Origin of the sequence: Actinacidiphila yanglinensis, from assembly GCF_900107965.1 — a bacterium.
GTDB lineage: Bacteria > Actinomycetota > Actinomycetes > Streptomycetales > Streptomycetaceae > Actinacidiphila > Actinacidiphila yanglinensis.
Genome location: NZ_FNVU01000001.1, coordinates 456186 through 513331, shown reverse-complemented (window position 1 = coordinate 513331; position 57146 = coordinate 456186). Strand labels below are relative to the sequence as shown.

51 protein-coding genes (2 of these 51 cut by a window edge) are annotated in these 57146 nt (G+C 72.2%); 23 read left to right on the top strand and 28 right to left on the bottom strand.

The window, feature by feature from the left end:
• Nucleotides 1–651 carry the 3' portion of an ABC transporter ATP-binding protein gene (locus C4U44_RS02095; protein ID WP_103883811.1) on the top strand. The gene continues 1158 nt to the left of window position 1, outside the view, so the window shows 651 of its 1809 coding nt (coding positions 1159–1809); its start codon lies beyond the left edge, outside the window; it ends in the stop codon at nt 649–651.
• Here C4U44_RS02095 and C4U44_RS43175 read toward each other — a convergent pair.
• Nucleotides 612–1220: a GNAT family N-acetyltransferase gene (locus tag C4U44_RS43175; protein ID WP_103883810.1), complete on the bottom strand. Its 609-nt coding sequence runs from the start codon at nt 1218–1220 to the stop codon at nt 612–614. The two genes, C4U44_RS02095 and C4U44_RS43175, sit on opposite strands and share 40 nt — an antisense overlap.
• A 590-nt stretch (nt 1221–1810) precedes the next feature.
• Between C4U44_RS43175 and C4U44_RS02085 the strand changes: the two genes are divergently transcribed.
• Nucleotides 1811–3052, top strand: coding sequence for a serine hydrolase domain-containing protein (locus C4U44_RS02085; RefSeq protein ID WP_103883809.1), 1242 nt, complete (start codon nt 1811–1813; stop codon nt 3050–3052).
• Between the two features lie 178 nt (nt 3053–3230).
• Here the strand turns inward: C4U44_RS02085 and C4U44_RS02080 are convergent, their stop codons facing one another.
• The 3 genes from C4U44_RS02080 to C4U44_RS02075 are packed head-to-tail and all read right to left on the bottom strand — an operon-like array spanning nt 3231 to nt 4825.
• Nucleotides 3231–3863, bottom strand: a complete 633-nt coding sequence (locus tag C4U44_RS02080; RefSeq protein WP_103883808.1) for an NAD(P)-dependent oxidoreductase — start codon at nt 3861–3863, stop codon at nt 3231–3233.
• Nucleotides 3864–3920: 57 nt separating this feature from the next.
• Nucleotides 3921–4256, bottom strand: a complete 336-nt coding sequence (locus C4U44_RS43405; RefSeq protein WP_322973533.1) for an EamA family transporter — start codon at nt 4254–4256, stop codon at nt 3921–3923.
• A complete protein-coding gene (locus tag C4U44_RS02075) occupies nt 4217–4825 on the bottom strand; it encodes an EamA family transporter (RefSeq protein WP_322973532.1) in 609 nt (202 codons plus the stop codon). The genes C4U44_RS43405 and C4U44_RS02075 overlap by 40 nt, the downstream gene beginning before the upstream one ends.
• 45 nt (nt 4826–4870) lie before the next feature.
• On the opposite strand from C4U44_RS02075, the gene C4U44_RS02070 reads away from it, so the two are divergent.
• Entirely contained in the window at nt 4871–5407 is a 537-nt protein-coding gene (locus C4U44_RS02070; protein ID WP_103883807.1) for a MarR family winged helix-turn-helix transcriptional regulator, read from the top strand.
• A gap of 283 nt (nt 5408–5690) precedes the next feature.
• Nucleotides 5691–7124, top strand: a complete 1434-nt coding sequence (locus tag C4U44_RS02065; protein WP_146088184.1) for a serine hydrolase — start codon at nt 5691–5693, stop codon at nt 7122–7124.
• A gap of 82 nt (nt 7125–7206) precedes the next feature.
• Here C4U44_RS02065 and C4U44_RS02060 read toward each other — a convergent pair whose 3' ends face one another.
• Complete coding sequence (locus C4U44_RS02060; protein WP_265737303.1) at nt 7207–7713, bottom strand: DUF5990 family protein; 507 nt, start codon at nt 7711–7713, stop codon at nt 7207–7209.
• Nucleotides 7714–7856: 143 nt separating this feature from the next.
• On the opposite strand from C4U44_RS02060, the gene C4U44_RS02055 reads away from it, so the two are divergent.
• Nucleotides 7857–8051 (top strand): helix-turn-helix domain-containing protein, encoded by a 195-nt coding sequence (locus C4U44_RS02055; protein ID WP_103883805.1) that lies wholly within the window; start codon nt 7857–7859, stop codon nt 8049–8051.
• 7 nt (nt 8052–8058) lie between these two features.
• Nucleotides 8059–8532, top strand: a complete 474-nt coding sequence (locus C4U44_RS02050; protein WP_103883804.1) for a Clp protease N-terminal domain-containing protein — start codon at nt 8059–8061, stop codon at nt 8530–8532.
• An 87-nt stretch (nt 8533–8619) separates the two neighbouring features.
• On the opposite strand, the gene C4U44_RS02045 is transcribed toward C4U44_RS02050, so the two are convergent.
• Nucleotides 8620–9630, bottom strand: coding sequence for an NADPH:quinone reductase (locus C4U44_RS02045; protein WP_103883803.1), 1011 nt, complete (start codon nt 9628–9630; stop codon nt 8620–8622).
• A gap of 141 nt (nt 9631–9771) precedes the next feature.
• Here C4U44_RS02045 and C4U44_RS02040 point away from each other — a divergent pair, with 141 nt between their 5' ends.
• The gene (locus C4U44_RS02040; RefSeq protein ID WP_103883802.1) at nt 9772–10218 is read left to right on the top strand and encodes a group II truncated hemoglobin; all 447 of its coding nucleotides are present in this window, start codon (nt 9772–9774) and stop codon (nt 10216–10218) included.
• A 51-nt stretch (nt 10219–10269) separates the two neighbouring features.
• Here the strand turns inward: C4U44_RS02040 and C4U44_RS02035 are convergent, their stop codons facing one another.
• Both C4U44_RS02035 and C4U44_RS02030 read right to left on the bottom strand, forming a co-directional pair.
• Nucleotides 10270–10635, bottom strand: coding sequence for a hypothetical protein (locus C4U44_RS02035; RefSeq protein ID WP_103883801.1), 366 nt, complete (start codon nt 10633–10635; stop codon nt 10270–10272).
• A gap of 119 nt (nt 10636–10754) precedes the next feature.
• Nucleotides 10755–11621 (bottom strand): Gfo/Idh/MocA family protein, encoded by an 867-nt coding sequence (locus C4U44_RS02030; RefSeq protein ID WP_103884159.1) that lies wholly within the window; start codon nt 11619–11621, stop codon nt 10755–10757.
• A 354-nt stretch (nt 11622–11975) separates the two neighbouring features.
• Here C4U44_RS02030 and glnII point away from each other — a divergent pair, with 354 nt between their 5' ends.
• On the top strand, nt 11976–12995 hold the full coding sequence (glnII, locus tag C4U44_RS02025) for a glutamine synthetase (protein WP_103883800.1): 1020 nt from the start codon (nt 11976–11978) through the stop codon (nt 12993–12995).
• A 151-nt stretch (nt 12996–13146) separates the two neighbouring features.
• A complete protein-coding gene (locus tag C4U44_RS02020; protein WP_103883799.1) occupies nt 13147–15309 on the top strand; it encodes a hypothetical protein in 2163 nt (720 codons plus the stop codon).
• Here the strand turns inward: C4U44_RS02020 and C4U44_RS02015 are convergent.
• Nucleotides 15306–15860 (bottom strand): GNAT family N-acetyltransferase, encoded by a 555-nt coding sequence (locus C4U44_RS02015; protein ID WP_103883798.1) that lies wholly within the window; start codon nt 15858–15860, stop codon nt 15306–15308. The genes C4U44_RS02020 and C4U44_RS02015 overlap by 4 nt on opposite strands.
• A 438-nt stretch (nt 15861–16298) precedes the next feature.
• On the opposite strand from C4U44_RS02015, the gene C4U44_RS02010 reads away from it, so the two are divergent.
• The 6 genes from C4U44_RS02010 to C4U44_RS01985 all read left to right on the top strand — a co-directional run bounded on the left by C4U44_RS02010 (nt 16299) and on the right by C4U44_RS01985 (nt 23594).
• Nucleotides 16299–17594, top strand: coding sequence for an extracellular solute-binding protein (locus C4U44_RS02010; protein ID WP_103883797.1), 1296 nt, complete (start codon nt 16299–16301; stop codon nt 17592–17594).
• A 122-nt stretch (nt 17595–17716) separates the two neighbouring features.
• On the top strand, nt 17717–18715 hold the full coding sequence (locus tag C4U44_RS02005) for a carbohydrate ABC transporter permease (protein ID WP_103883796.1): 999 nt from the start codon (nt 17717–17719) through the stop codon (nt 18713–18715).
• Nucleotides 18716–18728: 13 nt separating this feature from the next.
• The gene (locus C4U44_RS02000; RefSeq protein ID WP_103883795.1) at nt 18729–19619 is read left to right on the top strand and encodes a sugar ABC transporter permease; all 891 of its coding nucleotides are present in this window, start codon (nt 18729–18731) and stop codon (nt 19617–19619) included.
• 55 nt (nt 19620–19674) lie between these two features.
• Nucleotides 19675–21516, top strand: coding sequence for a glycoside hydrolase family 13 protein (locus tag C4U44_RS01995; RefSeq protein WP_103883794.1), 1842 nt, complete (start codon nt 19675–19677; stop codon nt 21514–21516).
• Between the two features lie 34 nt (nt 21517–21550).
• Nucleotides 21551–22648 (top strand): LacI family DNA-binding transcriptional regulator, encoded by a 1098-nt coding sequence (locus C4U44_RS01990; protein WP_265737302.1) that lies wholly within the window; start codon nt 21551–21553, stop codon nt 22646–22648.
• Nucleotides 22649–22676: 28 nt separating this feature from the next.
• The gene (locus C4U44_RS01985; RefSeq protein WP_103883792.1) at nt 22677–23594 is read left to right on the top strand and encodes a phosphatase PAP2 family protein; all 918 of its coding nucleotides are present in this window, start codon (nt 22677–22679) and stop codon (nt 23592–23594) included.
• Nucleotides 23595–23771: 177 nt separating this feature from the next.
• On the opposite strand, the gene C4U44_RS01980 is transcribed toward C4U44_RS01985, so the two are convergent.
• Together C4U44_RS01980 and C4U44_RS01975 are read right to left on the bottom strand one after the other, a co-directional pair.
• On the bottom strand, nt 23772–26774 hold the full coding sequence (locus C4U44_RS01980) for a bifunctional [glutamine synthetase] adenylyltransferase/[glutamine synthetase]-adenylyl-L-tyrosine phosphorylase (protein WP_103883791.1): 3003 nt from the start codon (nt 26772–26774) through the stop codon (nt 23772–23774).
• Between the two features lie 62 nt (nt 26775–26836).
• The gene (locus C4U44_RS01975) at nt 26837–27496 is read right to left on the bottom strand and encodes a histone deacetylase (protein ID WP_103883790.1); all 660 of its coding nucleotides are present in this window, start codon (nt 27494–27496) and stop codon (nt 26837–26839) included.
• Nucleotides 27497–27617: 121 nt separating this feature from the next.
• On the opposite strand from C4U44_RS01975, the gene C4U44_RS01970 reads away from it, so the two are divergent.
• Nucleotides 27618–28052, top strand: a complete 435-nt coding sequence (locus C4U44_RS01970; protein ID WP_103883789.1) for an Asp23/Gls24 family envelope stress response protein — start codon at nt 27618–27620, stop codon at nt 28050–28052.
• 69 nt (nt 28053–28121) lie between these two features.
• Here C4U44_RS01970 and glnA read toward each other — a convergent pair whose 3' ends face one another.
• From glnA to C4U44_RS01890, 16 genes are all read right to left on the bottom strand, one after another.
• Nucleotides 28122–29483 carry a type I glutamate--ammonia ligase gene (glnA, locus tag C4U44_RS01965; protein WP_103883788.1) on the bottom strand — a complete coding sequence of 454 codons (1362 nt, stop codon included), beginning with the start codon at nt 29481–29483 and terminating at the stop codon, nt 28122–28124.
• Nucleotides 29484–29624: 141 nt separating this feature from the next.
• Nucleotides 29625–30410, bottom strand: coding sequence for a hypothetical protein (locus tag C4U44_RS01960; RefSeq protein ID WP_103883787.1), 786 nt, complete (start codon nt 30408–30410; stop codon nt 29625–29627).
• A gap of 55 nt (nt 30411–30465) precedes the next feature.
• Nucleotides 30466–31026: a hypothetical protein gene (locus C4U44_RS01955; RefSeq protein ID WP_407642767.1), complete on the bottom strand. Its 561-nt coding sequence runs from the start codon at nt 31024–31026 to the stop codon at nt 30466–30468.
• Nucleotides 31027–31418: 392 nt separating this feature from the next.
• Complete coding sequence (locus C4U44_RS01950; RefSeq protein ID WP_103883786.1) at nt 31419–32081, bottom strand: hypothetical protein; 663 nt, start codon at nt 32079–32081, stop codon at nt 31419–31421.
• Between the two features lie 11 nt (nt 32082–32092).
• Nucleotides 32093–32761 (bottom strand): hypothetical protein, encoded by a 669-nt coding sequence (locus C4U44_RS01945; RefSeq protein WP_407642760.1) that lies wholly within the window; start codon nt 32759–32761, stop codon nt 32093–32095.
• Nucleotides 32758–34065: an MCE family protein gene (locus C4U44_RS01940; protein ID WP_103883785.1), complete on the bottom strand. Its 1308-nt coding sequence runs from the start codon at nt 34063–34065 to the stop codon at nt 32758–32760. The genes C4U44_RS01945 and C4U44_RS01940 overlap by 4 nt, the downstream gene beginning before the upstream one ends.
• Nucleotides 34065–35240 (bottom strand): MCE family protein, encoded by a 1176-nt coding sequence (locus C4U44_RS01935; protein ID WP_103883784.1) that lies wholly within the window; start codon nt 35238–35240, stop codon nt 34065–34067. The genes C4U44_RS01940 and C4U44_RS01935 overlap by 1 nt, the downstream gene beginning before the upstream one ends.
• On the bottom strand, nt 35237–36385 hold the full coding sequence (locus tag C4U44_RS01930; RefSeq protein WP_407642766.1) for an MCE family protein: 1149 nt from the start codon (nt 36383–36385) through the stop codon (nt 35237–35239). Before C4U44_RS01930 ends, C4U44_RS01935 begins: the two co-directional genes overlap by 4 nt.
• Nucleotides 36386–36531: 146 nt before the next feature.
• Nucleotides 36532–37608 (bottom strand): MCE family protein, encoded by a 1077-nt coding sequence (locus C4U44_RS01925; RefSeq protein WP_103883783.1) that lies wholly within the window; start codon nt 37606–37608, stop codon nt 36532–36534.
• Nucleotides 37605–38636 (bottom strand): MCE family protein, encoded by a 1032-nt coding sequence (locus C4U44_RS01920; RefSeq protein WP_103883782.1) that lies wholly within the window; start codon nt 38634–38636, stop codon nt 37605–37607. The genes C4U44_RS01925 and C4U44_RS01920 overlap by 4 nt, the downstream gene beginning before the upstream one ends.
• On the bottom strand, nt 38633–39910 hold the full coding sequence (locus C4U44_RS01915; RefSeq protein ID WP_103883781.1) for an MCE family protein: 1278 nt from the start codon (nt 39908–39910) through the stop codon (nt 38633–38635). Before C4U44_RS01915 ends, C4U44_RS01920 begins: the two co-directional genes overlap by 4 nt.
• Nucleotides 39907–40794 carry an MlaE family ABC transporter permease gene (locus tag C4U44_RS01910; protein ID WP_103883780.1) on the bottom strand — a complete coding sequence of 296 codons (888 nt, stop codon included), beginning with the start codon at nt 40792–40794 and terminating at the stop codon, nt 39907–39909. The genes C4U44_RS01915 and C4U44_RS01910 overlap by 4 nt, the downstream gene beginning before the upstream one ends.
• A 3-nt stretch (nt 40795–40797) precedes the next feature.
• Nucleotides 40798–41643 (bottom strand): MlaE family ABC transporter permease, encoded by an 846-nt coding sequence (locus C4U44_RS01905; RefSeq protein ID WP_200823106.1) that lies wholly within the window; start codon nt 41641–41643, stop codon nt 40798–40800.
• Between the two features lie 25 nt (nt 41644–41668).
• The gene (locus C4U44_RS01900; protein ID WP_103883779.1) at nt 41669–42643 is read right to left on the bottom strand and encodes an ABC transporter ATP-binding protein; all 975 of its coding nucleotides are present in this window, start codon (nt 42641–42643) and stop codon (nt 41669–41671) included.
• A 70-nt stretch (nt 42644–42713) separates the two neighbouring features.
• Complete coding sequence (locus C4U44_RS01895; RefSeq protein WP_146088183.1) at nt 42714–44420, bottom strand: DUF6801 domain-containing protein; 1707 nt, start codon at nt 44418–44420, stop codon at nt 42714–42716.
• A gap of 633 nt (nt 44421–45053) precedes the next feature.
• Nucleotides 45054–45695, bottom strand: a complete 642-nt coding sequence (locus C4U44_RS01890) for a hypothetical protein (RefSeq protein WP_235031736.1) — start codon at nt 45693–45695, stop codon at nt 45054–45056.
• A 438-nt stretch (nt 45696–46133) separates the two neighbouring features.
• On the opposite strand from C4U44_RS01890, the gene C4U44_RS01885 reads away from it, so the two are divergent.
• Both C4U44_RS01885 and C4U44_RS01880 read left to right on the top strand, forming a co-directional pair.
• On the top strand, nt 46134–47363 hold the full coding sequence (locus C4U44_RS01885) for a helix-turn-helix domain-containing protein (RefSeq protein WP_103883777.1): 1230 nt from the start codon (nt 46134–46136) through the stop codon (nt 47361–47363).
• A gap of 350 nt (nt 47364–47713) precedes the next feature.
• The gene (locus C4U44_RS01880; RefSeq protein WP_265737301.1) at nt 47714–48535 is read left to right on the top strand and encodes an SAM-dependent methyltransferase; all 822 of its coding nucleotides are present in this window, start codon (nt 47714–47716) and stop codon (nt 48533–48535) included.
• An 85-nt stretch (nt 48536–48620) separates the two neighbouring features.
• Here the strand turns inward: C4U44_RS01880 and C4U44_RS01875 are convergent, their stop codons facing one another.
• On the bottom strand, nt 48621–50906 hold the full coding sequence (locus C4U44_RS01875) for a discoidin domain-containing protein (protein ID WP_103883776.1): 2286 nt from the start codon (nt 50904–50906) through the stop codon (nt 48621–48623).
• 169 nt (nt 50907–51075) lie between these two features.
• Here C4U44_RS01875 and C4U44_RS01870 point away from each other — a divergent pair, with 169 nt between their 5' ends.
• From C4U44_RS01870 to C4U44_RS01850, 5 genes are all read left to right on the top strand, one after another.
• Entirely contained in the window at nt 51076–52101 is a 1026-nt protein-coding gene (locus tag C4U44_RS01870) for a LacI family DNA-binding transcriptional regulator (protein ID WP_103883775.1), read from the top strand.
• Between the two features lie 489 nt (nt 52102–52590).
• Nucleotides 52591–53991 carry an ABC transporter substrate-binding protein gene (locus tag C4U44_RS01865; protein WP_103883774.1) on the top strand — a complete coding sequence of 467 codons (1401 nt, stop codon included), beginning with the start codon at nt 52591–52593 and terminating at the stop codon, nt 53989–53991.
• An 89-nt stretch (nt 53992–54080) separates the two neighbouring features.
• Nucleotides 54081–55043 carry a carbohydrate ABC transporter permease gene (locus C4U44_RS01860; RefSeq protein WP_103883773.1) on the top strand — a complete coding sequence of 321 codons (963 nt, stop codon included), beginning with the start codon at nt 54081–54083 and terminating at the stop codon, nt 55041–55043.
• A 6-nt stretch (nt 55044–55049) separates the two neighbouring features.
• The gene (locus C4U44_RS01855) at nt 55050–55946 is read left to right on the top strand and encodes a carbohydrate ABC transporter permease (protein WP_103883772.1); all 897 of its coding nucleotides are present in this window, start codon (nt 55050–55052) and stop codon (nt 55944–55946) included.
• Nucleotides 55947–56102: 156 nt separating this feature from the next.
• Nucleotides 56103–57146, top strand: partial view of a glycoside hydrolase family 13 protein gene (locus tag C4U44_RS01850; RefSeq protein WP_235031735.1) — the 5' portion only. The gene runs 618 nt beyond the window's last position; only the first 1044 of its 1662 coding nucleotides appear in the window; its start codon is at nt 56103–56105; its stop codon lies off the right edge, out of view.

The following is a 57146-nucleotide window of genomic DNA, read 5'->3' as shown; positions in this document are numbered from 1 at the left end:
GCCGCGGGACAGCACGTGGCGGTGGTGGGCACCACCGGTTCCGGCAAGTCCACGGTCGCCACGCTGCTGGCCGGGCTGCGCGCACCCCGCCGCGGCACCGCCACGCTCGACGGCGTGCCGCTCGCGGACGTCTCCCCCGCCGCACTGCACGGCACCGTCGCACTCGTCACCCAGGAGACCCACCTCTTCGCGGGCAGCGTCGCCGCCAACATACGGCTGGCCCGGCCCGAGGCGACCGACGCGCAGGTCGCCGCCGCCCTGGACGCGGTCGGCGCGACCGGCTGGGTCGAGGCGCTGCCCGACGGCGTCGACACCCTGATAGGCGCCGGCGGCCACCACCTCGCCCCCGGCCGGGCCCAGCACCTCGCGCTGGCACGGCTGTTCCTGCTCGACCCGGACGTGGTCGTGCTCGACGAGGCCACCGCGGAGGGCGGCAGCGACTCGGCCCGGTTGCTCGACACCGCGGCCACCACGGTCCTGCGGGGGCGCGGCGCCCTGCTGGTCGCCCACCGGTTGTCCCAGACCGCCGGCGCCGACACCATCCTCGTCATGGAGGAGGGGCGGGTGACCGAGCGGGGTTCCCACCAGTCGCTGCGGGCGGCCGGGGGGACCTACGCGTCCCTGTGGGAGGCATGGTCGAGGCCGGGTTGAGGGCGGTCGGGGCGGGCTCGCCCGGGCCCGCCGGACCTCTTGGGCCCGGGCGCGTAGGTGTAGAGGGCGCTCGGGCCGGCGTCGGAGGGGTCCGGGGAGTCGAGGACGGTGGTGCGCACGTGGGTGAAGCCGGCCTTCTGGAGGGCGCGACAGGAGGCGTCGTTGGCGAGTTGAGGGGCGGAGACGACGACGGAGACGTCAGGGAAGCTGTGCAGCAGGAGGTCGGCGAAGGCGGCGATCGCGGTGGGCGCGATGCCCTGGCCGCGGCGCTCGGGCGGTCCGACCAGGTAGTCGAGGCCGGCGGCGTGCGGGATGCCGACCGCGCGGTCCCAGTCGGGGCTGTCGGCGTGCCGGTAGCCCTGGATCAGTCCCACAGGTTGGCCGTCGGCGAGGATCACCGCGCACAGGGTCGGGTCGCGTCCGTCGACCACGGGGCCGTACTCCGCCTCGACAGCCGCGCCGGTGGGTTCGGGTTCCCGCCACCACTGCCGCACATGCGGCTGCTCCAGCCACTCCCGCAGCAACGGGAAGTCGGCGCGGGTCAGCGGGCGCAGCGAGACAACGGGCACCCCTCCAGTCTGCCCGCGAACGCTCGGCAGCGGCCGGCAGGCGGTGCCGAGCAGCGCACTGATCGGGCGCGACCCGGCTCCACCGGCGGGTCGACGATCCACGGGGCCGCGGCGTTCGGCTCCCTGCCGATCACGGTCGGGGGGTGACGATCCCGGGGTACGGCACGCAGGTCCCGTTCCCCGCCCGGCCGCCCCAACTCCGGCACCGGCAGGGTCACCTTCGCCCCCGGTGGGGCCTGCGGCACGGCGCGCCCCGCCACCCTCGCGCTCACCTGCGTGGACGAGCGGCTGCCCCCTGGTTCCCGACTGGGCACACGTTCCCGGCGGCACCGACGTTCCTGACCGCACCGGGTGAGCGACCGCATCGCGATGCCGTCAACTGGTCGTCCTCACCCCGAAGTTCCGGCCCGGAGGACGGCCGGCTCTCCCGGTCGGGCCGGGCGGGACGGCCGGCCCGACCCTGTTCCCGGGGGATCCCCCCACCCCCCTTCGGGTGGCACCCGCATCGCCCGGGCGCCGCCGGACCGGTTGACTCGCTCGTGTCCGCAAGCACGCGGGCGACACGAGGCGGAGAGCAAGGGGGATGTGCGATGCGGGTCGCGAGGACGGGCAAGCGGGCGGTCGTGGGGGCGATCGCGGTGGTGCTGGCGGCATCGGCGCTCGCCGCGGTGCCGGCCGGCGCCTATGCGGGCGGCGGCGCGGACCGGACCGGTGGGAAGGCCGCGGCGGGCGGCTACTCGACGGCGGACCTGCGCAAGGACCTCGCGGCGGTCCGGGCGGCCGGCGGCGGGGACGTCAACGTGGTGGCCCGGGTGGACCGCCAGGGCGACGGCCCGCTGCGCGCCCGCTACGGGACCGCCGGGCTCGGGTCGAAGGCGCCCGTGCCGTGGGACCCGGAGTTCCGGACGGCCAGCACCAGCAAGACCTTCACCGCGGTCGTGGTCCTCCAACTCGTCGCCGAGCACCGGCTGTCGCTGGACGACACCGTCGACCACTGGCTGCCCGGAGTGGTCGGCGGAAACGGCAACGACGGCCGCCGCGTCACCGTACGCGACCTGCTCCAGCAGACCAGCGGCATCTACGACTACATCCAGGACCCGGCCGTCCAGGACCGCCTCCTCAACCACTTCGACGAGAACCGTTTCGACGACACGCCGCCCGAGCAGCTCGTCGCCGTGGCGATGAGCCACCCGCCGGTCTTCACGCCCGGCAGCGGCCGGTGGGCCTACTCGAACACGAACTACCTGCTGGCCGCGATGATCGCCGAGAAGGCGAGCGGCGGGCAGAGCTGGCAGGAAATGGTCGAGCACCGCGTGATCGCCCCGCTCGGCCTGCGCCACACGTACATCCCGGGCGCGAACCCGTACCTCGTCGGCCCGCACGAGCGGGTCACGGTCACCGGGCCGGACGGCAACCCCCTCGACCTCACCGAGCAGAGTCTCCAGCACACCGCCGACTCCGGCGTCGTCAGCACGCCCGCCGACCTCGACACCTTCTTCCGCGCCCTGGCCGGCGGCAGGTTGCTCTCCGCCGCCCAGCTGGCCGAGATGCGGACCACGGTCCCCTACGACGACCTGCCCGTGCCACCCGCGGGCACCCAGGGCGGTTACGGTCTCGGGTTGCGGGTCCTGCCGCTGACCTGCGGGGGGACGGACGACATGCACGAGGGCGACGGCCTCGGCGTCTACACCCGCCCGGCCGTGTCCGCGGACGGCCGCCGCGCGGTGACCGTCTCGATCACGACCACCACGGCGCTGATCGACGAGGACAAGGTGAACCGCGCGGTGGAGGCCCTCACGGACCACGCCTTGTGCGACCGCGCCGGGTCGTGACGAGCGGAACGACCGTACGGGCCCGCCCGGGTGAGCCGCACACAGCGCACGGCGGCCGGGGCGGACTCGGACCAGGCGAACCCCGAGCGGACATGGCAACCGGCGTCCCCGGCCCCGGGGTTCGACGAACCAGGGCCAGCCCGGGCGAACCCGCCCGGGCCGCCCGTCGGACACCGACTCAGTACCCGGCGGTGAACCGCCGCCCCCGGTGCCGCGGGCGCTCCGCCTCGTCCAGGAGGGCCACCGCCAGGTCCTCGTACGACAGGGCCGAGACGCCGTCCCCGTCGACCACCAACTCGTCGCCGCCCAGCCGGAAGTGACCGGTGCGCTCGCCCGGTTCGAGCAGCGCGGCAGGGCTGAGGCAGGTCCAGTCCGCGCCGGACGAGGCCCGGCACGCCTCGAGTTGGAGGGCGCACGCGCGCGCTATCGGCGCCCATTCCGCGGGGAAGTCCGGCGCCTCGGCGACGGTGCCGCCCGACGGGACGCCCAGGGTTCCGGCGCCGCCGACCAGCAGCAGCCGCACCCCGGTCGCGGCTGCCGCGCCGAGCAGCACCTCGGCGGCGAGGACGAGTTCGTCCTCCTTGCCGTACGGCGGCCGGGTGGCCGCGACGGCGAGATCCTGCGTGTGCAGCAACTCCGTTGCGGAGACCGGGGACAGCGCGTCGCCGACCCGGGCGTGCACACCCTCGGGGAGTGCGGAGAAGCGCTCCTCCGACCGCACCACGCCGGTGACCTCGTGGCCGCGCGAAAGTGCCTCGGCGGCGATCCGGCGGCCGGCCGCTCCGGCGGCCCCGAAGACGGTGATACGCATGACTGCTCCTTCAGATCCTTCACAACACAGTGGGGATGAGGTGGGGTTGGGGCCGCGTCAGGTGCCGGACGGCCGTCCGGTCAACGGTGGTGGAGCGGTCAACGGCTCCACCGCGGGCTTCAGTTGGGCGGCGACCAGCGCGCCGAGGATCAGAACGCCGCCCGCGACCTGCATGGCGGTCAACTCCTGCCCCAGCGCCAGCCATCCGACCGCCGTGGCGACCACGGGGCTGAGCAGGACGAGGAACGTCACGTTGGTCGGCGGGAGTTCGCGGATGCCGCGGAACCACAGCGCGTACGCGAGCGCGGCACCCACCAGCGTCAGGTAGCCGTAACCGAGCATGTTCCGCGTGCTCAGCGTGGCCGGCGGCAGGCCCTCGACCAGCAACGACACCGGGAGCAACAGGAGGCCGCCGGAGACGAGTTGCCACCCCGTGGTGGCGAGCAGGGCGCGGGGGCCGGCCAGCGCTTGCTGAGCACGACGCCCACGGCCATGACCACCGCGCTGCCCAGCGCGGCGGCGACCCCGAGCGCGTCGAGGCGCGCACCGGACCGGAGCACCAGCAGGCTGACCCCCAGCACCCCGGCCAGGCCGGTCAGCACGGTGCGCGCGGTCAGCCGGTCCCCGAGCAGGCCCGCCGAGAGCACCGCGACCAGCAGCGGCTGCAGCGCCCCGATCGTGGCCGCGACCCCGCCGGGCAGGCGGTACGCCGCGACGAACAGCAGCGCGAAGAAGGCGCCGATGTTCAGCGCGCCGAGGACGAGGGACCGCCACCACCACACGCCGTGCGGCAGCCGGCGGCCGACGGCGACCAGCAGGAGCCCGGCGGGCAGCGCGCGCAGCACCCCGGCCAGCAGCGGCCGGTCCGGCGGCAGGTACTCGGTGGTGACGTAGTAGGTGGTCCCCCACACGCTGGGGGCGAGCGCGGCCGGCAGGACGACGCCTGCCCGATTTCTTAGCACTAAGAGAAAGTATCTCAGCACTAAGAGATTGGCTACTCTGTTTCCATGACGCAGACGGAGCAGGGCGGCGGTCGGGCCGCGGGGACGGGCGACCACGTCGACCTGGTGCTCGACCAGTGGTCCCGGCGGCGCCCGGACCTCGACGTCTCCCCCATGGCCGTGATCGGCCGGCTGAAGCGGCTGAGCCGGCTGCTGGAGGCGGAACTGCGCCGGGTGTTCGCCGAGCACGACCTCGACGCCGCCTCCTTCGACGTGCTGGCCACGCTGCGCCGCAGCGATCCGCCGCACCTGCTGACCCCGGCGCAGCTCATGCAGGCCGCGATGGTCACCTCGGGCGCGGTCAGCCAGCGCCTGGACCGGCTGGAGGCGGCCGGACTGGTGAGCCGCAGCCGCAGCGACGCCGACGCCCGCGTGGTGCACGTCCGGCTCACCGAGCACGGCCGGGCCGTGATCGACGAGGCGCTGCCGGACCACGTGGCGAACGAGCACCGCCTGCTCGCGGCGCTCGGCACGGACGAGCGCGACGCCCTCGCCGGCACCTTGCGGACCCTGCTGGTGTCGCTCGGCGACGGGACCGACTGACGCGACCGCACCCGGCCGGCCGCGGCCGCACCGAACCGGCCGCAACCATCCGCGTACGCACACCCGTACGGTCCGGGGTCTGGACGCCGCGCGGCGAGTGGCGTAGGACGGGAGGTCGCACGTCCCGGAGTCGATGTGACGATCGTCATGGCGGGTTCATCCGGCCACAACACATCCTGCATAGCCTCGACCGACTTCCACGGACGCCTCCGACGGACGCGTCTCAGACGATTGCCACCCGTCTCTCAGGGGAACCCCAGATTCCCTTCCTACGGTCGGTGGCATGGAACAGCGCAGACCGTCGGCGGACGGCGAGGGCGGGGGGTGGACGGCCATGGCCGACGTGCACGGCGACGGTACGAATGCGACGCAGGACAAAGCGACGCAGGACAAGGCGACGGCCCGGGACGACGCCGCTGCCACCGCTGACGCCGAGGGGACCGCCGACCAGGAGGACGGGACCGGGATACCGGACGCGGGCGAGGAACCCGGCGCCGTTCCGGAGTTCCGCACGGCGTCCGAGCCGGAGGGGGCCGCGCCCGAAGCAGACCCCGAGCCCGAGACCGCCCACGACTCCGAGGCCGCGCCTGACCCGGCGACCGAGCCCGAGCCCGAAGCCGATCCCGCGCTCGAACCCGAAGACGCATCCGCATCCGCCCCCGCCCTGCACCTCGGCACCCCGGACCCGGAACCCGAACCCCCCGAGGCCGATCCCGCCCGCGGCAACGCACGCGCCTGGTCGCGCCCCCTGCTCATCTCCGTGACTGCGCTGGCCGCGATGGCCGTCCTCACGCTGGCCACGATCGTGCAGTCCCCGTCCGCGAAGGCCGGCTCCGAGAGCAGCCCGACCGCCGACACCTCCGCGCCGAAGTCGACCGCGCCGCAGCCCACGCGCACGACGAGCACCCCGAGCGCGGGCGCCACCACGACACCCGCGCCCGTCACGGACACGACGCCGGCCGGCGCCTCGCCCGCGGCCAGCACGTCGACCTCGCCCGACGCCGCCGTGACTTCGGCGGTCCGCGCCCTCGGCATCAGCGGTGACCTGTCGGTCGCGGTCGTCGACGCCGACGGCGGCGCCACCGCGACGTACGACAGCGACAGCGACACCTCGTACGACACCGCCAGCATCGTCAAGGTGGACATCCTCGCGACGCTGCTGCTCCAGGACCAGCACGCGGGCACCCACCTGACCGCGGGGCAGCAGAACCTGGCCACCGCGATGATCGAGCAGAGCGACAACGACGCGGCGCTCGACCTGTGGCACACGATCGGCCGGGGCGCGGGGCTGGCCGCCGCCAACAAGTCGTTCGGGCTGCACCACACGGTGGGCGGGGACGGCGACCTCTGGGGGCTGACCCAGACCAGCGCGAGCGACCAGATCGCCTTGCTGCGGGCGGTGTTCGACAGCGACTCGCCCCTGTCGTCGTCCTCCCGCGCGTACCTCACCGGGCTGATGCGGTCCGTGGTCGACGGCGAGCGCTGGGGCGTGTCCGCGGCCGATTCCGACGGCTCCGGCTACGCGCTGAAGAACGGCTGGCTGGAACGCACGGCGACCGCCCGGTGGGACATCAACAGCATCGGCGAAGTGACGTACGAGGGACACCGGTTGCTGGTGAGCGTGCTGTCGTCCGGCCAGCGCACCGAGCAGGGCGGCATCGACCAGGTCGAGTCCGTCGCCCGTACGGCCGCGCAGGCGTACGTCGGCGCGGCATAGGTTCCCGGCTCCCGCCCGGACCCGGGGAGGAGGCCGCCGCTCCCCCGGCCCTCCTCCCCGATGCGGCGCCCCGGCTCCGCAGTTACGTCGCCGACCATTCCACGGCCGGGGGCACGACCCGCGCGCACAGCGGCCCGCCCTTCGCGTCGGTCAGGCCGAGCCGGGCGGTGAGGTGCCCGCCGCGGACAGCCGCGTCGAGGACGTCCGGCTCGACCGCGGCCAGCAGGAGCTTCGCCCGGCGGAACATGGTGAAGGCGCCGTCGGGCGCGAGGGTGCCCCAGCAGAGGTATACGAAGCGGTCGCCGGGCCGCCCCTGGACGTACGGCCCGGTCAGCTCCGGCAGCCCGTCGGCGCCCGGGCGGGCCGTGCACTCCAGTTCCCAGCGCGCGGTGGGGGCGTCGCCCGGGGTGAGCCCGAGGAGTTCGGCCGGCCGGGCGCGGCGCTGGACGCCGACGTGGATGCCGTCGTATCCGGGGAATCCCGGCGCCGCGGCGCAGGTACGGCCCGGCAGGTGGTGGCCGACGACGCCGAGCGTGACGGCCGCGCCGGGAACGCGGGAGGTGCGGGGAGAGCGGGAGGTCGGTGCCACCCCGCCATTGTGCGGGCCGGACCCGGCCGCGAACCCCCACACGTCAGCCGTGTCCGCCACGTCCGCCGCGCCAGCCATGTCCGCCGCACCAGCCATGTCAGTCTGTATTGACACTCATTCGGCGTCAATCTAAACTGACGAACATGAACCTGACCGAGGTCATCGACTCGGACGACCCCGCCGTCGGCCTGCGCGCGGTCGGCGCCCTGCACCGGCTCGCCGAGCAGGTCGAGGCGACGCATGTGGCGCTGGCCCGGCGGCAGGGGTGGTCGTGGGAGCAGATCGGGGACGCCCTCGGGGTGTCCCGCCAGTCCGTGCACGCCAAATACGGAAAGTGAGGCGGCCATGTCGGCAGAAGCTGCCGCGGCTCCGCGGCTCAAACCGGTGATCGAACGAGCCCGCACCGAGGCCGAGCGGCGCGGCGACCGCAGGATCGGCACCGACCACCTGCTGCTCGCGCTGCTGCACGACCCGGACGCGCCGCCCGCGCGCGCCCTCGGGGTGAGCCTGGACCAGGGCAGGTCCGCGCTCGACGCGATGGACCGCGACGCGCTCGGCGCGATCGGCGTCCACCTGGACATGCCGCTGGCCGCGCCGCCCAGCCGCGGAAGCCGGCGGCTCCCGCTCAACTCGGCGGCGCGCTCGGCGGTCGGGGAGTCCAAGCGGTTCGCCGAACGCGATGGCAAGGGGCGGCGGATCGAGCCGCGCCATCTGCTGCTCGCCCTGCTCACGTCCCGGCACCCCGACCCGGCCGCGGACCTGCTGGGCGCCCTGTCCCTGGACGCCCCCGAGGTCAGGCAGCGGCTCTCCGCCGCCTGACCCCCGCCTTGGGGCGTGCCCATCCCGCGCCCGGCACCACGGCAACACCGTTCCACGGCAAGGAAATACGGCGATACGGCAGGACCCCTACGCCGAGGCCACATCGATCAGCACCTTGCCGACCGCCCCGTTCCGCACCGCCTCGTGCGCCGCGCCGGTCCGCTCCAGGGGGAAGCGGTGGAAGGGCAGCCCCGCCTCCGGCCCGGCCCGCAGCGCCCCGTCGGCGAGGGCCGCGGAGACCGCGGCCACCGCGTCGTCCTTCGCAGCGGTCGGCATCGTGTAGAGCAGCAGGCCCTGCCAGCGCAGGTTCACGGTCATCGAGCGGCGGACCGGCGCGGCGAAGTCGTGGCCGTCGTCGGCGTAGAACGCGACCACCGCGTTGTTGGCGACGACGGCCGCGTCCAGGGTGGCGTTGTGGTCCGGGGCGACCTCCACCACGACGTGCACGCCGTCGGGCGCGATCCGGAGGATCTCCGCCGCCGCGTCCTGCTCCCGGTAGTTGACGACGTGGTGCGCGCCGGCCGCGGTGGCCAGCGCGGCCTTCTCCGGGCCGCTGACCGTGGTGATGACGGTGGCGCCGGCCCAACGGGCCAGCTGGATCGCGGCGTTGCCGACCGCGCCGGCGCCGCCGGCGACCAGGACCGTACGCCCGTCGAGCGTGCCGGGCGCCAGTCGCCGCGGGCCGTCGTCGGCGACGGTCAGCGCGCGGTGGGCGGTGAGCGCGGGCACCCCGACGCTCGCGCCGAGGTCGAACGACGCGTGGTCCGGGAGCCGTACCGCCTGGCGGGCCGGCACCGTGGTGAACTCCTGCGCGGTGCCGTCGGGCCGCTGGTACGCGGACTCCCACAGCCACACGCGCTCGCCGACCCGTTCGGCCGGCACGCCCGCGCCCACCGCGTCGATCACGCCGGAGCCGTCCTGGTTCGGCACCTGCGGCCGATCCGGCTGCGCGTTCTGCCGCGCCTTCCAGTCCGTCGGGTTCACGCCGGAGACCTCGACCTTCACCCGTACCTCGCCGGCCGCCGGTTCGGGCACCGGCCGGTCGGTGAGGGTGAGGACGTCGGCTCCGCCGCTGCTGGTGTACACGATGGCCTTCATGATCCGTCAACCTACTCCCGGCGGCCGCGCATTCCGGGCGCCGCGCGCCCCTTCGGCGCCCTCCGGAACGCGTTGCTCCGTTTGGTGTGCTCGCGGCGAAACCGCTCCCCTGCCCGGCGGTCCCGGGACGAGGCTGGGGGCATGCCCGAGCAGCCGAGCTTCTACGACGCCCTCGGCGGTGCCGACGCCCTGCACCGCCTGATCGACTCCTTCTACGGGCAGGTGCTCCAGGACCCCCTGCTCGCCCCGGTCTTCGCGCACTTCACGCCCACGCACGTCGAGCACGTGGTGGTGTGGCTGACGGAGGTGTTCGGCGGTCCGGCGGAGTACACCAAGCGGCTCGGCGGCCACCACGGACTGCTCAGCCACCACGCGGGCCTGGCGATCACCGAGGAACAGCGCGCCCGCTGGGCGGAGTTGCTGCTCGCGACGGCCGCGAAGGAGCTGCCGGAGGACGCGTTGCTGCAGCAGCGGTTCGCGGAGTACGTCGAGTGGGGGACGCGCATCGCGAAGTCGGTGTCGCAGCCGGGCGCGGAACTGGGCGACCCCGGCCCGACGCCGCGCTGGGGATGGAACGGGCCGGCCTGAGCACCCGGCGCGCCGAGAACGGCCCGGCCCGGCCTGAAACCCCGCGGGCGGCTACAGCGGTTCGGGCAACGCCACCCGGTCGGCGACCGGCGGCATCCCCGGCACCCGCGGTACGTAACTGCCCGACGCCCCGCCGTGCCCCCGGTGCACCAGCAACCCGCTCAGCGGGTCGGGCACCGCGTCGAGGGCGGCCTGCGTGCCGGGCAGCGCGCGCCAGGCCAGCCAGGCGTCCTCCTCGACGAAGGCGACTTCGAGCACCACGCCCCAGCTGTGCTCGTACCACTTCCACAGGGCCGCGCCGTTGGTCACCAGCGACTCGGTGAGCACCTGCGCGTACGCGTCCCGCCACGACGCGGCCGACATCTCCGCGTGCTCGGCGTCCATGACCTCGATCGACCACCAATCCGCAGCGTCCATCCTTCGACGATAGACACCGCCCAGAGCGGCCGGAAGGGGGTGAACACCCCCTGAACGTGATCCTTTTCGCCCGGGTGCGCCCCTCTTGTGCATCCGGGGGGGACCACCGCGGCCGCGGCTCAGCGCAGCGCTTCCTCCGCGGCCGCCAGGATCTCGGTGACCCGCAGCCCGAACCGGGCGTCGCACGGGTGCGGTTCACCCGCCACCAGAGCGTCGATCGCCCGCGCCATCGCGTCGGTCGCCGGACCGCTGACGCCGTCGGGGAAGGTCGCGATCCCGGGCGCGCCGCGGAACTCGATCGCCACGCCGGCGCCGGCCGGCGGCGCGGTCAGGGTGAGAACGGAGGTGCTCGACGCCCCGGAGGCGTGCCGCAGCGTCAGGTGCACCAGGTCGCCTTGGCCGCGGGCGGCGTGCACCTCGGTGGCGTCGCCGAGCACCGGCAGCAGCACGGACAGGGCGTGCGGGCCGACGTCCCACAGCCCGCCCTTCTCGCGGCGCCAGGGCGAGTCCGCGTACGGGCTCGTGTCGCCGCTGAACACCGCGCCGTACCAGTCGGCGCGGCCGGTGAACCACTCCCCGGCGGCGGCCTGTTGCGCGATCCACGCCGACGCGCCCGCGTCGAAGCGCAGCGTGAAGAACACCACCGAGCGCACCCCGGTGGCCTCCACGGCGGCGACCACCTCCCGCGCGGCCTCGACGGTCGCCGCGAGCGGTTTGTCCAGCAGCAGGTGCCGTCCGGCCCGGGCCGCCTTCGCGGCCCACTCCGCCTGGAGGGCGGGCGGCAGGGCGATCGCCACCGCGTCCACGTCCTCGATCAGCGCATCCGGGTCGCCGTAGGGTCGGCCGCCGAACTCGTCCGCGAGCCGGGCGGCCGCGTCGGCCCGGCGGCCCCAGACCCCGGCGAGTTCCACGTCCGGATGGGCGGCCAGCGCGGGGGCGTGCGCCTTCCACGCCCAGGGGCCCGTGCCCAGCAGTCCGACCCGCAGGCTCATGCGCGCACCGCCCCGGCGTACACGCGGGCGTCCTCGGCGGACGGCGAACGGTCACAGGCGGCGGAACGATCCCCGGATGGCATGCACCGAGCCTAGCCCGCCGGGTCCGGAGCACCCGCGCCGCACCCACCTGCGGCGCAGCCTCCGGGCCTGCGGGTACGGCCGCGGAGGGGCGTGGGGTGGATGGGGCTGATGAGGGATTCCCGCTGGTCACGGCAGGCAGTTCACACGTGGTTAACGCGGGGGCAACGGATGGGAAAAACGTGGTTGGGACGCTGCGCTTCAGGCCCGATCAGCGCGGCTCGGTGCCGCACCCGCGCTCACGTTCGTAATAAGGATGGCGTCACCGTGACCTACAAGGCTGAGTACATCTGGATAGACGGCACCGCGCCGACGGCCAAGCTCCGCTCCAAGACGCGGATCCTCGCCGACGGCGCCGAGCTGCCGATCTGGGGCTTCGACGGCTCCAGCACCAACCAGGCCGAGGGCCACGCCTCGGACCGCGTACTCAAGCCGGTCGCCAGCTTCGCCGACCCGATCCGCGGCGGCGAGAACAAGCTCGTGCTGTGCGAGGTCTTCAACATCGACGGCACCCCGCACGAGTCGAACACCCGCGCCGCGCTGCGCGAGGTCGCCGAGAAGTTCGCCGACCAGGAGTCGCTGTTCGGCATCGAGCAGGAGTACACGTTCTTCAGCGGCTCGCGGCCGCTCGGCTTCCCGGAGAACGGCTTCCCGGCGCCGCAGGGCGGCTACTACTGCGGTGTCGGCGCCGACGAGATCTTCGGCCGCCCCGTGGTCGAGAAGCACCTCGACAACTGCCTCGACGCGGGCCTGGGCATCTCCGGCATCAACGCCGAGGTGATGCCGGGCCAGTGGGAGTTCCAGGTCGGCCCGCTCAGCCCGCTGGACGTCTCCGACCACCTGTGGGTCGCGCGCTGGCTGCTCTACCGCACGGCCGAGGACTTCGGCGTCTCCGCCACCCTCGACCCCAAGCCGGCCAAGGGCGACTGGAACGGCGCGGGCGCGCACACCAACTTCTCCACCAAGAAGATGCGCGAGAGCTACGACGCGATCATCGAGGCCGCCGAGTCGCTCGGCCGCGACGACAAGCCGCTGGAGCACATCAAGAACTACGGTCCCGGCGTCGAGCACCGCCTCACCGGTGCCCACGAGACCGCCCCGTGGAACGAGTACAGCTACGGCGTCTCCAACCGCGGCGCGTCCGTGCGGATCCCGTGGCAGGTCGAGGTGGACCAGAAGGGCTACATCGAGGACCGCCGCCCGAACGCGAACATCGACCCGTACGTCGTCACGCGGCTGATCGTCGACACCTGCGGGAGCGCGCTGGAGAAGGCCGGCCTGGTCTGACACCGGCCCGCACCGCCGCGGCCCGGCGCCGCCGCCCTTCGAGGGTGCCCCTACCGAACCGGCAGGGGCACCTTCCGCGTTCCCCGCCCGGATCACGCTTTCGAGTGACACCCCCGGGTGACCATCGCATCAACGGCTCGTTCGACACTGCGTGAAGACGCAGCAGGCATCCGGGACGTCCGCATCCACCCGCCGGTCGAACGCCACCGTGTCGGTGGCACAGGCCGAGGCGGCGCTGATCGAGCACTACCCGCGGCTGGTGCGGCTGGCCTACGTGACATTGCCGGCCGGCCTCGGCAAGCACCGCCGGGCGGTGGCCGCGCACCGGCTGGTGCAGCTCGCGCTGCCGACGTCGCCCACGCCCGCGCGGCAGGACGGGGCGTACGGGGTACTGCGGGTGCGGGTGCTGCGCGGGGCGCTGGAGTTCGGCGCCCAGGGGCGGCTGCGGTCGGCGCTGGACGCGGCGCGGATGCCGCGCGTGGTGGGGCTGCGGGTGCACCCGCAGGCGGGCGGCGACGGCGAGTTGGCGCTGTACCGCGCGCTGGCGGCGCTGCCGGCCCCGGCCCGGGCGGCGTACGCGCTGATGTCCGCGGAGAGCCTGGGTGAGCCGGACACCCGCGGGGTGCTCGAGGCGGCCGGCGTCCGCGACCCGCGCGAGGCGGTCCGGGCGGCGGCGGGGGTGCGCATCCCCGTGCAGGCCAGGGCGGGTGACGGTGGTACGGGTGCGGGTAGCTACGGGATCGGGGCGGCGGGCGCGACGCCCGGCGTGGTGACCGGCATCGTGACCGGCGCGGGCATCGACGCGGGCACGGACTTCGGCCCGGACGCCGGCGCGGACCCCGGCTTCACGGGGGCGGGCGGGGCGCGGGGACGGTCGGCGGGGGTGACGGCGGGTCCCGCCGCGGGCCGGCGGCTGCTGGCCTCCGGCGAGTTCGACGCCTGCACGCTGCAACTGCGCCCCACCGACCTGCTGCGGCGCCGCCGCCGGGGCCGGGTCGGCATGACGGCCGCGGCGGCGCTCGCCGTGGGCGCACTGGTGTTCACGGTGGCCGGCAACGGGTCGTCCTCGCCCCGGTACGCCGCCTCCGGCGCGCCCGCGGCCGACCCGCGCACGCTCGATCCGGAGGCGCTGGTCCGGGTGCCGGCCACGCAGTGGAAGGCCACCGCCCGGCTGGACTACTCGGCCTGGCCCGCGCGCGGCAACCGTGCGAAGGACTCCGCCCTGCTCGGCCGGGCGCTGTCGGTGTGGGCCCACCCGGGTCCGTCCGTGGACGTCAGCTCCACCCCGGGCACCGCGAGGACCGCGCCCACCCAGCCGCCGCAACTCCTGTTCGCCGGCGACGAGGACGGCGCGACCGTGGTGATCTTCTACGACGGCCTGCGGGTGGTGCGCTACGCCCAGCCAAAGACCGGTTCCGGGCGGGCCGCGCTGGACTTCGCGCAGGCGGAGAACGCCGACCTGACCACGGCGGCCGCGGTGCTGGTGGACCGGGTGAACGGCAACGCCCGCTTCCTGATCGCGCCGTGGGTGGCGCAGACCGGGACCCGGGACCTGTTCAAGCCCGACCAGACCGCGGTCGACCTGCACCGCTCGTCCGACGGGGTGACCGACCCGGTGCCGATGCCGGGGGCCGACGCGCCCGCGGGCGCGACCGGCGCGGCGGCGTGCGGCTCGACGTGGCCGGTGATGCAGCTGCGGTCGTCCACCGCGATCGCGGAGAAGCACTCGTTCCTGCTCACCGACCTCGGGGACCTGGCGCCGGTGCACCTCACGTACACCCCGCCGCCGGCGGTGGGCGAGTCGGAGCCGCCGGTGGAGGCGACCGGGCCGAAGGCGCTGGTGAGCTGGGCGCACAGCGCGTGCCGGCTGTCCGAGCTGCGCGGTCAGGGCGTGCGGTCGGTCAACGACTGGGAGTTCGCGGACACCGAGTTGCCCGAGGGCGCCGGGCAGGCGTCGTGGACGTGCGACCGCGCGGACACCTGGCGGGGCCCGGGGATCGCGCTGGTGCAGTTCGTGCCGCCCGCCGCGAAGAGCGACGCGCCCGGCACGCTGGCCGGCCAGCAGGCCGACGGGAACGCGTGCAGCCGGTTCGACCAGCACGTGATGGCCGGCGTGATGTGGAAGTCACCGGCGGACCGGTGGTACCTGCTGGCGGCCGGCAGCCGCGACACCGCGTCCATCAAGGCGACCAACGGCGTCGACGCGACCGCCGACGGCGCGTTCCTGGCCACCCCGGCCCCGCGCGGCACCCGCGCGACCCTCACCGGCCGCCTCGACAACGGCAAGGCGCTGGCACCGCTCGGCGGGGACTAGCCGCCCGCCGGGGACCCGCCCGGGTGCGCGACGTCGGCTGGCTGGCTCCAGGCCGCCTTCACGACCGGGTGCTGCGGCACCAGCAGCTTCATCAGCACGTGGTCGCCCTCGCGCCCGTCCTCCTCCCAGCCCTTGCCGGCGTAGAAGGCACGGGCGCGGGCGTTGGGGGCGAACACCTCCAGCCGGACGAGGCCGATCTTGGCGGACTGCCAGGTGGCGACGCACGCCTCGTGCAGCGCGGTGCCGGTGCCGGTGCGCCACACCTCGGGGTCGATGTGGAAGTGGAAGAGCTCGTCGCCGTCGAACCGGGCACCCAGCACAGCGAACCCGACGATGTGGTCCTGCCGTGTCGCGCACAGCACGGTGCGCTCGCGGGAGATGATCGCCTCCGCGGTCCCCGCCCGCTGCCGCTCCAGCTCGGCCGGCCCGCTGTACTCCTCGCTCGGCAGGTGGCCGGCGTAGTACGTGGCGCGGGCCCGGGCGTGAACTCCACAGATGTCGTCCAGATCCTCGATCGAGGCGTGACGGATCTCGGGGTGCGGGGTGCTCATGGGTACATGGACGCGCAAGATGCCCCAAAGGTTCCCCCTCTCGGGGCATGGGTGACGCGGCTCACTTCGCGCGCGTTCCGTGCAGGTGGTGGATCCAACGTGGGGGACCTGTGCGGAAGTTGTGAGAACTGACGGATCGTTTCATCCGAGACCGGTCCGAACCGGGCACGCCGCGCCCGCTCCGGCGACCGGCTTGCAGCAACGACCCGTAAGCGTTTTCGGACAGCCGGCGGCGCCGGCACTCCGGGAGGCGCCGCGCCGCTGGTCCACGCCGGGGCGGCCGTTCGGGGGCTTGCAGAAAGTTTCTTGCAGCCTCTTTCGCAAAGTGTTGCACCGCTGTTACGGTCCTGCCCAGCCCGAGCGGACGCCGGCTCGCGGGTGCGGCCGGCGGGCGCCGGATCGGTGTGAACGGGCACGTCCCTCATCAAGGAGTCAGGTATGCGACGCGGCATATCCGTCGTGGCGATGGCCGCGGCCATCGTCCTCGGTGCCACCGCCTGCGGCGGCGGCAGTGGCGGCACGCAGGACAGCGGCAAGGCGAAGGACCCCGCCCAGGTGTCGGGCACGGTCACGTACTGGGACACCTCCGACGCGAAGGTCGAGGCACCCGCGTACAAGGCGCTGATCGCCGCCTTCGAGGCGAAGTACCCCAAGATCAAGGTGAACTACCAGAACGTGGACTTCACCACCGTGGAGACGAAGTTCAAGACCGCGGCGCAGAGCGGCAAGGGCGCGCCCGACGTGATCAGGACCGACGTCGGGCTCATCCCCGAGTACGCCTCGCTGCACTACATCGCGCCGCTGGACGGCACCGCGGCGCTCACCGACACGAGCGACTTCGTCGCCGGGCCGCTCAACACCACCAAGTACGACGGCAAGTCGTACGCCGTGCCGTCGGTGACGGACACGCTCGGGCTGCTCTACAACAAGAAGATCTTCGCCCAGGCGGGCATCACCGCCGCGCCGACCAGCTGGGACGAGATGGTCGCGGACGCGGCGAAGATCAAGGCGAAGACCGGGGTCACCGGCACCTACATGAACCCCGACTCGTACTTCCTGCTGCCCTTCCTCTTCGGTGAGGGCGCCGACCTGGCCGACCCGGCCGCGAAGAAGGTCACCGTCAACTCGCCGGAGGCGGTGAAGGCCGTCACCGAGGCGAAGAAGATCTACGACACCTCCTCGCTGAAGATCGACTTCGCCAACGCGTACGACAACATGCAGACCTCGTTCAAGACCGGCAAGGTCGCCATGCTGATCCAGGGTCCGTGGTCGGTGGGCGACGACCTGACCGGTTCGGCGTTCAAGGGCGCGAACAGCGGCAACCTCGGGTACGCGCCGGTGCCGGCCGGCTCCACCGGCAAGCCGCTCGCCCCGACCGGCGGGCAGGACCTGGCGGTGTACCAGGGCTCGAAGAACCTCTCCGCGGCCTACCTGTTCACGCAGTTCATGACGTCGACCGCCAGCCAGGAGCAGATCGCGGTGAAGAACGGCACGCTGCCCACCCGCACCTCCGCGTACTCCGCGGCCGTGCTGAAGAGCCCGCAGATCGCCGGGTTCAAGCCGATCCTGGACACCGCCCGGCCGCGGGTCGCGCTCCCGCAGGTCGGCAGCCTGTTCACGCCGCTCCAGCAGGACTACATCAAGATCCTCCAGGGCAAGGCCACCGTCCAGGGCGGACTGGACGACGCGGCCAAGCAGTTCGGCAAGCTGCTGCCGGACTACGCCGTGCAGTAGCTCCCACCGGCTCCGGACCGGCCGGCCGGGGTCCCGCCCGCCGCACCACGCGGCGCCGGGCCCACGCGCCCGGCCGGCCGGTCCGGTCCACCCGCCGCAGGCCACGACAGAGCCGAGGAGAGATGACCACCGCCACCGTAGAACGGGCCGAGCGCCCCGGCCGCCCCGCGCGGTCCAAGGAGCCCCGGCGGGGACTGCTGACGACGATCGCGCGCGCATGGGACCGGCACTGGTACGCCTGGGCGATGGTCGCCCCCGTGGTGATCGTCATCGGCGTCCTGGTGCTGTACCCGCTGGGCTACGGCGTCTACCTGTCCTTCACCAACGCCACCGCGCAGAACGTGGCCACGAACATCGGCCCCGTGCACATCCCGGCCAGCTACCACTTCGTCGGCCTGCACAACTACTGGCAGATCGTCTCCGGCAAGGACGGCGACTTCTACCCGAGGCTGGAGTGGACGGTGATCTGGACCGTCGCCTGCGTCGCGATCACCTACTCCCTCGGCCTGGCGATGGCGATGCTGCTCAACCGCCCGATGCGGTTCCGGCTGCTGTACCGGCTCGCGCTGATCCTGCCGTGGGCGGTGCCGGCCTTCGTCGGCGTGTTCGCCTGGCGGCTGATGTTCAACGCGCAGTACGGCGTCTTCAACGACCTCATCAACGTCGTCGGGCTGCCGTCCCAGGACTGGCTGGGCACGCCCTTCGCGCAGAAGGTCGCGGTCATCATCGTCAACGTCTGGTGCGGCGTGCCGTTCATGATGGTGGCGATCCTCGGCGGCCTCCAGGCGGTCCCCACCGAGCTCTACGAGGCCGCGGAGATGGACGGCGCGTCGCCGCTGCAGCGCTTCACCCATGTGACGGTGCCCGGGCTGCGGCCGGTGACCAGCACGGTGATCCTGCTGAGCACCGTGTGGACGTTCAACATGTTCCCGATCATCTACCTGCTGCTGGGCAGCAACACCAGCGGGGACACCGACATCCTGGTGACGTTCGCCTACGAGAAGGCGTTCGTCGGCATCTCCGACTACGCGGGCGCCGCGTCGTACGGCATCGTCATCCTGCTGATCCTGGTGGCCTTCTCCACCTTCTACCGCAGCCGGATCAAGACCGAGCAGAGCTGAGGAGCCGTCACCCATGAGCGCCACCATCCAGCGGGGCACCGCCCGGACCGGCACCGCTTCGGCCGGCCGGGGGACGCGCGGGCGCGGGCAGCGCAGCACCGGCGCCTCGCTCGCCCTGCACGCCACCCTGATCGCCGCCAGCGCCGTCGCGGTCTTCCCGGTGCTGTGGATCGTCTTCATCTCCTTCGGCCCCGACAGCGCCTGGCAGCAGCCCGGCCAGGTGGTCCATCACCTGGGCCTGGACAACTACCGGTTCGTGCTGCTGCACAGCAGCTTCCCGTCCTGGATGCTCAACTCGGTGATCGTGGCCGGGGCCACCATGCTGGTCGGCGTGTTCATCGCGGCCAGCGCCGGCTACGCGATCTCCCGGATGAGGTTCCCCGGCCACCGGCAGCTGATGTGGGTCTTCCTGGTCACCCAGATGTTCCCCGTCGCGGTGCTGATCGTCCCGCTCTACAACCTGATGGCCCGCCTGGACCTGCTGGACAGCTATCTCGGGCTGGTCCTGGTGTACTGCACGATCGCGGTGCCGTTCTGCGCGTGGATGCTCAAGGGCTACTTCGACACCATCCCGCGCGAGATCGACGAGGCGGGCCGGGTGGACGGGCTCACCCCGTTCGGCACGTTCTGGCGGCTGATCCTGCCGCTGGCCCGGCCGGGCCTGGCGGTCACCGCGTTCTACAGCTTCCTCACCGCGTGGGGCGAGGTCGCCTACTCCAGCCAGTTCATGAAGACGCACTACACGCTGGCCGCCGGGCTGCCCACCTACGCGTCCAGCATCCGCGCCAACTGGGGTGCGATGACGGCCGGTTCGGTGCTGATCGCGATACCCGCGGCCGTCGTCTTCCTGCTCGTCCAGCGCCACCTGGTCACCGGCCTGACCGCCGGCGGCACCAAGGGCTGACGCCCCGCCCCACCCGTACGCCACCCCGTCGTTCCCCCGAGCCCAAAGGGAATCAATGAGCCAGCACCTCACCGACGCGCCGAGCACCACCGCCACGACCGACGCAGACGCCGGGCGCAGAGACTGGTGGCGCGACGCGGTGATCTACCAGGTCTATCCGCGCAGCTTCGCCGACGGCAACGGCGACGGCATGGGCGACCTGCCCGGGGTCACCGCCCGGCTGCCCCACCTGCGGGACCTCGGCGTCGACGCGGTCTGGCTGTCGCCGTTCTACGCCTCCCCGCAGGCCGACGCCGGCTACGACGTGGCCGACTACCGCGCGGTGGACCCGATGTTCGGCACCCTCACCGACGCCGACGACCTGGTCCGGGCCGCGCACGCGCTGGGCCTGCGGGTCATCGTGGACCTGGTGCCGAACCACTGCTCGGACCAGCACGAGTGGTTCAAGCAGGCGCTGCGCGAGGGTGCCGGCTCCGCCGCGCGGGACCGCTTCCACTTCCGCCCCGGCAAGGGCGAGCACGGCGAACTGCCGCCCAACGACTGGGAGTCCATCTTCGGCGGCCCGGCCTGGACCCGCGCCTCCGAGCCGGACGGCACGCCCGGCGAGTGGTACCTGCACCTGTTCGCGCCCGAGCAGCCCGACTTCAACTGGGACCACCCCGCGGTGCACGACGAGTTCCGCTCGGTGCTGCGGTTCTGGCTGGACCTGGGCATCGACGGCTTCCGGATCGACGTCGCGCACGGCCTGGTCAAGGCCGAGGGGCTGCCCGACATCGGGCACTCCGGGCAGGTCGCGCTGCTGGGCACGGCCCCGATGCCGTACTTCGACCAGGACGGCGTGCACGAGATCTACCGCGGCTGGCGACGCATCCTCGACGAGTACCCGGGCGAGCGGATCGCCGTCGCCGAGGCGTGGACCCCGACCATCGAGCGGGCCGCACGCTACCTGCGGCCCGACGAGCTGCACCAGGCGTTCAACTTCGAGTACCTGACCGCCGGATGGAGCGCCGGCGCGCTGCGCACCGTGATCGACCGCTCGCTGGACGCGATGGGCGCCGTCGGTGCGCCCGCGACCTGGGTGCTGTCCAACCACGACGTGACCCGGCACACCACCCGGCTCGGCAACCTCCCGCCCGGCACCGCCGGCCGGGAGGCCGAGGCGCCGCCCACCCAGCTGCGCACCCCGGGCGACCGCGCGCTGGGACTGCGCCGGGCCCGCGCGGCCACCCTGCTGATGCTGGCGCTGCCCGGCTCGGCCTACCTCTACCAGGGCGAGGAACTGGGGCTGCCCGACGTCACCGACCTGCCGGACGAGGTGCGCCAGGACCCGTCGTTCTTCCGCGCCGCCGGGCAGGACGGCTTCCGCGACGGCTGCCGGGTGCCGATCCCCTGGTCGGGCGGCGAGGCGCCGTACGGCTTCGGCCCGGTCGAGGGCGGCCCCAGCTGGCTGCCGCAGCCGCAGGGATGGGCCGCGTTGAGCGTCGAGGCGCAGACCGGCGACCCCGGCTCCACCCTGGAGCTGTACCGCAGCGCGCTGGCGGTCCGCCGCGACCACCCGGCACTCGGCGCCGGCACCGCCGTGACCTGGCTCGACACGCCCGAGGGGGTGCTGGCCTTCCGCCGCGACGCCCGCGAGGGCGGCTTGGTCTGCACGGTCAACCCCACCTCCGCGCCGGTCCGGATGCCCCGCCCCGGCCGCCTGCTGCTCTCCAGCGAGGGACCCGCGCCCCTCGCGGGGGCCTCGGGCGAGGGAACCGCGGCGGTCCCGGCGCTCGCGGCGGACGGCACGGACGGCGACCGGTCGGCGACCGCGCGGCCCGGCGGTGAGCCCGTTACCAGCGCTTCCGGCGGTTTCGTCACGATCGCCGCCGACACGGCAATTTGGTGGGCGATCTGACATGGCGGCGTTCCGCCCCGTAGCATCCGGTGCTGTGACCGCGCGGCTCGCAGACATCGCAGCCCAGGCGGGGGTCAGTGAGGCGACGGTCAGCCGGGTGCTCAACGGCAAGCCGGGGGTTTCCGCGGCCACCCGCGAATCCGTGCTGGCCGCACTCGACCTGCTCGGGTACGAACGCCCGGTCCGGCTGCGGCAGCGCAGCGCCGGCCTGGTCGGACTGATCACCCCCGAACTCGGCAACCCGATCTTCCCCGCCATGGCGCAGGTGATCGGCCAGGCGCTGACCCGGCAGGGCTACACCCCGGTGCTGGCCACCCAGACCCCCGGCGGCTCCACCGAGGACGAGCTGGTGGAGATGCTGGTCGAGCGCGGCGTGGCCGGCATCATCTTCGCCTCGGGCCTGCACGCCGACTCCACCGCCGACACCGGGCGCTACGCCCGCCTCCAGGGGCAGGGCGTGCCGTTCGTGCTGATCAACGGCTACTCCGACAAGATCGACGCGCCGTCGGTGTCGGTCGACGACCGGGCCGCGGTCCGGCTGGCCGTCACGCACCTGGCCGCCCTCGGGCACCGCGGGATCGGCCTGGCCGTGGGCCAGCGGCGGTTCGTCCCGGTGCAGCGCAAGATCGAGGGCTTCGTCGCGGCGATGGGCGACGTGCTGGGCCTGCCCGCGGATGACGCCGAGGCACTCGTCCAGCACTCGCTGTACACGCTGGAGGGCGGGCAGGCCGCCGCAGGCGCGCTGATAGCCGCCGGCTGCACCGCGATCGTCTGCGCCTCGGACATGATGGCGCTCGGCGCGATCCGGGCCGCCCGCCAGCTGGGCCGCACCGTGCCGGGCGACGTCTCGGTGGTCGGCTTCGACGACTCCCCGCTGATCGCCTTCACCGACCCGCCGCTGACCACCATCCGGCAGCCGGTTCCCGCCATGTGCCAGGCCGCGGTGAACGCACTGCTGGAGGAGATCGGCGACACCCCGCCCCCGCACAGCGAGTTCACCTTCATGCCGGAGCTGGTCGTCCGCGGCTCGACCGCCGCCGGGCCGGCCGATCGCGGGGCGCCGCCCCGGCCGGCGACAGGCCAGGACACGACACGCGGGATGTCCGGTTCCACGGATATGCGACCCGTTTGACCCGGCGGATCTGGCAGACTGGTCTCCCATGGGGGAACCGACCGCGAAGACCGCCAAGTCGCTGAAGGATCACCGCGCGGACCCTCCGGACGGCACCGTCAACGGCGCCTCCCGGGCGGCCGCCGAGCCCTCGGCCGCACCCTCGGTTGCCGAATCGCTCCGGTCGCCCCGCCTGATGCTCGCCCGGCTGCGCACTCCCCGCACCCCCCGGTTGTGGTTCGAGCTGCTGCTGATCGGGTTCAGCTACTGGCTCTACTCCCAGATCCGCAACGCGGTGCCCGCGGAGCGCGGCGTCGCGCTGCGGCACGCCGCCGACGTGTGGAGCCTGGAGCGGGACCTCGGGCTGGGGGTCGAGCACAGCATCAACCATGCGCTGAACTCGGTGACATGGCTGATCGTGGGGATGAACTACTACTACGCCTCCCTGCACTTCGTGATCACCATCGGTGTGCTGGTGTGGCTCTACGTGGCCCACCCGCACCGCTACGCCGCGCCCAGGCTGGTGCTGTTCGCCACCACCTGGCTGGCATTGATCGGATTCTGGGCCTACCCCCTGGCGCCGCCGCGCCTGATGCCCGGCGGCGGCTTCATCGACACGGTCGCGGTGCACCACACCTGGGGATCGCTGTCGCAGGGCTCCCTGGCGCACGTGTCGAACCAGTACGCCGCGATGCCCTCGATGCACATCGGGTGGTCGCTGTGGTGCGGGATCACCATCTTCAACCTGGCCAGACCGCTGTGGGTGCGGCTGCTGGGCCTGCTCTACCCGGTGTTCACCCTCACGGTCATCCTGGCCACCGGCAACCACTTCTGGCTGGACGCGGTCGGCGGCGTGATCTGCCTGGCGGCCGGCTATGGCCTGGTCTACCTCCTGTACGGACGGTGGGCGTACCACCTCCCGAAGACCAAGGCCCAGAAGACAAAGGCCCAGCCTCAGCCCTCGTAGTTTCTGCCGGACTTCCTCCTCACACCCTCCGCGGGACCCCTCGTCCCTCGGACCCCCACTCCGGCTGCTCGCTCATCACCCCTCGTAACTTCTGCCGGGCTTCCTCCTCACACCCTCCGCGGGACCCCTCGTCCCTCGGACCCCCACTCCGGCTGCTCGCTCATCACCCCTCGTAGCTCACCCCTCGTAAAAGATTCGCTCCACCACCGCCCGCGCCCGCCGCGTCCGGCGGCGGTACTCCTCGAGCATGTCGCCGACGTGGCCCGTCGGATAGCCGAGGTAGCGGCCGACCGCGGCGAGCTCGCGGCCATCGCCGGGGAAGGTGTCGCCGGGGCGGCCGCGGACCAGCATCACCGCGTTGCGCACCCGGGTGGCCAGCACCCACGCCTCGTCCAGGACCTGGAGGTCCGCCGCGTCGATCAGGCCCTCCGCGTGCGCGGCGGACAGCGCCTCGCGGGTGCCGGTCGTCCGCAGCGAGGGCAGCCGGGCCGCGTGCCCGAGCTGGAGGAGCTGCACCGTCCACTCCACGTCGGACAGCCCGCCGCGGCCGAGCTTCGCGTGGGTGGTGCGATCGGCGCCGCGCGGGATCCGCTCCCCCTCCATCCGCGCCTTGAGCCGGCGGATCTCGCGGACCGCCTCGTCCTCGAGCCCGCCCTCGGGGTAGCGCAGCGGGTCGATCATCGCGATGAACCGCTCGCCGAGTTCCGCGTCGCCGGCCACCGGGCGGGCCCGCAGCAGCGCCTGGCTCTCCCAGGTCAGCGACCAGCGGCGGTAGTACGCCTGGTACGACGCCAGGCTGCGCACCAGCGGCCCGCTCTTGCCCTCCGGGCGCAGGTCGGCGTCGATGAGCAGCGGCGGGTCCGCGGTGGGGATCTGGAGCAGCCGGCGCAGCTCGTTGGCAACGGCGAGCGCGGCGCGGCCGGCGTCGTTGGCGTCGACGCCCTCGCACGGCTCGTGCACGAACAGCACGTCCGCGTCGGAGCCGTAGCCGAGTTCGCGGCCGCCGAACCGGCCCATGCCGATCACCGCGAGCCGGGAGGGCAGCGGGTGGGCGTCGCCGCCGGTGACCGCGTTCACCGCGGCCCGCAGCGCGCCGGCGACGGTCGCCGAGGTCAGCCCGTACACGGCCATGCCGACCCGGTCGACCAGCACGGCCGGGTCCATCGGGCCGTCGGACTCCTCGTCGTCGCCGTAGGTGTCGATGAGGTCGCCGGCCGCGGTGCGGAACAGCTCGCGGCGGCGCACCCCGCGCACGGCCGTGATGGCCTGCTCCGGGGTGTCGGCGCGGCCGACGGCGGCCAGCACCTCCTGCTCCAGCGCATGGTGGTCGCGGGGGGTCAGGCCGTCCCGGGAGCCGAGCATGGCGACGGCCTCGGGGGCGCGCATCAGCAGGTCCGGGGCGAGCCGGCCGGAGGAGAGCACCCGGGCCAGCCGCTGGGCGGTGGCGCCCTCGTCGCGCAGCAGCCGCAGGTACCACGGGGTCATGCCCAGCGCGTCGGAGACCTTGCGGAAGCCGAGCAGTCCGGCGTCGGGGTCGGCGGAGTCCGCGAACCAGCCGAGCAGCACCGGCAGCAGGGTGCGCTGGATGGCGGCCTTGCGGCTGACCCCGCTGGCCAGCGCCTCCAGGTGGCGGATCGCGGTGACCGGGTCGCCGTAGCCGAGGGCCTGCAGCCGCACCCTGGCCGCGTCGGGGCTGAGCCGGGTCTCGTCGCCGTCGAGCTGGGCGACGGCGTCCAGCAGCGGGCGGTAGAACAGCTTCTCGTGCAGCCGGCGCACCTCGCGGGCGTGTCGCTTCCACTCCCGGGTGAGGCCCTGCACGGGTTCGGCGCGGAAGCCCAGGCCGCGGCCGAGCCGGCGCAGCCCCGCCTCGTCGTCGGGCACCAGGTGGGTGCGGCGCATCTTCTGCAGCTGGATGCGGTGTTCCATCAGCCGCAGGAAGCGGTACGCCGCGTCCAGCGCGGCGGCGTCGGCCCGGCCGACGTACCCGCCCTTGGCGAGTTCGGCCAGCGCGGTCAGGGTGGTGGCGCTGCGCAGGGTCGCGTCGCTGCGGCCGTGCACGAGCTGGAGGAGCTGCACCGCGAACTCCACGTCGCGCAGGCCGCCGGGGCCGAGCTTCAGCTCGCGTTCCACCTGCGCGGCCGGGATGGTGTCGACCACCCGCCGGCGCATCTCCTGCACGTCGGTGACGAAGTGGTCCCGCTCGGCGGCCTGCCACACCATCGGGCGGATCGCGGCGACGTAGTCCAGGCCGAGCGCGGCATCCCCGGCGACCGGCCGCGCCTTGAGCAGGGCCTGGAACTCCCAGGTCTTCGCCCACCGCTTGTAGTACGCGACATGGCTGCTGAGCGTGCGCACCAGCGGGCCGTTCTTGCCCTCGGGGCGCAGGTTGGGGTCGACCGGCCAGATCGTGCCCTCGGCGGTGGTGTCGGAGCAGATCCCCATCATCCGCATGGCCAGCCGGGTCGCGGCCCGCAGCGCGACGGTGTCGTCGTCACCGTCCGCGCCCTCGGCCGGTTCGGCGACGAAGATGACGTCCACGTCGGAGACGTAGTTCAGCTCGTGGCCGCCGCACTTGCCCATCCCGATCACCGCGAGCCGGCAGGCCGCCGCGTCCTGCGGCAGCTCGACCGCGGCGATCGCCAGCGCCGCGCGCAGGGTGGCCGTCGCGAGGTCGGCGAGTTCGGCGGCGGTCCGCACCAGGTCGCTGGTCCCGCACACGTCCCTGGCCGCTATGCCGAGCAGGCAGCGCCGGTACGCCGCGCGCAGCGTGTCCGGGGTGCGGGCGGCGGCGAGCCCCTCCTCGAACTCCGCGACGCCCGGGTGCAGGTCGCGCGCCTCGTAGGTGAGCAGGGCGTGCCAGTCCTCGGGGTGCCGGGCCAGGTGGTCGCCGAGCGCCTCGGAGGCGCCCATCACGCCCAGCAGCCGGTCCCGCAGCGGCTTCGCGCCGGTCAGGGTGTCCAGCAGGGTGTGGCGCTCGCCAGGTTCCAGAGCCTCCGCGAGGCGGACCAGGCCGAGCAGCGCCTGGTCGGGGTCGGCGGTGCCGCCCAGCGCGTCCAGCAGCACCGGGTCGCCGCGCACGCCCGCGAGCACGTCGTCGGCCAGCAGTCGCTCGGCGGTCACGGGATCCGTGAAGCCGTGCCGCAGCAGCCGGGAGAACGTACTGCTGCGTCGTCCCTGCATCGGCCCTCCCGGCGGGTCATCACACGACGAACGGCCGCACCCGCTCCAGCCGTGCCCCGAGCCTAACCGTCCCGCGGTTCCGCGGCGCTGCGCGGGTCCTGCGGCTTCTCCGGTACCAGTACCCCGTCGCGCGCGGTCCAGTGCCCGGCCGCGCCGGGACGTCCGGCGAGGTAGCGCGCGACGTGCGCGTCGTCCCAGCCGCCGGCCTCGCGCAGCCCCGCCGCGAGGTGGTCCAGGTAGGCCGCCGACGGCACCGTCCACGGCACGTCGGCCATCGCCCAGGGCGCGGTGAAGGTCAGCAGCGGCACCCCGTCCAGCGCGCCGGCCCGCACGAGCGTCTGGTAACGGCCCGGACCCAGCCGGCTGCGGCCGGTCGCCAGCACCTCGCCGAGGTCGAGGTCGCGGCCGGGCTCGGCGTACATCTCCTGCGCAGCGATGTCGGAGAACTGCCCGGCGGTGACCAGGTGGGCGCGGGCCAGCGCGGTGCCGGGCGCGTCCGGGTCGTAGAAGGCACGGCCGCCGCCCCACACCGGGGAGTGCGTCGCGAAGTACACGGTGCCGGGCAGTTCCCACGGCACGGACCGGGCGGGCGGGGTGGCGTCCCGGCAGCCCGGGTAGTCCCGCGCGCCGCCCGCCGGGCGCCCTCCGGCCAGGTAGCGGGCCAGCCGGGCCAGGTGCGTGTTCGAGCCGTAGGAGACGTACCAGACCGCGCGCTCGCCCATCCGCCCAGTGTGGCCCGGCCGCGGCGTTGCTGCATACGAGTGGCAGCGGTCCCGGTGCGGGGTCACAGTGAGAAGAGCCCGCATTACGTCAGCGAGCAGTCGATGGGAAGGGGCTTGCCCCATGGCAACCGCGGAGAACTCTGTCAAGACCGGACCCGGCCGGCACAAGGACATCGCCGGGAAGACCACGATCGCCGACACGGTGGTGGCCACGATCGCCGGTATCGCCACCCGCGAGGTCGACGGGGTCCATGCGATGGGCGGCGGTGCCACCCGGGCCATGGGGGCGGTGCGCGACCGCGTCTCCCGCTCCGACGACCACACCCGCGGGGTCAAGGTCGAGGTGGGCCAGGAGCAGGCGGCGATCGACCTCGACGTGGTCGTCCTGTACGGCACGCACATCGCCGAGGCCGCCTCGGACATCCGGGGCAGCGTCACCAGCGCGGTGGAGCTGATGACCGGCCTGGAGGTCGTCGAGATCAACGTCAACATCCGCGACGTGCACGTCCCCGGCGACGAGTCGGACACCGACGAGGACGAGGGCCGCGTGCGCTGAGCGCGGCGGGCGCCCCCGCCCCACCGGTCCGGATGCCCGCACCCGCCGGGCACCCGGACCGCCGCGCGGCTACAGCACCGGCAGGTTCTTGATCAGCTCGAACGGGGTGACCTGGGAGCGGTACTCCTCCCACTCCTGCTTCTTGTTCCGCAGGAAGAAGTCGAAGACGTGCTCGCCGAGGGTCTCGGCGACGAGCTCGCTGCGCTCCATGAGGGAGATCGCCTCGCCGAGGTTCTGCGGGAGGGGCTCGATGCCCAGGGCGCGGCGCTCGGAGTCGCTGAGCGCCCACACGTCGTCGTCGGCGCCGGCGGGGAGTTCGTAGCCCTCCTGGATGCCCTTCATGCCGGCGGCGAGCAGCACCGCGTAGGAGAGGTACGGGTTGGCGCCGGCGTCGAGGGAGCGGACCTCGACGCGGGTGGAGCCGGTCTTGCCGGGCTTGTACATCGGCACCCGGATGAGCGCCGAACGGTTGTTGTGGCCCCAGCAGATGTACGACGGGGCCTCGCCGCCGGCGCCCGCGGTGCGCTGGGAACCGCCCCAGATCCGCTTGTAGGAGTTGACCCACTGGTTGGTGACCGCGGCGGTCTCGCCGGCGTGCCGCAGCAGGCCCGCGATGAAGGACCGGCCGACCTTGGAGAGCTGGAACTCCGCGCCGGACTCGTAGAACGCGTTGCGGTCGCCCTCGAAGAGCGACAGGTGGGTGTGCATGCCCGAACCCGGGTACTCCGAGAACGGCTTGGGCATGAACGTGGCCTGCACGCCCTGCTCCAGCGCGACCTGCTTCATCACCAGCCGGAACGTCATCACGTTGTCGGCGGTGGACAGCGCGTCGGCGTAGCGCAGGTCGATCTCCTGCTGGCCCGGGGCGCCTTCGTGGTGGGAGAACTCGACCGAGATGCCCATGGACTCCAGCATGGTGATCGCCTGGCGGCGGAAGTCCATGCCGACGTTCTGCGGGGTGTGGTCGAAGTAGCCGGAGTTGTCCGCGGGGGTCGGCCGGGAGCCGTCCAGCGGACGGTCCTTGAGCAGGAAGAACTCGATCTCGGGGTGCGTGTAGAAGGTGAAGCCGAGATCGGAGGTCTTGGCCAGCGCGCGCTTGAGGACGTAGCGCGGGTCGGCGTAGGATGGGGAGCCGTCGGGCATCAGGATGTCGCAGAACATCCGGGCGGTGCCGGGTGCCTCCGCACGCCAGGGCAGGACCTGGAAGGTGCTCGGGTCGGGCTTGGCGATCATGTCGGACTCGTACACCCGGGCGAAGCCCTCGATCGCGGACCCGTCGAAGCCCATGCCCTCGTCGAAGGCCTGCTCCAGCTCGGCGGGGGCGACCGCGACCGACTTCAGGTAGCCGAGCACGTCGGTGAACCAGAGCCGTACGAAGCGGATGTCCCGCTCCTCCAGGGTGCGCAGAACGAACTCCTGCTGCTTGTCCATATCCATCCATCCTCGCCGGTCAGGCACCGCTCCCCCGCTGTCGGCAACCCGGGGGATCAGGAGCATTGCACCACACCGTTTCGAACGGGTTGCGGGTACCGCACCTCCATAGTGCCTGGCGTGCACCGTCAGCCGAAGAGGTCAGCCGAAGGTGTCGATCGAGGAGATCTTCCAGGTGCCCGCCTGGCGCACCGCGTCGACCGCGAACATCGCCGCGGAGTAGGCGCTGCCGGCGTCGGCGCCCTTGGCGGTGCTGGTGTTGCCCTGGTCGGCGAAGACCAGGACCCGGGCCCGGTCGCCGTCGATCATCTCCACGCCGGTGTCGGTCACCGTCGTGGTCAGCACCAGCTTCTGCTTGGGGGCGGCCGCCTTCACCTGGGCGATCATGGCGGCGTACTGCTGGACGGCCTTGCCGGTGACCACCCGCTTGGCGGCGTCGTCGGTACGGGCGGTGTCGGTGTAGTCGTAGGAGAAGATGGAGTTGACGTCCTGCGCGATCTGCCCCTTGACCTCGGCGGTGCGGGCGTTGTCGGTGAGCGCGGTGTTGCCGGTGGCCGAGTCGTCGTGCAGCGCGGACGCCTTCCCCGCCGCCCATGCCGCGAACCCGCCGAGCAGCACGGTGAGCAGGGCGAGCACGGCGACGGTGAGGGGGAAGCGCGCGGGCAGCCGCAGCGTCCTCGCCCGGCGCGGGGCGGCTTCCTTGACCTCCGCGGGCGCCGTGGCGCGCTCGGCGGCTGCCTGGCGAGGGGCGACGGGACGGCGTGTCCGGGGTGCCTTGACCGCGGTGGCCGTCCGGCCGGTGGCGGCCGGCGCGCGCTCGGAGTCGCCGGCACGGTCGCGGACGGGCCGTACGGTGCGCTCGCCCGCCGCCGCGGAGGCCGCGGCGAGCCTGCGCTGCCGGTTGATGAGGTGGCGGGTGGTCGACATGGGGCTGCGGTCCTCTCACGTACGGCGTGCGGCGGGCGGCATGCGGCGGGCGGCGTCAGTGGCCGGCGGCGGTCGTGGGCGCGGTCGTCGCGGGGGCGGCCGTGGTGCCGGGGTCCGTCGCGGAAGCGCTGTCACCCATCGGTGCCTGGCCGAGCGCGCTGAGTTTCCACCCGGCCGAGGTACGGGTCATCTCGCCCAGCAGCCGGCTCTCCTTCACCGCCGGCTTCGCCTTGGGCGCCTGCACGGTGATCTGGAGCGCGACCATCACGTCGGCCTTGCCGGTCCGGTCGTCGAGGTCGGTCACCGCGGCGGACAGCACCTTCGCGGTGCTGACGGTCTGCGCCTGCTGCACCTGCTTCTCGAAGTCGGCGCGGCCCTGGACGAGTTGGGTGTGCAGGTCGCCCGTGGTGCTCTGCTCCCACACGTCGAGGCCCTGCGCGAGATGGGCGTGGTCGAGGGTGTTCATGTTCTGCACCGCCTGCTCGCCCGCGGCCAGCACGGTGTCCCGGGTGCGGGCGAACGCCGCGTTGTCGTCGTGCGCGGCGGAGTACCACGACACGCCGGTCCACACCGCTGCGACGGCGGCCGCCACGAGGAGCGCGACGGCCGCGGCCAGCACGGGTCGCCGTCCCGCGGGGACCGGGCGCACCCGGGTGGGCCCGGTGTCCTTCGCGAGCCGGGTGCCCTTCGCGGCCTCGGCCCGGGTCCGGGGGGCTTTGCGGGGCGCCGGGTCATCGGCATCCGGGGAAGCCTCGTCGGCGGCCTCCGCAGGAACCTCGGCGGCGACCTCCTCGGCGGTGGCGCCGCTCTCCGCGGCATCCGCCTCCTCCGGGGTGCTCAGGTCCTCCGCCGTGTTCGGCTCGTCCGCGGTGTCCGGGTCCTGCGGGGCACCGGTCGCATCGGTCGCCTCGTCGACGGCCGCGCGCTCCTCCGGGTCGTCGACCCCCTCGGGACCGTCCTGGTGCGGCGGGCGTGCGCCGGAACGCATACGTGGCATCTGCCTCTCCCCTAGCGGGCCTTGAGTGTGGTGATCCGCCAGTGGCCGCTCTTCCGCTCGGCGGTGACCGAGAGCTGGGCGGCGGCGGTGGTGGCGGTGGAGCCCGCGCGCTGCGCGGTCTGGTCGAGGAAGACGAGCACGCGGGCGTGGTCGGCGGTGAGGCTGACCACGCCGGCCCGCACGACCCGTGTGGTGAGGGTGAGTTGCTGGGCGACGACGTTCTGCTTGATCCGCGCGAACAGCGCCTGGTACTGGGTGGCCGCCTTGCCCGCGAGCACGGTGCGGGCGGCCTGCTCGGTGGCGGCGGTGTCGTCGGGCGTGTACGCGAAGATCTGGCTCAGGCCGCTGCTCACGTCGCCGATCACGGCATCGGTGGCCGCGCTGTCGGTCAGCGCGTGGTTGCCGGTGGCGGCCGGGTCCTTGAGGTCCTGGGTGGCGTACAGCAGCCCGCCGGAGCCCAGGACCAGCACGGCCACCGCCGCGATCCCGCCGATCCGCCGCCACTCGCGCGGCCGGGCGGCCCGCACGCGCCGCAGCCACCGCCGCCACCGGCCGGCTTCCAACGCGCGTGCGGGCTCCGCCCCTTCGGCCCCTTCGCCCTGTTCGCCCTGTTCGGCCGGCTCGACCTCGTCGGCCGTCGAGGGCACGTCCTGGGCCTTCTCCGTCGTCGTCATGTCATCACCCCTCAGCTCGCGCCGATCGGGACCGCGGTGAGGGCGGTGAGTCTCCAGGTACCGGCGGTACGGGACAGGTCGGCCTCGAAGCGCTTGCGGTCGGTGGTCGCCGTACCGGACCTGGGGGCGAGACGTACCTGCACGGTGGCGATGACCTTCGCGGTGCCCGCGCGGGTGTCGAGCTCGGTGACGGCGGCGTCGGTGACGGTGCCGCGGGTGGACGTGCCGGCCGCCTTCATCGTCGCCGTGTCGGACGTGTGGGTACGGGTGAGCTGCGCGTGCAGCGGGCCCGTGGTCACGCCCAGCCAGGCGGTCAGGTCGCGGTCGACGTGTGCGGAGTCCACGGTGTTGAGCCGGGCCACCCCCCGCGTGCCGGCGTCGAGTGCCGCGTCACGGGCCTTGCCGTAGGACAGCGCGCCGTCGCCGCGGGTGTCGGCGTAGGACCACGCGGACAGCCCGCACAGCAGCAGGGCGGCGGTCAGGACCGCGGCCCACGCGAGCGCGCCGCGTCGCTCCCGCAGCACCCGCAACGCGCGGAGGACGCCGGCGGCCCGGCGCGGGCGCGCGCGGTCGGTGATGGCCGCCTTGTCGGGGCCCTCGGCCGCGTCCGTGCCGGCCGCCGCGGGCTCCGGCGGCCCGGCCGCGGAAGCGCTCGTCGTCATGTCCGTCGTACCGCTCATCGTGGGTCCTCCAGGCCGAGCAGGCCCGCCATGGTGGTGGGTCCGGCGGCGGGCAGCGCGGGCAGGCCGAGGGCGCCGGGCAGGGCCGGTCCGGCGGCACGCCCGGCGGTGGAGACCGGCGGCGTGGCCGCGGCGGGCGGCTGCGCGTCCGTCGGCAGGACGGAACCGGGTTGCGCGGGCGTCGGCACCGCGCCGCTTCCGGGGGCGTGTGCGGAGCCGCGTACGTCGATGCCGGAGGAGGCGGGCGAGGTGCAGCGGGCCGCGGTGTTGAACGCGGTGGTGGGCGGGCTGGTGTCGAGGCCGTTGCGGTAGGTCGTGCCGCCGTACCCGGAGGTGCAGGGCAGCGGGGAGAAGAAGGTGACGGCCAGGCCGAAGTTGAGCTTGCCGTCCTTCACCGCCGAGGAGCCCGCGGCGGCCACCGCGGGCATCTTCACCAGGAACTCCTGGATGCCGCTCTGCCGGGTGACCGCGATGTCGGAGGTGGTGAGCAGGTTCGCCAGCACCACGCTGAGGTTGGGGCCCACGTCCCGCAGCAGCGCGCTGACCTGGGTGGCGGCGCCGGGAGCGGCGGCGATCAGGCGGCGCAGGTCGGTGTCGGAGTCGTCGAGCTGGGCGGCGAGCTGGTGGGCGCTGGTGGCGAAGTTCTTGATGGCGTCGGACTCGCCCGCCTGGGTGCGCAGCACCGTCTGCCCGTCCTGGATGAGCTGGATGTTGCCGGGGAGGTTCGCGTCCGCGGCGGTGAGGAACTCGCTGCTGGTGTCCAGCAGCGACTGGAGGTTGTCGCCCTGGCCGCTGAACGCCTTGCCCAGCTCGTCCACATCGGTGCGCAGGGAGTCCAACGGCACCGACTGCGCGAGGTCGTTGACGCTGGTGAGCAGGTTCGTGACGGGTGCGGGCACCTTCGTGCTGGCCTGCACGATGGTCGAACCGCCGTGCAGGTAGGGCCCGTCGGAGGTGCTGGGCTGGAGGTCGATGTACTGCTCGCCGACCGCGGACAGGCTCGCGACGACCGCGGTGAGGTGGTCGGGGATGCGGGGGGCGGAGTTGTTGATCCGCAGCTGCGCCTGGACGCCGTCGGCGGTGAGCCGGATGGGGCCGACCCGGCCGACCGAGACGCCCCGGTAGGTGACGTCGGCGTGCTCGAACAGGCCGCCGGTCTCCGGTAGTTGGACGTCAACGGTGTAGTAGCCGCGCAGCCCCACGTAGCGGCCGAGGTCGGCGTAGCGGACGCCGATGAAGCCGAGCACGAGGACCGCGACGACCAGGAAGGCGAGGTTCTTGACGACGGTGGCGCGGGTCAGCATCAGTGGCCCCCTGTGGTGGTGGCCGAGGGCGTGGCCGAGGAGGAGGTGGTCGTCGAGGGCGTGGTGACCGAGGGCAGCGGAAGCGGCAGGCCGGCCCGGGACTTCCCGGACTTCACCTCGGGCGAACTCGTCGGCTGCGGGTAGCTGTTGTCCCCGGACAGGAGTTCCGGAATGACCTGGGTGCCGGGGGCGGCGGTGAGGTCGAGGTACACGTTGAGGTAGTCGCCCTTCACGCCGGTGAGCACCTCGTCGGTGAACGGGTAGGTGAGCAGCACCTGGAGGGAGTCGGGCAGGTCGTCCCCGGCGTCGGCGAGCCGCTGCAGCGTGGGAGCGAGGGACTTCAGGTCGGCGACGATGTCGTCCTTGCTCTGGTTGACGGTGTCGGTCGCGACGCCGGAGAGGGTGTCGAGGGAGCGGAGCATGGTGACCAGCGAGCCGCGCTGCTGCTCCAGCACCTTCAGGCCGGGGCTGAGACCGGTGAGCACCGTGCCGATCTTCTGGTCGCGGGTGGCGAGGGTCGCCGAGAGCTTGTTGACGCCGTCGAGGGCGTCGGTGATGTCCTGCTTGTGGTCGTTCAGGTCGGAGACGAGGGTGTTGACCTGCGTGAGCATGTCGCGGACCGCGGGCTCGTTGCCGCTGAGCGCCTTGTTCAGCTGGGTGCTGATGGTGTGGATCTGCTGGATGCCGCCGCCGTTGAGCACCAGGGACAGCGCCCCGAAGACCTCCTCGACCTCGGGGTTGCGGTTGGTGTGGGAGGCGGGGATGGTGTCGCCGCCGGCCAGCCGTCCGGTGGCGGGTTCGGTGCTCGGCGGGTCGGCGAGCTGGATGTACTTCTCGCCGAGCAGGCTGGACTGCTCCAGGTGCGCGTAGGCGTTCGCGGGGAGCTTCACGTTGCCGTTGAGCTTCATGGTGACCACCGCCGACCAGCCGCTGCGGGCGAGGGCGATCTTGGTGACGCGGCCGACGGCGACGTCGTTGACCCGGACGGACGCCTGCGGCACCAGGTCGAGGACGTCGGCGAACTGCGCCTTGACGGTGTAGGGGTGGCCGCCGAGGTTCGCCCCGCCGGGCAGCGGCATGTCCTGCACGTTGGTGAAGGAGCAGCCGGTGAGGGTCAGCGCGGCGGCGGTCAGGACGGCCGCGGCCGCGAGCCGCCGGGTGTGGCGAGCGTTCACTTGGCCGCCCCCTTGCCGCTGGTCGCGCTGGTGCCACTGGTCCCGGTGGTGCCGCTGCCTCCGTAGACCGTGCCGACCGGTGGCAGCGGCAGCGGCGGGGCCGAACTGCCGTCCGCCGACGGGACGTTCGTGCCGCCCGCCGTCGACCGGGTGGTGGCGGCCGTGGACGCCGGGTCGACGCCGCCGCCCATGCTCAGCTCGTTGATGTCGGTACGGCCGTCGAGGGTCTGCGACTTCGGGTTGTAGGCGTTGAGGATGTTGTCGGCGGCGAGCGGGGCGTCGTCGAGGAGTTCGGCGAGGGACGCGCGCTGGTCGACGAGGCTCTGGGTGATCGGGGTGAGCTTGGTGATGCTGGTCTTGAGCCGGGCCCGGTTGTCCTGGATGAACGTCTTCACCGAGCCGAGCGCGGTGGACAGTTGCTGGAGCGCGCCGCCGAGGTCCTCCTTGTCGGCGGCGAGGAACCCGCTGACGGTGGAGAGCTGGTCGGTGGCGGCCTTCACCTTGCCGTCGTTGTTCTTGAGCAGGGTGGTGAAGGACTGGAGGTAGGACAGGGTGGCGAACAGGTCGTCGCTGTGGCCGTTGAGGGTCTTGGTGGCCTGGCCGAGCTGGTCGATGCTCTGGCCGATGTCCTTGCCGTTGCCCTTGAGGTTCTGCGCTCCGGTGTCGAGCAGGTTCGACAGCGCCCCGGTGGTGTTGGCGCCGTTCGGGCCGAGCGCCTTGCTGAGCTGGGTGACGGAGTCGTAGAGCTGGTCGATCTCGACCGGGGTCGCGGTCCGGGCGGCCGGGATGACGCCGTGGTCGGGCAGTTGGGCGCCGCCGGTGTAGGCGGGGGTGAGCTGGATGTAGCGGTCGGCGACCACGCTGGGCGCGACCACCACGGCGCCGGCCTTGGCGGGCACCTTGATGCCGTGGTCCAGCCGCAGCCCCACCTTGACCTGCTTGCCCTGCGGCGTCACCGACTCCACCGTGCCGACCTTCACCCCGAGGATGCGCAGGTCGGACCCGGCGTACACGCCCACCGTCCGGTCGAAGTACGCGGTGACGTGCCGGCCGGAGGGCCCGCCGAACGCGGCGAAGCCGGCGGCGACCAGCCCGGCCGCCACGATCGCGAGCACCACCACGACGGACAGCACCCGGCGCGGCACCCGCGACAGCAGCGGCACCCGGCGCGGGCGCAGCGCCCGGCCCAGCCGGCCCGCCCGGTGCGCGCCGGTCGCAACGGATGCACCGTCCTCACGCGGGAGAGGGGGCAGGGTGAGCCGGTTGCGGCGCGGTCGCCGCGGGGAGGCGGTCACGACGCTCCTCCGGTCGCCTTGGGCGGCATGCACCCGGTGCTCGGCAGGCTGCCGCTGGGCAGGTAGTTCGCGGGCACCAGCCCGCACAGGTAGCTGTCGAACCAGCGGCCGTTGCCGAGGGTGTTGCCGATCACCTGGTAGTAGGGGCCGGCCAGCGCGAGCACCTTGTCGAGGCTGCTCTGGTTGGCGAGCAGCAGGTTCGTGACCCGGTCCAGCGCGTCCAGGGTCGGGCCGAGCTGCTTGTCGTTGTCGGAGACCAGGCCGTTGAGCTGGGTGCCCAGGCTCTCGGTGCCGGTGAGCAGGGAGTGGATGGCGGTCCGCCGTTTCTCGACCTCCCCGAGCAGCAGGTTGCCGTCGGAGATCAGCTGCTGGAAGCGGCCGTTCTGGTCGGAGAGGGTCTTGGTGAGCTGCTTGCTGCCGCTCAGCAGCGAGGCGAGCTGCGCGTCACGGCTGGAGATGGTCCTGGACAGCGAGGACAGGCCGGTGGCAGCGCTGCGTACGGAGGCCGGGGTGTCCTTGAAGGTGTCGGAGATCGCCTGGAAGCTCGCCGCGAGCTGGTCGGTGTCGATCGCGCCGAAGGTCTGCCCGAGGCCGTTGAACGCCTGCGTGACGTCGTACGGGGAGGTGGTGCGGGACTTCGGGATGGTCGCGCCGGGGTCCTGCGTCCGGTCGCCGAGCGGGTCCAGCGCGAGGTACTTCTCGCCGAGCAGCGTCTTGATGCCGATGGCGGCGGTGCTGGCGTTGCCGATCCAGGTGTGCCGGACCCGGAAGGTCACCTTCACCTGGTCGCCGTCCAGCCCCACGTGGGTGACCTTGCCGACCTTCACGCCGGCCACCCGCACCTCGTTGCCGTTCTTCAGCCCGGCCGCCTCGGTGAAGTCGGCGGAGTACGTGGTGCCGCCGCCGATCAGCGGCAGCGCGTCCGCGTTGTACGCGACCAGGCTGAGCAGGACGAGCACCATCAGGCCGACCACGCCCACCGCGACCTGGTTGCGCTCGCGCAGCGGCCGGAACAGCGGGCGGCCGCGGTCGGCGAGCCTGCGCAGCCGGAACGTGGGCCGTCTCAGCCTCATGACCCGCACCTCGATTCGGTGATCCCTATCCCGGTGGGCGGTGCGCTGCCGTCGGAGGTGGTCACGCCGTGCACCGTGGCCTGGCACAGGTAGAGGTTGAGCCAGGAGCCGTAGGAGGCGAGTCGGCCGAGGGTCTGGAACTTCTCCGGGGTGGTGGTGAGGAACTTCTGCAACTGCGGGGTGTTGTCGCCCAGGTTGGTGGAGACCCGGCCGAGCTGGGCGATGGAGTTCTTCAGCGGCTGGCGGCCGTCCTGGAGCAGACCGGCGGTGCTGGTGGTGAGTTGGGAGATGGCGGTGATGGACTGGCCGATCGGCTCGCGGTCGGCGGAGAAGCCGGTGACGAGCTGCTGGAGCGAGGTGACCAGGTCGTTGAAGCCGGTCTCGCGGGTGTTGACGGTGGTCAGTACCTTGTTGAGGTTGTCGATCACCTCGCCGATCACCTGGTCCTTCGCGGCCAGCGTGGTGGTGAGCGAGCCGATGTTGGTGACCAGGCTGTCGACGGTGCCGCCCTCGCCCTGGAGGACCTGCACGATCTCCCCGGACAGCTGGTTGACGTCCTTCGGGGACAGGCCCTCGAACAGCGGCTGGAAGCCGTTGAAGAGCTGGGTGAGGTCGAGCGCGGGGGTGGTGCGGCTGAGCGGGATGGTGGCACCGGGGCGCAGCCGGCTGCCGACCGGGCCGCTGCCCTGCTCCAGGTCGATGTAGCGCTGGCCGACCAGGTTGAGGTACTTGATGGTCGCGGTGGCCGAGCCGGGCAGCGCGCGGCCCTTCTGCACGGAGAAGCGCACGCTGGCCACGCGGTGCCTGACCACCTTGATCGAGTCGACCTGGCCGACCTTGACGCCGGCGATCCGGACCGAGTCGCCCTTGTTGAGCCCGGTGGTGTCGGTGAACTCGGCGTGGTAGCCCGAGGTGGTGCCGACGCCGGCGCCGGCGATGCTGACGGCGAGCACGGTGGTGGCGAACGCGGTGACCAGGATGAAGATCAGCGACTTGACGAGAGGTCCGGCCAGGCTGCGGCGCTTCACTTGACGGTCACCTCCGCCCCGCGGTAGACGGGCCCGGTCAGCAGGCTGCTCCAGTCGGGCAGGTTCGACGGCGAGGTCTTCATGCTGGGCGCCAGCAGTTCGTTGACCAGCTCGTTCTCCTGCGGGGAGTTGGCGATCGGGGTGGTGCCGCGCCCGGTGTACGGCACCGGGTAGCACTGCGGACCGCCGCTCGCGTCGTACGTCGGGGTGTCCTTGCCCGCCACGTACTTGCCGCGGCTGGCGACCGAGGTGACGTCGACGTGCAGGCCGGGCTCGCCGGTGCCCTTGCCGAGCACCCTGTCCATGGTCGGCACGAAGTCCGCCAGGGTGCGCAGCGTGCACGGGAAGGACGGGGCGTACTCGGCGAGCAGTTGCAGGGTGCCGCGGCTGTCGGCGGCGAGGTGGATCAGGTTGTCCTTGTTCTGCCGCAGGTAGGTGGTGATGTCCTGCGCGGTGGAGGTCGTCGAGCCGTAGAGCGTGCTGAGGTTGGCCTGCTGCTCGGCGATGGTGCCGCTGGTCCTGGTGAAGTCGGTGAGGGCGTCGACGATGTCGGGCGCGGCCGCGTTGTAGGTGTTGCTGACCGTCACGAGTTGCTTGATGTCGTCGGTGAGCAGCGGAAGTTGGGGGTTGAGCCCGGTGAGGTAGTGGTCGAGCTGGACCAGGGTGGTGCCGAGTTCCTGGCCGCGGCCGTCGAGGGCGGTGGCGACCGCGTCGAGGGTGGCGGCGAGCTTCTGCGGCTGGACCGCGGTCAGCAGCGGCAGCACGTTGTCCAGGACCTGTTCGAGCTCGACGGCGTCGGCGGAGCGGTCCTGCGGGATGGTGCTGTGCGCGGTGAGGGTCGGGCCGCCGGCGGTGCTGCCGGACGGCGGGACGAGCGCGACGAACCGCTGGCCGAACAGCGTGGTGGGCAGCATCTGCGCGGTGACGCCGGCCGGGATCCGGTGCAGCTCGTCCGGGTCGATCGCCAGGGTCAGCCGCGCGCCGCTGCCGTTGGCGTGGACGGCGGTGACCCGGCCGACCACGACGCCGCGCATCTTCACGTCGGCGCCCTGGTTCATCTCGTTGCCGACGCTGCCGGTGGCCACGGTGACGGTGGCGTCGTTGCTGAACGACTTGTCGTACACGGCGACCGCGAGCCAGGCCAGCAGCGCGGGCACCAGCAGGAAGATGATGCCCGCGGTCCTGCGGCGGGCGGCGCCGGACCGGCCGGTCCGGGCGCGCGGTGGGGGCGCGGCCGGCGGCGGGGCGGGGGTGCGGGTGTCGGTGGCGGTCATCCGGTCACCCGCACCGTGGTGGTGGCGCCCCACAGCGCCAGCGACAGGAAGAAGTCGGTGAGCGAGATGATCACGATCGCGTTGCGGACCGAGCGCCCGACCGCGATGCCGACGCCGGCCGGGCCGCCCTTGGCGGTGTAGCCGTAGTAGCAGTGCGCGAGGATCACCACGACGCTGAAGATCAGCACCTTCAGGGTGGACAGCAGGACGTCCTCCGGTGCGAGGAACAGGTTGAAGTAGTGGTCGTAGGTGCCGGCGGACTGGCCGTTGAACCAGACCGTCACCAGCCGGGAGGCCGCGTAGCTGCTGAGCAGGCCGACGCCGTACAGCGGGATGATCGCGACGACGCCGGCGATGATCCGGGTGGTGACGAGGTAGGGCAGCGAGCGCACTCCCATGCCCTCCAGCGCGTCGACCTCCTCGTTGATCCGCATCGCGCCCAGCTGGGCGGTGAATCCGGCCCCGACGGTCGCCGACAGGGCGAGCCCGGCGACCAGCGGGGCGATCTCGCGGGTGTTGAAGTACGCCGAGATGAAGCCGGTGAAGGCGGTGGTGCCCAGCTCGTTCATCGCCGCGTAGCCCTGCAGGCCGACGACGGTGCCGGTGGCCAGCGTCATGCCGATCATCACGCCGACGGTGCCGCCGATGACGCTCAGCCCGCCGCTGCCGAAGGCGACCTCGGCCAGCAGCCGCTGCACCTCCCTGAGGTAGCGGCGCAGCGTGCGCGGCACCCACAGCACGGCCTTGATGTGGAACAGCAGATGGTCGCCGGTCTCGTCGAGCCAGTGCAGCCAGCGGTCGGCGTGCGGCCGCGGCAGCCGCCGCGGTGACGCGGGCGGGTCGGGCGGTTCGGGCCGCGGGGCGTCCTTGTCCAGCAGGGCCATCGCTCAGGCTCCCTTCTGCGGCACGAGCTGGAGGTAGATCGCGGTGAGCACCACGTTGACCACGAACAGCAGCAGGAAGGTGATGACCACGGACTGGTTGACGGCGTCGCCGACGCCCTTCGGGCCGCCCTTGGGTCGCAGGCCGCGGTAGGCGGCGACGATGCCGGCGATGAAGCCGAAGATCAGTGCCTTGATCTCGCTGATGTACAGGTCGGGGAGCTGGGCGAGCGCGGAGAAGCTGGACAGGTACGCGCCCGGGGTGCCGTGCTGCACGATCACGTTGAAGAAGTAGCCGCCCGCGGTGCCGACCACCGAGACCAGGCCGTTGAGCAGCACCGCGACGAGCATGGTGGCCAGCACCCGCGGCACGACCAGCCGCTGCACCGGGGAGACGCCCATCACCTCCATCGCGTCCAGCTCCTCGCGGATCTTCCGCGAGCCGAGGTCCGCGCAGATCGCGCTGCCGCCGGCGCCCGCGATCAGCAGCGCCACGATCAGCGGGCTGGCCTGCTGGATCACCGCGAGGACGCTCGCGCCGCCGGTGAAGGACTGCGCGCCGAGCTGCTGGGCGAGCGAGCCGACCTGGAGCGCGATCACCGCGCCGAACGGGATCGACACCAGCGCGGCGGGCAGGATCGTCACGCTGGCCACGAACCAGAACTGCTCGATGAGTTCGCGGACCTGGAACGGCCGCCGGAAGGTGTCCCTGACGGTGGTCGCGGCCAGCGTCATCAGCTGCCCGGTCTCGCGCAGTGCCCCGGTGCCGGGGATGCCGCGGCGTCGCGCGGCGCCGCCCGGCGCGGGCGCGGCCGCCTCCGGGGCGGACTCCGGTACGGGCGGGGCGGTCATGCGCCCACCTCCGCGCGGGGCGCGCTCATGCGTGCTCCTCCTGGACGGGGGCGAGCCCGGCCTTGATCGCGGTGCGCGCGGCGACCGGCAGCTGGTCCCACATGGCCAGCACCCGGGCCCGGCGGCGCTGCACGGCCTGGCGGGGCGGCAGGCCGGGGCTGGGCTGCAACTGCGGGACGATCCGGGGCGGGGTGTCGTCCAGGGCGATGAACTGCTCGGCGGCCAGGGTCGCCTCGTCCTTCTCCTCGGCCATCCCGATCGGGCCCTCCTTGCGCCCGCCGAGGAACTGCCGCACCACCGGCTCGTCGCTGGTGAGCAGGACCTCGCGCGGGCCGAAGGCGACCAGCTCGCGGCGGAAGAGCATCCCCATGTTGTCCGGCACCGTCGCGGCGATGTCGAGGTTGTGGGTGACGATCAGCATCGTGGCGTCGATCTGCGCGTTGAGGTCGATCAGCTGCTGGGAGATGTAGGAGGTGCGCACCGGGTCGAGGCCGGAGTCGGGCTCGTCGCACAGGATGATCTGCGGGTCGAGCACCAGCGCCCGGGCCAGGCCGGCGCGTTTGCGCATGCCGCCGGAGATCTCCCCGGGCAGCTTGCCCTGGGCGCCGAGCAGGCCGACCATCTCCATCCGCTCCATGACGATCCGGCGGATCTCGGACTCCTTCTTGCGGGTGTGCTCCCGCAGCGGGAAGGCGATGTTGTCGAAGAGGTTCATCGACCCGAACAGCGCGCCGTCCTGGAACATCAGGCCGAACAGCTTGCGGGTCTCGTAGATGTCCCGCTCCCGGCCGCCGACCATGTCGACGCCGTCGACCATCACCCGGCCCTCCTCGGGCTTGAGCAGTCCGATGAGGGATTTCAGGAACACGGTCTTGCCGGTTCCCGAGGGGCCGAGCATCACGCTGACCTCGCCGGGCGGCAGAGTGAGCGTCACGTTCTGCCAGACGGTCTGATTGCCAAAGGACTTCGTCAGACCCTCGACGATCACTTCGATTCCCATTGCACCTCCCGGAGGGCGACAGCGGTTGGACAGGCGGTACGGCGGCGGGCGCGGCCCGCGGTGGCGGGGCTCACCGGTGCGGTGGGGTCGGGAACTGGATGGTGGGCTCGCACGTCGTCGGATCGGACATGGGCGAGCACAGCAACCCCTGCATGAGGTTGAGCGAGTTGCCGTGCCCGGAGATCGACGCGGTCAGCAGCGGGTCCAGGTCCTCCCCGTGGCTGCCGCAGCCGGTGAACGAGGGGATGTACAGGTCGTCCTGCGACAGCGGCCCGCCGGTCGCGACGTCGTACGCGGAGGCGAGCGCCTCGGGGCTCGGGTCGATGTACCTGCGGTCCACGCCGGTGAGCGAGATCTTCAGCGGGGCCGAGGCGCGGCAGGAGCTGCCCACGTCCAGCGGGACGCCGTTGACCTTCACGTTCGACAGGGACAGGTCCATCTCGCCGTTCATCGTGGTCTTCAGCAGCTGCGGCGGGTCCTGGGCGGAGTCGGCGTCGCCGGTGGTGACCACGGTCATGACCCCGCGCGGCACGAGTGTCATCGTGGCGGTGGTCGGCACGAAACCGAAGGTGAGGAAATTCGAGGTGCTCGGCGGAATGGCGAGCCGGGCGATCTCGTCGGCCTCGAAATAGATTTTGGTGGAGTCGTCGAAGTTCACGACGTACTGGATGATCTTCACGTAGGCGAGCGCGGCCTTCGCGTTCTCCGGATTGATCGGCGCGGCCTCGCCGAGTTTCGTGACGTTGGACAACCCGGTGACGTAGGCGCATTGCGGCATGAGCGGGAACGGGATGGTGGTGACCGAGGCGGGGCGGCCCTTGGCGACCTCCGCCATCACCGCCGGGTCGAGTTCCCCGTCGGGCATGTCGTCGTCGGTGCAGTCGTCGGCGGTCGCCTGCGGCGGCTTCGCGGCCTGCAGGCGGATGGTGGAGCCCTTGCCGGTGCCGGAGGCCTGGCCGTCGGAGGCCGAACCGGTGGGCGCGGCCGAGGTGCCGGGGGCGGCGGATGTCCCGCCGCCGGGCGGCGTCGAGGCACCCGCGCCGGAGCCGCCCGAGCCGCCGGAACCGGCGCCGGTCACCGGCACGCTGCCGAGTTCCACACCGCCCTCGGCCTTGGGCGAGCAGGTCGCGCCGAGAGCCGTGGGGGCGGCCGGGGTGTCCGTGGCCGAGGGGGACGCGGCCGTCGAGGCACCCGCGGCCGATCCTTCGTCGCCCGCGCCGGTGTCCGAGGCGCCCGGTGAACTGGGCGTGCTGGGCGGGCTCGTGCTGGTGGCGGGGGTCGCGTCGAGGGTCAACTTCAGGTCGTGCGCGGTGAATCCGATGGTCCCGGGCGCCGTGACGGACAGGCCGGGGACGCTGCCGGTGAGGGTGAGCACCAGGTCGCCGCTGCCGTCCGCGGCCACCGCGGGCGCCTTCAGGTCCGGCCAGTGCGCCTGGACCGACTGGCCCGACCGGGACACCTCCGTGGTGAGGCTGCCGGTCGCGCCGACCTCGGCGGTGGCGGCGGGCAGCAGCGCGTCCGCGTCGGCCCGCGCGAGGGTCACGACGGCGGTCAGCTCGCCGGGCTGGATGTTCGCGCCGACCTTCCCGCTGTCCGGATAGGCCTGCTCGAAGCGGACCGTGACGTCCTGGGCCTGGTTGGCGAAGCCGCAGGTGTAGGCGGCCGGCCCGGCCGGCTGGTCACCGGTCGCGGAGGAGGACGAGCCGGGCAGCAGGAACCCCCCGAGGAGCGCGACGGCAGCGATGGCGGACAGCCGCGCCGATCGACGTGTTCTCACGCCACCCCACATCTACGAACTCCTCACAACAGGCTCGGCGGCAGGACATTACGTGCGGGTAATAAGGACGGACAAGTGATCGAACAGCCGAAGATTGCACGGCTTTCCCGGACCGGAATTTCTTGTCACCCGATGACAACGGGGAACCGGAATTTTGTCCTCCAGTGAGTCCTGACGGCCGCTCAGGTCCCGCCTTCGGGCTCATCCCGCGGTGATCGTCGGACCGGGACACGTGAGGACGGCGTCGAACGCATCGGAGTCACCGGAGTTCCACAGCCCCAGGCAGAGTCTGGAGACGTCGGACAACACCGCGCTCCCGCCGGTGACGGTCAGCGTGTGGTCGCCGTTGCGGAAGCTCGCCCGGAGGGTCGCCGCGCTGCCGGCCCCGGGCGGATCGTCCGCATCGGGGTGACCGCCAGGGTGGCGTCGAAGCCGACCGGGTCGCCGCTGTCGAGGAACCCGAGGATCGGACCGGAGACGTCGTACGCCGTCAGATTGCCCTCGTGCGACCTGAGTTGGTGGGGGGCGTTGGCGTAGCCGAACGCGGCAGGCCCCCTCCCTGGGACAGGGACCCCGGCCTCAGACCACGGGCCGGGGTCCCTGCTGGTGCGCTGGTGCGGTGTCAGCCGAGGGTCACGGCGAGGTGATGCTGAGCGTCGACGGCGTCACCACGTAGGCGGCGGTGAAGTTGGCCGCGTCGCCGTTGTTGATGAGGCCGAGGCACAGACCCGAGACGCTGTACGCCTTGAGGGTCCCGCCGCTGATGCTCAGCGTGTGGGTCGAGTTGTTGTAGCTGCCGTTCAGCGTCGCGCCGTTGTTGACGCCCGAGGAGTCCGCGAAGGTCGCGTTGCACAGACCCGAGATGGACGCGCGCACGCCGGTGAGGGTGCCGGTGGTGACGCCGCTGGCGTACGACACCGCGTTGAGCAGCCACGGCTGGCTCAGCGCGGTGACGGTGAACGTGATGCCGGCGGGGCCCGTGCAGGTCGCGAAGGTGGTCGTGTTGATCTTCGCGATGCCGGTGCCGGAGACGCTGGTGGCGTTCGGCGCGGTGCCCGTGGCAGCCGACGACGCACAGGTGAGCGTGGTGCCGGTCGTCGTGTCCTTGAGGGTCGGCTTCGAGGCGGAGGCGGTGAACGCGCCCCCGCTCCCGGTGCTGCCGGACACGGTGAACGTCGGGGCCGCGGAGGCCGGGCTGATGGCGAGGGTGAGGGCCGCGGCGATCGCGGCGCCGGTGACGACACCGCCCTTGGCGAGGAGAGGGATCTTGCGCACGGGCTGTTCCTTCCTGGGAGTTGACGTGCCTGATAAAACCGATGTCCGCGCTGCTCGGGCGGCAATTCGGTTGCGACTCACTACCTGGAACGTGGGTACCGATTCGGGTCGGTTGCCCTTGCGGGGCAGGACGTTACGCACGGGTAACCGAAGGGCGCAACAATCCGGCGGAAGAATCTCCACCAGACCTTACCGACCGGTATTTTCTGTCACCGGGGCAACACTGCAGGACGGCTCTTTGTAAAAGAGTGAGCACTTGCAGATCGGCGCCCCCGCTTCTCCCACCACGCGGTACGGTCGCCGCGACCGGGGCCGCAACGGCCCGGCACTACCGGGGGCGACAACGTTTCCGTGTCCACGGGGCTGCGCTCCGTAGGCGTTTGGTCTATGTTGCAGCAGGATCACCGGCGCGATGGGGCGGACGGGAGGGGGACAGGCATGACCGTAATGCGACAGACCCCGGAGCAAGTGGAGTCATCGGGTTCGATCCCGCGGGAGTTCGCCGCCATCATGCGCCCGGAACTGCCCAGCTTATTAAAAGAGATGGCGGCTGAAATCGTCACCGCGATCCCCGAATACGGGCACCTGCTGGAGGGGCCCAACAGCCGGGTGATCAAAATCGGAATCGAGCAGAGCATCGCCACTTTCGTGGACCGGGTGGCCGCACCCACCGCCACCACCTCGCTGCGCGACGACCTGTGCCGCCGCTTCGGCCGCTTCGAGGCGTACGAGGGCCGCAGCCTGGACAACCTCCAGGCCGCGTACCGGATCGGCTGCCAGGTGGCGCTGCGCCGGGTCCGGACGGTCGGGCGCCGCTACAACCTGTCGGCGTCCTTCATGCTGACCTTCGCCGACGCGCTGTTCGCGTACATGGGCGATCTGGCCGAGCTGTCCCGCGAGGGATACGTGCAGGCGCTCGCCGAGCTGGGCGAGGAGCCGGACAACCGGCGCCGGCGGCTGCTGCGCAGGATCCTCGGCGGCACCGCGGTGGCCCGCAGCGCGCTGGCCGAACTCGCCGAGCACTCGGCGTGGCCGCTGCCGGAGGAGGTCACGATGGTCGCGGTCGCCCCCGGCACCCGGCCGGCCCGTGCGGCGCTGGACCGCGACATCCTCCAGGACTTCGCCGATCCCGAGCCGCACCTGCTGATACCGGGGCCGTTCACGCGGGAGCGGCGGGCGTCGCTGGCCGCCGCGCTGGGCGGCTGCCGTGCCGCGGTCGGGCTGACCACCGGGCTCGGTGAGGCGGCGGACTCGCTGCGCTGGGCCCGGCACACGCTGGCGCTGGCCGGCTCGGGCGTGGTCGGCACCGGCGAGGAGGAGTTGCTGACGTCGAGCGAGGATCATCTGCTGCCGCTGTGGCTGATGGGTGATCCCGCTCTGGTCGACCAGATGGCGAAGAAGTACCTGGGGCCGCTCGTCGGGTTGACCGCGGCGCAACGCACCCGGCTGATCGACACGTTACGGATCTGGCTGACCACGCGGGGCACCGCGGCCCAGGTCGCCGAGCAGTTGGGCGTCCACCCGCAGACCGTGCGGTATCGCCTGCGCATCCTGGACCGTGCCTTCGGCGATCAACTGGCCTGCCCGGATGACCGTTTCGCCACGGAGATTGCCTTACGCGCCCTTCACCTCCGCGAGTTCGGGGAGGACGGCTCCACCGCGGGCTAGCGTGGCAGCGCGATCCTGCGTGCGGTGCGTGCTCGGACTCCTTCGCGTCGGCGGGGGCCCCAACCCGGCCCGCACGCACAGCAGTTGAGCACGCCTCGTGGAGGAACCCGAGGACGTCGAACCGTTGCGGCTGGCCTACGATCTGCACAGGGACAGTGCTCTCACGCCCGCCGGCACCGTGGCCTTCCTGCGTACCTTGCCGGTGGATCACGCCCGGCCGGCACTGTCCGCACGAACGGAACCACCGTGCCTACGAAGTCGTCCTGCGGAACATCGCGACGTCCCCCTTGTCGCGAGGAACCGCCGCGGGTACGGGGCGAAGGCCCGTCATACGTTGCAAGGAGAAAACGTTGTTGGCCGACTCGGCTCCTGAGCCCGCACGCATCGACACCAGCAAACCCCACCCCGCCCGCATGTACGACTACTACCTCGGCGGCAAGGACCACTACACCGTGGACGCCGAGGCGGCCGAGCAGGTGCTCGACTACACCCCGGACGCCCGCAACTTCGCGCACGCCAACCGGCAGTTCATGCACCGGAGCGTGCGCACGCTGGCCCGCGACCACGGGGTGCGCCAGTTCCTCGACATAGGCACCGGCGTGCCGACCCAGCCGAACCTGCACCAGGTCGCGCAGGCGGAGGCCCCGGAATGCCGGGTGGTCTACGCCGACAACGACCCGATCGTGCTGGCGCACGCGCGGGCGCTGCTGCAGGGCACCCCGGAGGGCCGGGTCGCCTACGTGCAGGCGGACGTGCGGGAACCGGCCGCCATCCTGGGGTCGGAGGAGGTCCGGTCCACGCTCGACTTCGACCGGCCGATCGCACTGAGCCTGTGCGCCCTGATGCACTTCGTGCCGGACGAGCACGGCGCGTACGAGATCGTGCGGGAGCTGGTCGGCGCGCTGCCGTCCGGCAGCTTCCTCACCCTCAGCCACGGCACCGTGGACTTCGACCCGGAGGCCATGGCCTGCACCCAGGACGTCTACGTGCGGGCGCGCATTCCGATCCAGCTGCGCACCGGGACTGACATCGCCCGCTTCTTCGAGGGGTTGGACATGCTCGACCCGGGGCTGGCGGTCACGCACCGCTGGCGCCCCGACGCGGACCAGCCGCTGGCCGACCTCACCGACGCCCAGGCCGGTTTCTACGGCGGGGTGGCGCGCAAGGCGTGACCGCCGACCCGTCCGCGGGAGCGCACGGGCGCCCCTGTCCCTTCCCCGGGACAGGGGCGCCCGTGCGTGCCGGATGCGCGATGAACTAGGAGGCGTACGCCTCCAGTTCGGAGAGCTGGCCCGCGGGCCAGCCGGTGTTGGCGGTGAAGGTGAGCCGCAGGTAGCGGGTGGAGGCCGAACTCAGTGACACCGTGGCGGTGTTGCCGGAGGCCGGATCGAAGGTGTAGCCGGCGGATGCCTTGAGGGTGGTGAAGGTGGACCCGTCGGTGGAGCCGAGGACGGAGAGGGTCTCGGTGCGGGTCGCCCACGCCGAGGCCGGCGGCAGCTTCAGCACGAGACGCCCCACGCCCTGCGCCGAGCCCAGGTCCACCGTGAGGGACTGCGGGAACGCGTTGTCCGTGCTCTCCCAGTAGGAGTTCGCGTCGCCGTCGACCGCGTTGGACGCCGTGTAGACGTCGGCGTGACCGGTGTCGGTGGCCGGACGGCCCTTCGCGAGGTTGCCGTCGGCCGGCGGGGTGGTGCCCCCGGTGCTGCCACCGGTGGTGGTCCCGCCGCTGCCGTCACCGCCGCCGGGCTGCGGCCAGGTGGAGCAGTCCGGCCAGGTGCCGGTCCACCCGCTGTTGCCGCTGCCCTGGTTGATGGTGAAGGGCGCGGTGCCGGCCGGGTACGAGCAGTCGTAGACGCCGGTCGCGCCGGTCCCGGTGGCCGTGACATCGGAGAAGGTCGCCGAACCGGGCGTCTCCGCCTGCACCACCACGGTGCCGGTCCCCGTCGCGGTGGCGCCGCTGACCGTCACCCCGCTGACGTCGTAGCCGTGGCCGCCGCCCGAGACGAACTCGAAGTCGCTGTAGGGGCTGTCGACGAAGGTGGTGTCGCTGATCCGGACGTCCACCGTGGTGATCGCCGAGTCGTAGGAGTCGACCCGCAACGCCCCCATCGGGTGGCTCCAGTTCGGGTTCATCGCACCGGTGCGGATGAGGGTGTTCCCGGAGACCGTGACCTTCCCGGAGAGCGGGTTGAACGGCTGCAGGAACGCCTGGTTGGAGACGGCCAGCCCGCTGCCGAGCGCGTTGGTGTCGGCGATCACGTTGTTCGAGGCGGTGTTGTTCGAACCGCCGTAGATCGCGATGCCGTTGGCGAGGTTCGGCTGGACGATGGTGTTGCCGGTGAAGGTGTTGCCGGTGTCCGGCGAGCCCAGCGACCACATGGCGAGCGAGTCGTCGCCCTGGTTGCGCAGGAAGTTGTTCCTGACGGTGACGCCCTGGGCGCTGCCGTCGAGGTTGAGGCCGTCGGCGGTGGTGCCGATGATCCGGTTGTTCTCCACCGTCAGGTCGGTGTTGTCACCCGTCAGCCACAGCCCGCACTTCTCGCGCTGGATCCACATCCCGGAGACGACGGAGTTCGGGCCGAGGCTGCCGGTGACGAAGTTGTCGGGCGAGTTGTCGTTGCGGACGCTGACGTCGCCGAAGACCGCGAAGTCGTACAGCTTCGTGTTGCCGGTCGCGCTCGTCTGGTCGATGAAGTGCGAACTGTGGACCACCGACCACCAGTTGCCTGCGCCGCGCAACGTGACGTCGTCCACCGGAAGTTGCGAGGTGATCTTGAAGTCGCCGGACGGTATCCACACCTCCTTGCCCTGCGCCTTGGCGTCGCTGATGGCCTGCCGGAACGCCTGGGTGGAGTCGCCGGCGCCGGACGGGTCGGCGCCGTCGTCGACCACCGACACGGAGTTGGCGGGCTGCGCGGCGGCCGCCGCGACCTGCTCGAAGTCGGTCACGTCGACGGTCGCGGTACCGGTGTCACCGGAGTCGAGCTGGAGCTTGACCTTGGCGCCGGCCGCGAGGTTCTGCCCGAGTCGTATACGGGAGTCGTCGAAGAGGTGGTGCGTCCTGGACCCGACGATGTTGCCGGTGCTGACGTAGCTGTACTGCGAGGTGACCGCGAGCTTCTGGTCGAGCTTGGTCCCGTTGACGTAGACCGACATCGTGCCCGAGGCGCCCTGCGGCAGGTTGTAGGCGACGTCGACGGCGTTCGCCGCCTGGGTGAGGGTGAACTCGACGTACTGGCCCTGGTCGAGGGTGACCGCCTGGCGGCCCGACGCCTCGGAGGCGACGGTGCCCTGGGTGTAGTCGGGGCCGATCTTCTGCCCGGTGGTGTTTGCCGCTTCGGCCTCGTACTCCGTGAACGGCACGGACGCGCCGCCGCTGACGTCGAAGGGTGAGACCGCCGGTGCCCTGGCGCCGTCCACGGCCGCGGAGTTGGCGGCGTCGGCGCTCTGCGCGGTGAGCGTGAGGGCGATCAGGCCGCCTGCGGCCACGGCTGCCGCGGTGGCCGAGGCCAGGACGAGCGAGGAGCGACGTCTGGTGTCCATGGGGTGGGGGGTTCCCTTCTGACGGGAGTCGCTGGTGTGACGCACACCCTAGGGATGACGAACACGGCACAGCAAGATGTCGATCGGATTTCGCAAAAATTGGATGGCTTGCAGAGATTCCGCAAATAGGCCGCAAGAAACTTGCGACACCTGTACTAGAATCGACGCCATGACACGACGACTTGCCGAGGTGGCAAAGAAGGTCGGGGTGAGTGAGGCCACCGTCAGCCGCGTGCTGAACGGAAAGCCGGGCGTCTCCGATGCGACCCGGGCTGCGGTCCTCACCGCCCTTGACGTGCTCGGTTACGAACGGCCCACCCAGCTGCGCGGGGAACGCGCCCGGCTGGTCGGCATGGTCATGCCCGAGTTGCAGAACCCGATCTTCCCCGCCTTCGCGGAGGTCGTCGGCGGCGCGCTGGCCCAGCAGGGGTTCACCCCCGTGCTGTGCACGCAGACCGCCGGCGGCGTCTCGGAGGCCGACTACGTCGAACTGCTGCTCCAGCAGCACGTGTCCGGCGTGGTCTTCTTCGGCGGGCTCTACGCCCAGGCCGAGTCCCCGCACGACCACTACGCCCGGCTGGCCGAGCGCAACCTGCCGACCGTGCTGATGAACGCGGCCATCGACCATCTCGACTTCCCCCGGGTCTCGTGCGACGACGGGGTGGCGGTCGAGCAGGCGATGAACCACCTCATCTCGCTGGGCCACCAGCGGATCGCGCTGGTACTCGGCCCGCCCGACCACGTGCCCTCCCGGCGCAAACTCGCCGCCGCCCGCCGGGTCGACCCCTCGGTCACCGTCGAGCACGCGCTGTTCACCCTGGAGGGCGGGCAGGCCGCCGCGAGCAGGCTGCTCTCCCGCGGCATCACCGCCTTCATCTGCGCGTCCGACCTGCTGGCGCTGGGCACCATCAGGGCCGCCCGCCGGCGCCGGCTGTCGGTGCCCGAGGACGTCTCGGTGATCGGTTACGACGACTCCTCCCTGATGAACTGCACGGAGCCGCCGCTGACCACGGTCCGGCAGCCGATCGAGGCGATGGGCCGGGCGGCGGTGGACCTGCTGGCCGGGGAGATCAGCGGCGCCTCGGTGGACCACGACGAGCTGTTCTTCGAGCCCGAGTTGGTGGTGCGCGGCTCCACCGGCCCGGTCCGCGACGCGGCCCGCATCCCCCACCCGGAGGCGCGCACCAACGCGTGAACGGTGCCCGGTACAGCCGGGCGTCACAGGGGCGCGGGGAACTGCGCGACCAGCCCACCACCCGCCGGTGGTACGGCGATTGACCGTCGGAGCCGGGCCTGCGGGCCCGGCGCACCACGGCGACGGGGCTGGTCGCGCAGTTCCCCGCGCCCCTTTTCGGCCACCACCCGACTGCGGCCCCGCCGCAACCCCGCCACCGCCCGCAAGAGCGCTCCCGGCCCGGGAATCGGGCCCCGGCACCCGCAGGGGCGCCCCTGACCAGCGGTCATGAACCCCTCCGCGCGGCCGGCTCCGCGCCCGCCTGCGTCGTAATCAAGTCGTGTCTTTGCGAAATTCACGCGACATCTTGCGGACATCTATCGGGTTAAGTACGTTGAGCCAACCCGGGACGGTGGCGCGGTACCGCGCCGGACAGCACGTGCACCATGTGCCACGGGGGTCCCAGATCGCAGTCCAACGACGCGCAGTGGTTCAGGGGAAGGGTAGAAAATGAGCAGAATCGGCTACCGCAGACTGGTGGCAGTCGCGCTGGTCACGGGGATCGGGTTGACCGGCGCCGCGTGTTCCAACAGCAAGAAGGACGACTCCGGAAGCAAGACCAGCGCCGCCAGCGCGGGGACCCCCTTGGACCCGAAGACCAAGGTGACGATCAGCGCCGACTGCGAGCCGCCGACCACGGAGAAGGCGCAGCGCAGCGAGTGGATAGCGGACGTCGCCGCGTTCCACAAGCTCTACCCGAACGTGACGGTGAAGAGCAAGGACGCCTACCCCTGCGAGGACCCGGCCAAGTTCACCGCGCAGCTCCAGGCCGGCACCGAGACCAACACGTTCTACACGTACTACACCGACCTCCAGCAGGTGCTCGACTCCGGTCAGGCCGCCGACATCTCGGACTACGTCAACGCCAAGACGGTGCCGAACCTGGCGAGCATCGACCCGAGCGTGCTCAACGTCCTCAAGGACGGCGGCAAGCTCTACGGCCTGCCCACCTCGAACTACAAGATGGGCCTGATCTACAACCGCAAGATCTTCAAGGAGGCCGGGCTCGACCCGAACTCCCCGCCGACCACCTGGGACGAGGTCCGGCAGGACGCGAAGGTCATCAGCGACAAGCTCGGTAGCAAGGGCATCAGCGGCTACATGGACAACTCGGCCGGCAACCAGGGCGGCTGGCACCTCGTCTCCGAGATGAACGGTGTGGGCGTCCGCGCGGTCAGCGAGGACGGCACGAAGGCCACCTTCAACGACCCGGGCACCAAGCAGGTCCTGCAGACGCTGCACGACATGCGCTGGACCGACAAGTCCATGCCCGCCACTCCCGGCCTGGTCTGGGGCGACGTCCAGAAGGCGATGGGCACCGGCAAGATCGGCATGTACGTCGGCGCGCCGGACGACGTGACCACCGAGGTCCAGCAGTACCACGCCAACTACGACGACCTGGGCATGGGTCCGATCCCCGGCGGCAAGATCGCGCTGATGGGCGGCAACGACTACATGTTCAAGAAGTCGGACAGCCCGGACCAGATCAAGGCCGGCATCGCCTGGATCAACTTCGAGTTCCTGACCGTGAGCAAGGGCCAGTTCAACTACCCGCGCAAGAAGGCGGACGGCCTGCCGGTCGGTCTGCCCGAGCCGTTCTTCTTCACCGGCACCGCGCAGGACCAGGACAACCAGGGCAAGGCCGCCAGCGCGACCATCCCGGTGGACAACTTCAAGGCCTACAGCGGCGTCGACGTGCCGGTGCTGGCCGAGCCGCCGAACGCGCAGAAGGTCTACACCGTGCTCGACACCGTCATGTCCGGCGTGCTGACCAACAAGAACGCCGACCTCGACAAGCTGCTGAGCACCGCGACCGACCAGGTGAACCAGCTGCTGGCCGCCAGCAGCTGACCGCACTGCCCCGCGGGGGCCGGTCCGGCGACCGGCCCCCGCTTCGCGGCACCTGACCTCACCGCACCACCTTCAGCCGAGGAGCATCCATGGCGGCGACGACCGTCCCCGAGAACACGACCAAGCGCCACGCCGGGCGCCAGGCCGGCCCGGACCGGCGCGCCACCGGACGCGGACCGAGCCGGAAGGTAGCGGCGAACCTCCAGGCCTACGGGTTCCTCGTGGGCGCGGTGCTCTGCTTCCTGGCCTTCTCGTGGTACCCGATGGTCCGCGAGTTCATCATGAGCTTCCAGGAGAAGAAGCGCGGTGTGACCTCCTGGGTCGGCATGAAGAACCTCGACCGGGTCTACCACGACCCGTTCTTCTGGACCGCGTGGAAGAACACCGCCGAGTACACCGGTTACGCGCTGGTCATCGGTTTCGCGCTGCCGTTCTTCGTGGCGATCATCCTCAACGAGCTGCGGCACGCCCAGGCGTACCTGCGCATCCTGGTCTACCTGCCGGTGATGCTCCCGCCGGTGGCCGGCGGCCTGCTCTTCAAGTACTTCTACGACCCGGACTACGGGCTCTTCGACCACATCCTCAAGACGCTCCACCTGCCGCAGTCGCAGTGGCTCGACTCGTCCCACACCGCGATGATCTCGGTGGTGCTCGCGGCCACCTGGATGAGCATGGGCAGCGCCACCCTGATCTACCTGGCCGCCCTGCAGAACATCCCCGGTGAGCTGTACGAGGCCGCCGACCTCGACGGCGCCGGGCTGTGGAGCAAGATCTGGCACGTCACGATCCCGCAGACCCGCATGGTGCTCTCGCTGATGCTGCTGCTGCAGATCGTGGCGACCATGCAGGAGTTCACCAACGTCTTCGTGCTGGCCGGCGGCAACGGCCCGGAGAACTCGACCATGACGGTCGTCTACATGATCTACCAGTACGGATTCCGCTACAACAACCTCGGAAGCGCGGCAGCGCTGGGTCTCTTCCTGCTGCTGGTACTGATCGCCTTCTCGGGCGTCTACACGCGGCTGAGCCGGAACAGCGACCAGGACGGATAACGGACCATGGCAGCCACACTCTCCTCTCCGCAGACCCGCACCCTGATCTCGACGGCCACGCTCAGCCGCCGCAAGGGCCGGATCACCTACCGGATCGTGCTGACCCTGGTGGTGGTCGTCTTCACCCTGGTCTTCCTCGGCCCGCTGTACTGGATGGTCACCGGCGGCTTCAAGTCCGCCAGCGAGGTCGTCGCCAACCCGCCGACCTACATCCCCAAGCACCCGAAGCCGGGCAACTACCACACCGCGTGGACCCAGTTGAAGCTCGCCCGGCTGCTCTTCAACACGCTCTACTACGCGTTCGGCGCGCTCGCCTTCCAGCTGGTCTTCGACGTCGCCGCGGCCTACGCGGTCTCCAAACTGCGGCCGGTGTTCGGCAACATCATCCTGGCCGGCATGCTCGCCACGCTGATGATCCCGTCCGCGGTGCTGATCGTCCCGCAGTACGTCACCGTGCTCGACCTGCCGCTGCTGCACTTCAACCTGATCGGCACGCCGTGGGCGATCTGGCTGCCGACGGTGGCCAACGGCTTCAACATCTTCCTGCTCAAGCGGTTCTTCGACTCGATCCCGAACGACCTGATGCACGCCGCCGCGATCGACGGTGCCGGACCGCTGCGCACGCTGTGGTCGATCATCCTGCCGATGTCGCGGCCGATCCTCGGCGTGGTGTCGATCTTCGCGGTGGTCAACGTCTGGAAGGACTTCCTCTGGCCGATGCTGGTGGAGCCCGACCCGAAGAACCAGCCGATCAACCTCGGCATCAACTCGCTGTCGCAGGGCGTACCGGAGAACGTCATCATCGCCGCGCTGGCCATCTCCGCGATCCCCACCCTGCTGATCTTCCTGCTCTTCCAGCGCAACATCATGTCCGGTCTGACCGCCGGCGGTCTGAAGGGCTGACGCCCGCCACCGCCCGCCCGGTCCCCGGCCGCACAACCGCACCCCCGCACGACCACACCCGCACCACCCATCAGCACTCCGCCGCCGGTCCTCATGCCAGCATCCCCGCCTTCCGGGGCCGGCGGCGGAGTCCCACCTGCCCGAAAGGACGTTGACGTGGCAGACACCCCTCAGCCCGAGGCCGACGAGAACTGGTGGCGCGGCGCGGTCATCTACCAGGTCTACCCGCGGAGCTTCGCCGACAGCAACGGAGACGGGACCGGTGATCTCGCCGGCGTGCGGTCCCGGCTGCCGTACCTGGCCGAGCTGGGCGTCAACGCCTTGTGGTTCAGCCCGTGGTACCCCTCACCGATGGCCGACGGCGGCTACGACGTCGCCGACTACCGCGACGTGGAGCCGGTGTTCGGCTCCCTGGCCGAGGCCGAGAAGCTGATCTCCGAGGCCGTCGCGCTGGGGATCCGGACCATCATCGACGTGGTGCCGAACCACATCTCCGCCGCGCACCCGTGGTTCAGGGAGGCGCTGGCGGCCAGCCCCGGCTCCCCCGCCCGCGAGCGGTTCTGGTTCCGCCCCGGCCGCGGCGAGCACGGCGAACTGCCGCCGAACAACTGGCCGTCGCAGTTCGGCGGCCCGGCCTGGACCCGCACCACCAACCCGGACGGCACGCCCGGCGACTGGTTCCTGAACCTCTTCGACTCCGAGCAGCCGGACCTGAACTGGAACCACCCGGACGTCGTGGCCGAGCACGAGGACATCCTGCGCTTCTGGTTCGACCGCGGCGCCGGCGGCGTGCGGATCGACTCGGCGGCCATGGTCGCCAAGGACCCGGCGCTGCCCGACCTGCCGGACCCGTCCGCGGGCGCCGACGCGGCCCTGGCGGACCACCCCTACGTCGACCGGGACGACCTGCACGGCATCTACCGGGGCTGGCGGCGGATCGCCGACTCCTACCCCGGCACCCGCATCCTGGTCGGCGAGGTGTGGCTGCCGGACGCCGAGCGGTTCGCCCGCTACCTGCGCCCGGACGAGATGCACACCGCGTTCAACTTCGACTTCCTGGCCTGCCCCTGGGAGCCGGCCCGGCTGCGGACCTCGATCGACGTCACGCTGGCCGCGCACGCCCCCGTCAGCGCGCCCGCCACCTGGGTACTCTGCAACCACGACGTGACGCGTACCGTCACCCGCTACGGCCGCGAGGAC

What these genes read in the sequence shown, in the direction of transcription:
- C4U44_RS02085 (WP_103883809.1), top strand. Translation starts at nt 1,811, where the DNA reads ATGCGGGTCGCGAGGACGGGCAAGCGGGCGGTCGTGGGGGCGATCGCG.
- C4U44_RS02080 (WP_103883808.1), bottom strand. Translation starts at nt 3,863, where the DNA reads ATGCGTATCACCGTCTTCGGGGCCGCCGGAGCGGCCGGCCGCCGGATC.
- C4U44_RS02070 (WP_103883807.1), top strand. Translation starts at nt 4,871, where the DNA reads ATGACGCAGACGGAGCAGGGCGGCGGTCGGGCCGCGGGGACGGGCGAC.
- C4U44_RS02065 (WP_146088184.1), top strand. Translation starts at nt 5,691, where the DNA reads ATGGAACAGCGCAGACCGTCGGCGGACGGCGAGGGCGGGGGGTGGACG.
- C4U44_RS02055 (WP_103883805.1), top strand. Translation starts at nt 7,857, where the DNA reads ATGAACCTGACCGAGGTCATCGACTCGGACGACCCCGCCGTCGGCCTG.
- C4U44_RS02050 (WP_103883804.1), top strand. Translation starts at nt 8,059, where the DNA reads ATGTCGGCAGAAGCTGCCGCGGCTCCGCGGCTCAAACCGGTGATCGAA.
- C4U44_RS02045 (WP_103883803.1), bottom strand. Translation starts at nt 9,630, where the DNA reads ATGAAGGCCATCGTGTACACCAGCAGCGGCGGAGCCGACGTCCTCACC.
- C4U44_RS02040 (WP_103883802.1), top strand. Translation starts at nt 9,772, where the DNA reads ATGCCCGAGCAGCCGAGCTTCTACGACGCCCTCGGCGGTGCCGACGCC.
- C4U44_RS02035 (WP_103883801.1), bottom strand. Translation starts at nt 10,635, where the DNA reads ATGGACGCTGCGGATTGGTGGTCGATCGAGGTCATGGACGCCGAGCAC.
- C4U44_RS02015 (WP_103883798.1), bottom strand. Translation starts at nt 15,860, where the DNA reads ATGAGCACCCCGCACCCCGAGATCCGTCACGCCTCGATCGAGGATCTG.
- C4U44_RS02010 (WP_103883797.1), top strand. Translation starts at nt 16,299, where the DNA reads ATGCGACGCGGCATATCCGTCGTGGCGATGGCCGCGGCCATCGTCCTC.
- C4U44_RS02005 (WP_103883796.1), top strand. Translation starts at nt 17,717, where the DNA reads ATGACCACCGCCACCGTAGAACGGGCCGAGCGCCCCGGCCGCCCCGCG.
- C4U44_RS02000 (WP_103883795.1), top strand. Translation starts at nt 18,729, where the DNA reads ATGAGCGCCACCATCCAGCGGGGCACCGCCCGGACCGGCACCGCTTCG.
- C4U44_RS01995 (WP_103883794.1), top strand. Translation starts at nt 19,675, where the DNA reads ATGAGCCAGCACCTCACCGACGCGCCGAGCACCACCGCCACGACCGAC.
- C4U44_RS01985 (WP_103883792.1), top strand. Translation starts at nt 22,677, where the DNA reads ATGGGGGAACCGACCGCGAAGACCGCCAAGTCGCTGAAGGATCACCGC.
- C4U44_RS01980 (WP_103883791.1), bottom strand. Translation starts at nt 26,774, where the DNA reads ATGCAGGGACGACGCAGCAGTACGTTCTCCCGGCTGCTGCGGCACGGC.
- C4U44_RS01975 (WP_103883790.1), bottom strand. Translation starts at nt 27,496, where the DNA reads ATGGGCGAGCGCGCGGTCTGGTACGTCTCCTACGGCTCGAACACGCAC.
- C4U44_RS01970 (WP_103883789.1), top strand. Translation starts at nt 27,618, where the DNA reads ATGGCAACCGCGGAGAACTCTGTCAAGACCGGACCCGGCCGGCACAAG.
- glnA (WP_103883788.1), bottom strand. Translation starts at nt 29,483, where the DNA reads ATGGACAAGCAGCAGGAGTTCGTTCTGCGCACCCTGGAGGAGCGGGAC.
- C4U44_RS01960 (WP_103883787.1), bottom strand. Translation starts at nt 30,410, where the DNA reads ATGTCGACCACCCGCCACCTCATCAACCGGCAGCGCAGGCTCGCCGCG.
- C4U44_RS01950 (WP_103883786.1), bottom strand. Translation starts at nt 32,081, where the DNA reads ATGACGACGACGGAGAAGGCCCAGGACGTGCCCTCGACGGCCGACGAG.
- C4U44_RS01945 (WP_407642760.1), bottom strand. Translation starts at nt 32,761, where the DNA reads ATGAGCGGTACGACGGACATGACGACGAGCGCTTCCGCGGCCGGGCCG.
- C4U44_RS01940 (WP_103883785.1), bottom strand. Translation starts at nt 34,065, where the DNA reads ATGCTGACCCGCGCCACCGTCGTCAAGAACCTCGCCTTCCTGGTCGTC.
- C4U44_RS01925 (WP_103883783.1), bottom strand. Translation starts at nt 37,608, where the DNA reads ATGAGGCTGAGACGGCCCACGTTCCGGCTGCGCAGGCTCGCCGACCGC.
- C4U44_RS01915 (WP_103883781.1), bottom strand. Translation starts at nt 39,910, where the DNA reads ATGACCGCCACCGACACCCGCACCCCCGCCCCGCCGCCGGCCGCGCCC.
- C4U44_RS01910 (WP_103883780.1), bottom strand. Translation starts at nt 40,794, where the DNA reads ATGGCCCTGCTGGACAAGGACGCCCCGCGGCCCGAACCGCCCGACCCG.
- C4U44_RS01905 (WP_200823106.1), bottom strand. Translation starts at nt 41,643, where the DNA reads ATGACCGCCCCGCCCGTACCGGAGTCCGCCCCGGAGGCGGCCGCGCCC.
- C4U44_RS01900 (WP_103883779.1), bottom strand. Translation starts at nt 42,643, where the DNA reads ATGGGAATCGAAGTGATCGTCGAGGGTCTGACGAAGTCCTTTGGCAAT.
- C4U44_RS01885 (WP_103883777.1), top strand. Translation starts at nt 46,134, where the DNA reads ATGACCGTAATGCGACAGACCCCGGAGCAAGTGGAGTCATCGGGTTCG.
- C4U44_RS01875 (WP_103883776.1), bottom strand. Translation starts at nt 50,906, where the DNA reads ATGGACACCAGACGTCGCTCCTCGCTCGTCCTGGCCTCGGCCACCGCG.
- C4U44_RS01870 (WP_103883775.1), top strand. Translation starts at nt 51,076, where the DNA reads ATGACACGACGACTTGCCGAGGTGGCAAAGAAGGTCGGGGTGAGTGAG.
- C4U44_RS01865 (WP_103883774.1), top strand. Translation starts at nt 52,591, where the DNA reads ATGAGCAGAATCGGCTACCGCAGACTGGTGGCAGTCGCGCTGGTCACG.
- C4U44_RS01860 (WP_103883773.1), top strand. Translation starts at nt 54,081, where the DNA reads ATGGCGGCGACGACCGTCCCCGAGAACACGACCAAGCGCCACGCCGGG.
- C4U44_RS01855 (WP_103883772.1), top strand. Translation starts at nt 55,050, where the DNA reads ATGGCAGCCACACTCTCCTCTCCGCAGACCCGCACCCTGATCTCGACG.